The organism is Janthinobacterium sp. PAMC25594, from assembly GCF_019443505.1.
Lineage (GTDB): Bacteria > Pseudomonadota > Gammaproteobacteria > Burkholderiales > Burkholderiaceae_D > Janthinobacterium.
Genome location: NZ_CP080377.1, coordinates 5,498,617 through 5,556,287, shown reverse-complemented (window position 1 = coordinate 5,556,287; position 57,671 = coordinate 5,498,617). Strand labels below are relative to the sequence as shown.

At 62.0% G+C, this 57,671-nt stretch carries 41 protein-coding genes (2 of these 41 only partly in view); 17 read left to right on the top strand and 24 right to left on the bottom strand.

All coding sequences use genetic code 11. The annotated features are described in order from the left end of the window. The 4 genes in view from KY494_RS24905 to KY494_RS29905 are tightly spaced (at most 44 nt apart) and all read right to left on the bottom strand, a layout consistent with a single transcriptional unit that may run on beyond the window. On the bottom strand, window positions 1-8,805 hold the 5' portion of the coding sequence (locus KY494_RS24905; RefSeq protein ID WP_219888575.1) for a YDG domain-containing protein. The gene continues 339 nt to the left of window position 1, outside the view; the window shows 8,805 of its 9,144 coding nt (coding positions 1-8,805); it begins with the start codon at window positions 8,803-8,805; its stop codon lies off the left edge, out of view. A gap of 44 nt (window positions 8,806-8,849) precedes the next feature. After that, window positions 8,850-9,608: a ShlB/FhaC/HecB family hemolysin secretion/activation protein gene (locus KY494_RS29915; RefSeq protein ID WP_258194988.1), complete on the bottom strand. Its 759-nt coding sequence runs from the start codon at window positions 9,606-9,608 to the stop codon at window positions 8,850-8,852. Further along, on the bottom strand, window positions 9,490-10,356 hold the full coding sequence (locus tag KY494_RS29910) for a POTRA domain-containing protein (RefSeq protein WP_258194429.1): 867 nt from the start codon (window positions 10,354-10,356) through the stop codon (window positions 9,490-9,492). Before KY494_RS29910 ends, KY494_RS29915 begins: the two co-directional genes overlap by 119 nt. A 6-nt stretch (window positions 10,357-10,362) precedes the next feature. Beyond that, the gene (locus KY494_RS29905) at window positions 10,363-10,509 is read right to left on the bottom strand and encodes a hypothetical protein (protein ID WP_258194428.1); all 147 of its coding nucleotides are present in this window, start codon (window positions 10,507-10,509) and stop codon (window positions 10,363-10,365) included. A gap of 329 nt (window positions 10,510-10,838) precedes the next feature. Here KY494_RS29905 and KY494_RS24895 point away from each other — a divergent pair, with 329 nt between their 5' ends. From KY494_RS24895 to KY494_RS24885, 3 genes are all read left to right on the top strand, one after another. Next, the gene (locus KY494_RS24895) at window positions 10,839-11,111 is read left to right on the top strand and encodes a hypothetical protein (protein ID WP_219136831.1); all 273 of its coding nucleotides are present in this window, start codon (window positions 10,839-10,841) and stop codon (window positions 11,109-11,111) included. A 44-nt stretch (window positions 11,112-11,155) separates the two neighbouring features. Then, a complete protein-coding gene (locus KY494_RS24890) occupies window positions 11,156-12,052 on the top strand; it encodes a MurR/RpiR family transcriptional regulator (RefSeq protein ID WP_258194427.1) in 897 nt (298 codons plus the stop codon). A gap of 81 nt (window positions 12,053-12,133) precedes the next feature. Then, window positions 12,134-13,456: an aspartate aminotransferase family protein gene (locus tag KY494_RS24885; protein WP_219888574.1), complete on the top strand. Its 1,323-nt coding sequence runs from the start codon at window positions 12,134-12,136 to the stop codon at window positions 13,454-13,456. Here KY494_RS24885 and KY494_RS24880 read toward each other — a convergent pair. The 6 genes from KY494_RS24880 to tssF all read right to left on the bottom strand — a co-directional run bounded on the left by KY494_RS24880 (window position 13,453) and on the right by tssF (window position 23,054). Further along, complete coding sequence (locus tag KY494_RS24880) at window positions 13,453-13,716, bottom strand: PAAR domain-containing protein (RefSeq protein ID WP_099379104.1); 264 nt, start codon at window positions 13,714-13,716, stop codon at window positions 13,453-13,455. The genes KY494_RS24885 and KY494_RS24880 overlap by 4 nt on opposite strands. A 28-nt stretch (window positions 13,717-13,744) precedes the next feature. Next, window positions 13,745-15,088: a hypothetical protein gene (locus tag KY494_RS24875; RefSeq protein ID WP_258194426.1), complete on the bottom strand. Its 1,344-nt coding sequence runs from the start codon at window positions 15,086-15,088 to the stop codon at window positions 13,745-13,747. 72 nt (window positions 15,089-15,160) lie between these two features. Then, window positions 15,161-17,407, bottom strand: coding sequence for a DUF3274 domain-containing protein (locus KY494_RS24870; RefSeq protein WP_219888573.1), 2,247 nt, complete (start codon window positions 17,405-17,407; stop codon window positions 15,161-15,163). 23 nt (window positions 17,408-17,430) lie between these two features. Further along, window positions 17,431-20,175 (bottom strand): type VI secretion system Vgr family protein, encoded by a 2,745-nt coding sequence (locus KY494_RS24865; protein ID WP_219888572.1) that lies wholly within the window; start codon window positions 20,173-20,175, stop codon window positions 17,431-17,433. Window positions 20,176-20,223: 48 nt separating this feature from the next. Further along, the gene (gene tssG, locus KY494_RS24860; RefSeq protein WP_219888571.1) at window positions 20,224-21,252 is read right to left on the bottom strand and encodes a type VI secretion system baseplate subunit TssG; all 1,029 of its coding nucleotides are present in this window, start codon (window positions 21,250-21,252) and stop codon (window positions 20,224-20,226) included. After that, window positions 21,213-23,054, bottom strand: a complete 1,842-nt coding sequence (tssF, locus tag KY494_RS24855; protein WP_219888570.1) for a type VI secretion system baseplate subunit TssF — start codon at window positions 23,052-23,054, stop codon at window positions 21,213-21,215. The genes tssG and tssF overlap by 40 nt, the downstream gene beginning before the upstream one ends. A gap of 292 nt (window positions 23,055-23,346) precedes the next feature. On the opposite strand from tssF, the gene KY494_RS24850 reads away from it, so the two are divergent. The 6 genes from KY494_RS24850 (at window position 23,347) to KY494_RS24825 (ending at window position 35,330) form a co-directional block, all read left to right on the top strand. After that, window positions 23,347-25,587, top strand: a complete 2,241-nt coding sequence (locus KY494_RS24850) for a serine/threonine-protein kinase (protein ID WP_219888569.1) — start codon at window positions 23,347-23,349, stop codon at window positions 25,585-25,587. Next, window positions 25,584-26,153 carry a hypothetical protein gene (locus tag KY494_RS24845; RefSeq protein WP_219888568.1) on the top strand — a complete coding sequence of 190 codons (570 nt, stop codon included), beginning with the start codon at window positions 25,584-25,586 and terminating at the stop codon, window positions 26,151-26,153. The genes KY494_RS24850 and KY494_RS24845 overlap by 4 nt, the downstream gene beginning before the upstream one ends. A 1,584-nt stretch (window positions 26,154-27,737) precedes the next feature. Then, the gene (locus KY494_RS24840; protein WP_258194424.1) at window positions 27,738-29,042 is read left to right on the top strand and encodes an HlyD family secretion protein; all 1,305 of its coding nucleotides are present in this window, start codon (window positions 27,738-27,740) and stop codon (window positions 29,040-29,042) included. Between the two features lie 27 nt (window positions 29,043-29,069). Continuing rightward, window positions 29,070-31,205 carry a peptidase domain-containing ABC transporter gene (locus tag KY494_RS24835; RefSeq protein ID WP_219888567.1) on the top strand — a complete coding sequence of 712 codons (2,136 nt, stop codon included), beginning with the start codon at window positions 29,070-29,072 and terminating at the stop codon, window positions 31,203-31,205. Between the two features lie 394 nt (window positions 31,206-31,599). Beyond that, complete coding sequence (gene mutS / locus KY494_RS24830) at window positions 31,600-34,290, top strand: DNA mismatch repair protein MutS (protein ID WP_219888566.1); 2,691 nt, start codon at window positions 31,600-31,602, stop codon at window positions 34,288-34,290. Then, window positions 34,287-35,330 carry a hypothetical protein gene (locus KY494_RS24825; protein ID WP_219888565.1) on the top strand — a complete coding sequence of 348 codons (1,044 nt, stop codon included), beginning with the start codon at window positions 34,287-34,289 and terminating at the stop codon, window positions 35,328-35,330. Before mutS ends, KY494_RS24825 begins: the two co-directional genes overlap by 4 nt. Window positions 35,331-35,384: 54 nt before the next feature. Here the strand turns inward: KY494_RS24825 and KY494_RS24820 are convergent, their stop codons facing one another. Next, window positions 35,385-35,930, bottom strand: a complete 546-nt coding sequence (locus KY494_RS24820) for a peptidylprolyl isomerase (RefSeq protein WP_219888564.1) — start codon at window positions 35,928-35,930, stop codon at window positions 35,385-35,387. A 93-nt stretch (window positions 35,931-36,023) separates the two neighbouring features. Here KY494_RS24820 and KY494_RS24815 point away from each other — a divergent pair, with 93 nt between their 5' ends. Together KY494_RS24815 and KY494_RS24810 are read left to right on the top strand one after the other, a co-directional pair. Then, complete coding sequence (locus tag KY494_RS24815; protein WP_219136844.1) at window positions 36,024-37,145, top strand: cupin domain-containing protein; 1,122 nt, start codon at window positions 36,024-36,026, stop codon at window positions 37,143-37,145. 354 nt (window positions 37,146-37,499) lie between these two features. Further along, complete coding sequence (locus KY494_RS24810) at window positions 37,500-37,760, top strand: hypothetical protein (protein ID WP_219888563.1); 261 nt, start codon at window positions 37,500-37,502, stop codon at window positions 37,758-37,760. 170 nt (window positions 37,761-37,930) lie between these two features. Here the strand turns inward: KY494_RS24810 and bamC are convergent, their stop codons facing one another. The 8 genes from bamC to KY494_RS24770 form a co-directional block, all read right to left on the bottom strand. After that, a complete protein-coding gene (gene bamC / locus KY494_RS24805) occupies window positions 37,931-39,124 on the bottom strand; it encodes an outer membrane protein assembly factor BamC (protein ID WP_219888562.1) in 1,194 nt (397 codons plus the stop codon). Window positions 39,125-39,204: 80 nt separating this feature from the next. Then, the gene (dapA, locus tag KY494_RS24800) at window positions 39,205-40,083 is read right to left on the bottom strand and encodes a 4-hydroxy-tetrahydrodipicolinate synthase (protein ID WP_219136847.1); all 879 of its coding nucleotides are present in this window, start codon (window positions 40,081-40,083) and stop codon (window positions 39,205-39,207) included. A gap of 84 nt (window positions 40,084-40,167) precedes the next feature. Next, on the bottom strand, window positions 40,168-40,740 hold the full coding sequence (locus tag KY494_RS24795) for a bifunctional 2-polyprenyl-6-hydroxyphenol methylase/3-demethylubiquinol 3-O-methyltransferase UbiG (RefSeq protein ID WP_219888561.1): 573 nt from the start codon (window positions 40,738-40,740) through the stop codon (window positions 40,168-40,170). Between the two features lie 43 nt (window positions 40,741-40,783). After that, the gene (locus tag KY494_RS24790) at window positions 40,784-41,461 is read right to left on the bottom strand and encodes a site-2 protease family protein (protein WP_219888560.1); all 678 of its coding nucleotides are present in this window, start codon (window positions 41,459-41,461) and stop codon (window positions 40,784-40,786) included. 94 nt (window positions 41,462-41,555) lie between these two features. Continuing rightward, the gene (locus KY494_RS24785) at window positions 41,556-42,179 is read right to left on the bottom strand and encodes an L-threonylcarbamoyladenylate synthase (protein WP_071075948.1); all 624 of its coding nucleotides are present in this window, start codon (window positions 42,177-42,179) and stop codon (window positions 41,556-41,558) included. Between the two features lie 36 nt (window positions 42,180-42,215). Further along, entirely contained in the window at window positions 42,216-43,100 is an 885-nt protein-coding gene (htpX, locus tag KY494_RS24780; RefSeq protein ID WP_219136851.1) for a protease HtpX, read from the bottom strand. 102 nt (window positions 43,101-43,202) lie between these two features. Beyond that, complete coding sequence (locus KY494_RS24775; protein WP_219888559.1) at window positions 43,203-44,036, bottom strand: 3',5'-nucleoside bisphosphate phosphatase; 834 nt, start codon at window positions 44,034-44,036, stop codon at window positions 43,203-43,205. A 102-nt stretch (window positions 44,037-44,138) separates the two neighbouring features. Then, entirely contained in the window at window positions 44,139-45,017 is an 879-nt protein-coding gene (locus KY494_RS24770; RefSeq protein ID WP_219888558.1) for an alpha/beta fold hydrolase, read from the bottom strand. A 229-nt stretch (window positions 45,018-45,246) separates the two neighbouring features. Between KY494_RS24770 and KY494_RS24765 the strand changes: the two genes are divergently transcribed. From KY494_RS24765 to KY494_RS24745, 5 genes are all read left to right on the top strand, one after another. Then, window positions 45,247-45,771 (top strand): gamma carbonic anhydrase family protein, encoded by a 525-nt coding sequence (locus KY494_RS24765; RefSeq protein WP_219136854.1) that lies wholly within the window; start codon window positions 45,247-45,249, stop codon window positions 45,769-45,771. 4 nt (window positions 45,772-45,775) lie between these two features. Further along, on the top strand, window positions 45,776-46,756 hold the full coding sequence (hslO, locus tag KY494_RS24760) for an Hsp33 family molecular chaperone HslO (RefSeq protein WP_219888557.1): 981 nt from the start codon (window positions 45,776-45,778) through the stop codon (window positions 46,754-46,756). Between the two features lie 151 nt (window positions 46,757-46,907). Continuing rightward, a complete protein-coding gene (locus tag KY494_RS24755; RefSeq protein WP_258194421.1) occupies window positions 46,908-49,322 on the top strand; it encodes a TonB-dependent receptor in 2,415 nt (804 codons plus the stop codon). 23 nt (window positions 49,323-49,345) lie between these two features. Then, window positions 49,346-50,464: a glycerophosphodiester phosphodiesterase gene (locus tag KY494_RS24750; protein ID WP_375143495.1), complete on the top strand. Its 1,119-nt coding sequence runs from the start codon at window positions 49,346-49,348 to the stop codon at window positions 50,462-50,464. Between the two features lie 152 nt (window positions 50,465-50,616). Beyond that, a complete protein-coding gene (locus KY494_RS24745) occupies window positions 50,617-50,898 on the top strand; it encodes a hypothetical protein (RefSeq protein ID WP_219888555.1) in 282 nt (93 codons plus the stop codon). 206 nt (window positions 50,899-51,104) lie between these two features. On the opposite strand, the gene ftsB is transcribed toward KY494_RS24745, so the two are convergent. The 3 genes from ftsB to KY494_RS24730 form a co-directional block, all read right to left on the bottom strand. Further along, a complete protein-coding gene (ftsB, locus tag KY494_RS24740; protein WP_219136859.1) occupies window positions 51,105-51,428 on the bottom strand; it encodes a cell division protein FtsB in 324 nt (107 codons plus the stop codon). Between the two features lie 61 nt (window positions 51,429-51,489). Further along, complete coding sequence (gene eno, locus KY494_RS24735; protein WP_102123247.1) at window positions 51,490-52,773, bottom strand: phosphopyruvate hydratase; 1,284 nt, start codon at window positions 52,771-52,773, stop codon at window positions 51,490-51,492. A 141-nt stretch (window positions 52,774-52,914) separates the two neighbouring features. Further along, window positions 52,915-54,567 (bottom strand): CTP synthase, encoded by a 1,653-nt coding sequence (locus tag KY494_RS24730; protein WP_219136860.1) that lies wholly within the window; start codon window positions 54,565-54,567, stop codon window positions 52,915-52,917. Window positions 54,568-54,814: 247 nt separating this feature from the next. Between KY494_RS24730 and KY494_RS24725 the strand changes: the two genes are divergently transcribed. After that, window positions 54,815-55,222, top strand: coding sequence for a PRC-barrel domain-containing protein (locus tag KY494_RS24725; RefSeq protein ID WP_219136861.1), 408 nt, complete (start codon window positions 54,815-54,817; stop codon window positions 55,220-55,222). A gap of 30 nt (window positions 55,223-55,252) precedes the next feature. Here KY494_RS24725 and KY494_RS24720 read toward each other — a convergent pair whose 3' ends face one another. After that, window positions 55,253-57,508: a TonB-dependent receptor domain-containing protein gene (locus KY494_RS24720; protein ID WP_219888554.1), complete on the bottom strand. Its 2,256-nt coding sequence runs from the start codon at window positions 57,506-57,508 to the stop codon at window positions 55,253-55,255. Window positions 57,509-57,548: 40 nt separating this feature from the next. Continuing rightward, on the bottom strand, window positions 57,549-57,671 hold the final stretch of the coding sequence (locus KY494_RS24715) for an energy transducer TonB (protein WP_219888553.1). It continues 657 nt past the right edge of the window; 123 of the gene's 780 nt are visible here — the last part of the coding sequence; its start codon lies off the right edge, out of view; its stop codon occupies window positions 57,549-57,551.

Below are 57,671 nucleotides of genomic sequence, written 5' to 3'. Positions count from 1 at the left end.
GTTGGTCGACGTCTGGCCGGCCGCCGACACCAGATAGCTGCCCGATGGCGTAGCGATGCTGGCCGGTGTGCTGAACACCAGATTGCCGCCGACCTCGTTCGCCAGCGTGTCGTTGCCCAGCAAGCCCGTGTAGCTGGCCGTGAAGGCCGGATTGACAAAGCCCTGGTCTTTCTCGGCATTGCCCACCTTCACCCCCAGGGCCGCCTGCGTGATGCTGGCCGTGGTGGTCGCCGTGGCGTTGACCGTGTAATTGCCGGCGTCCGTACCGCTGAGCGCAATGCCGTTCACCGTCACCGTTTTGTTGGCGCCGGCGTTCTTGTCGGCAAAGCTGGCGCCGCTGTTGCTGATGGTCAGCACGTCGCCGGCGATACGGTTGTCCGCCAGGGTCACGCTGGCGTTGGTGCTGGTGTCATACACGCGCGGCACTGCGCCCGTGGCGCGCACCAGCAGGCTGGCCGGCGTAATGCTGGCCGTCAAGCCGGTCGGGTTGCTGACCGTGTAGTTGCTGGCCAGGCCGCTGGCCGTATCGACCAGCGTTGTACCCGTCACCGTCACCGCCTTGGCGGTGGCCGCGTTCTTGTCGCTGAACACGGCAGTTTGACCCGCAATGCCCAGCGTTTCGCTGCCCACCAAGCCGCTCAAGGTACCGCCGGACAGGCTGGCTTGCGCATTGCCGTCATAGACTTTATTGCCGGCCAGCTGGCCGCTTACTGTCAAGGCCTTGGCCGTGATGCTGGCCGTCAGGCCGGTCGGGTTGCTGACCGTATAGTTGCTGGCCAGGCCGCTGGCCGTATCGACCAGCGTTGTACCCGTCACCGTCACCGCCTTGGCGGTGGCCGCGTTCTTGTCGCTGAACACGGCAGTTTGACCCGCAATGCCCAGCGTTTCGCTGCCCACCAGGCCGCTCAACACACCACCGGACAGGCTGGCTTGTGCATTGCCGTCGTAGACTTTATTACCGGCCAGTTGGCCCGTCACCGTCAGGGCCTTGGCCGTGATGCTGGCCGTCAAGCCGGTCGGGTTGCTGACCGTGTAGTTGCTGGCCAGGCCGGTACTGGTATCGACCAGGGTCGTGCCCTTCACCGTCACGGTTTTGCCATTGGCCGCGTTCTTGTCGCTGAACACCGCCGTCTGGCCGCCAAGGCCCAGGGTTTCGCTACCCACCAGGCCGCTCAACACACCGCCGGACAGGCTGGCTTGTGCATTGCCGTCGTAGACTTTATTACCGGCCAGTTGGCCGGTCACCGTCAATGCCTTGGCCGTGATGCTGGCCGTCAAGCCCGTCGGGTTGCTGACCGTGTAGTTGCTGGCCAGGCCGCTGGCCGTATCGACCAGCGTTGTACCCGTCACCGTCACGGTTTTGCCATTGGCCGCATTCTTGTCGTTGAACACCGCCGTCTGGCCGCCAAGGTCCAGCGTTTCGCTGCCCACCAGGCCGCTCAAGGTGCCGCCGGACAGGCCGGCTTGCGCATTGCCGTCATAGACCTTGTTGCCGGCCAGCTGGCCCGTCACCGTCAGGGCCTTGGCCGTGATGCTGGCTGTCAGGCCGGTCGGGTTGCTGACCGTATAGTTGCTGGCCAGGCCGGTACTGGTATCGACCAGGGTCGTGCCCGTCACCGTCACGGTTTTGCCATTGGCCGCATTCTTGTCGCTGAACACCGCCGTCTGGCCGCCAAGGTCCAGCGTTTCGCTGCCCACCAGGCCGCTCAAGGTGCCGCCGGACAGGCTGGCTTGCGCATTGCCATCGTAGACTTTATTACCGGCCAGCTGGCCGGTCACCGTCAATGCCTTGGCTGTGATGCTGGCCTGCAAGCCGGTCGGATTGCTGACCGTATAGTTGCTGGCCAGGCCAGTGCCATCGGCCAATTGCGCGCCGCTGGCCGTCACGGCAATGTTGCTGGCCGCATTTTGAGTGGCAAATGTACCCGTCAAACCGGACAGCGACAAGGTTTCACCGCTGACCAGGCCATTCAAGGTGCCGCCCGTCACGCTCGCCACAAGCGTGCCGTCATAGACCTTGTTGCCGGCCGCAACACCCGTCACCGTCAGTGCTTTCGGCGTGATGGCGCCCGTGCCGCTGGCCGTGTTGCTGGCCAGGGTGTAATTGCCCGCATCCGCGCCACCGAGCGCGATGCCGCTGACGTTGACCGTTTTACCGGTGCCGGCGTTCTTGTCGCTGAACGCGGCCTTGGTGGCGGTAAACGTCAGGCTGTCGCCGCCGAACATGCCGTTGTAGGTGGCGCCGGCGTTCAAGATGGCCGCGTCCGTGCCGTCATACGTCTTGCCGGCGGCCGCGATACCGGTCACGCCGGTGATGGTCGCCTTGGCGATATCGCCCGTGCCGGTGGCCGTATTGCTGGCCAGGGTGTAATTGCCCGCATCCGCGCCAACGAGTGCGATGCCGCTGACGTTGACCGTTTTACCGGTGCCGGCGTTCTTGTCGCTGAACGCGGCCTTGGTGGCGGTAAACGTCAGGCTGTCGCCGCCGAACATGCCGTTGTAGGTGGCGCCGGCGTTCAAGATGGCAGCGTCCGTGCCGTCATACGTTTTGCCGGCGGCCGTGATGCCGCTGACGCTGGCAATTTGCGCCTGGCTGATGCTGCCCGTGCCCGTGCCGGTGGCAGCCGTCAGGTTGTAGTTGCCGGCGTCCGTACCGCCCAGGGCCAGGCCGCTGGCATTGACAACCTTGCCGCTGCCGACATTCTTGTCGATGAAGTTGGCCGAGGTCGCGCTGACGCTCAAGCTATCGCCATTGACCATGCCGGCAAACGTGGCGCCGGCGTTGCTGACGGTGGCCGTGGTGGTCGCGTCGTACACCCTGGTGCCAGTCGCAAAGCCGCTCACGCCCGTGATGGTCGCCTTGGCGATATCGCCCGTGCCGCTGGCCGTATTGCTGGCCAGGGTGTAATTGCCCGCATCCGCGCCACCGAGCGCGATGCCGCTGACGTTGACCGTTTTACCAACGGCGGCGTTCTTGTCGCTGAACGCGGCCTTGGTGGCGGTAAACGTCAGGCTGTCGCCGCCGAACATGCCATTGTAGGTGGCGCCGGCGTTCAAGATGGCAGCGTCCGTGCCGTCATACGTCTTGCCGGCGGCCGTGATGCCGGTCACGCCGGTGATGGTCGCCTTGGCGATATCGCCCGTGCCGCTGGCCGTATTGCTGGCCAGGGTGTAATTGCCCGCATCCGCGCCACCGAGCGCGATGCCGCTGACGTTGACCGTTTTACCGGTGCCGGCGTTCTTGTCGCTGAACGTGGCCTTGGTGGCGGTGAACGTCAGGCTGTCGCCGCCGAACATGCCGTTGTAGGTGGCGCCGGCGTTCAAGATGGCCGCGTCCGTGCCGTCATACGTCTTGCCGGCGGCCGCGATACCGGTCACGCCGGTGATGGTCGCCTTGGCGATATCGCCCGTGCCGCTGGCCGTGTTGCTGGCCAGGGTGTAATTGCCCGCATCCGCGCCACCGAGCGCGATGCCGCTGACGTTGACCGTTTTACCGGTGCCGGCGTTCTTGTCGCTGAACGCGGCCTTGGTGGCGGTAAACGTCAGGCTGTCGCCGCCGAACATGCCATTGTAGGTGGCGCCGGCGTTCAAGATGGCCGCGTCCGTGCCGTCATACGTCTTGCCGGCGGCCGTGATGCCGGTCACGCCGGTGATGGTCGCCTTGGCGATATCGCCCGTGCCGGTGGCCGTGTTGCTGGCCAGGGTGTAATTGCCCGCATCCGCGCCACCGAGCGCGATGCCGCTGACGTTGACCGTTTTACCGGTGCCGGCGTTCTTGTCGCTGAACGCGGCCTTGGTGGCGGTAAACGTCAGGCTGTCGCCGCCGAACATGCCGTTGTAGGTAGCGCCGGCGTTCAAGATGGCCGTCTCCGTGGCGTCATACGTCTTGCCGGCGGCCGTGATGCCGGTCACGCTGGCAATTTGCGCCTGGCTGATGCTGCCCGTGCCCGTGCCCGTGATGGCCGTCAGATTGTAGTTGCCCGCATCGGTCCCACCCAGGCTCAGGCCGCCGGCATTGACAACCTTGCCGCTGCCGGCGTTCTTGTCGATGAAGTTGGCCGAGGTCGCGCTGACGTTCAAGCTGTCGCCATTGACCATGCCGGCAAACGTGGCGCCGGCCGCATTGACGATGGCGTTCAGGCCACCGTCGTAGACCTTGCTGCCGACCACGATACTGGTGACCGCGGAAATGGTGGCTTTGGTGATATTGGCCGTCACTGAAGTATCGGCCAGCGTGTAGTTGGACGCCAGGCCGCCGCCGCCATTGCCCAGGGTGGTGTGGACGGTGACCGTCTTGCCATTGCCGGCGTTCTTGTCGGCAAACGCGGCGGTAGGGCCTGCCGCCAGCGTTTCACCGCTAACCAGGCCCGTGATGCTGCCCTTGTTGATGCTGGCCGTCGCGTTGCCATCGTACTCTTTGCTACCCACCGCCAGGTTAGTCCAGGTCAGCGTCTTGGCCGTGATGGTGCCGGTAACGTCGATCGGCGCGGTGACCGTATAGTTGCTGGCCAAGCCGCTGCCGTCAAGCAGCGCACCGACCGTCACCGTCACCGCCTTGCCTGCGCCGGCGTTCTTGTCGGCATACGCACCCGTCGAGGTGCCCGCAGTGACCACTTCGCCGGCGACGAAGCCGCTCAGCGTGCCGCCTGTCAAGGTGGCGGTGGTGCCGCCGTCATATTGCCGGGTGGTGGCGGCCAGGCCGGAAATCGTCAACGCTTTCGGCGTGATATTTCCGGTGACACCAGTCAGCGGCCCCAGCGCATAATTGGCGCTGGCGCTGCCGCTCAAGCCACCTCTGGCGCTGACGGCAATGTTATTGCCGGCATTCTGGCTGGCGTAATCGCCAACCAGGGAGGCGGCGTTGAAAATGACGTTACCCTGGTCGGCGGCGAGCACGCCGCTGATGCTGCCACCAGCAAGCACGGCGCTGGTGGTGCCGTCATAGGCTTTGCTGCCGGCGCTGACGCCACTCAGGCTGAGTTGGCGCGGCGTGATGACCAGGCCGCCATCGATATACGTAACCGCATAGCCAAGTTGCGTGCTTGAATACTGGCCGCTGGCGCTCACCACATAGGTACCGGCATTGACCGCGCCACCGGACGAACCGGCATACGTCGTAGTACCAAACAGCAAGCTGCTGTCCACCACATTCGAATACGTGACGCTGTTGGTGCCGGCGCTGGCCGCGAGGCCGTCATACACCTTGGTATCCTTCGATACCGTGACCACCAGCGGCTTCATGAACGAGCGCAACAGCGGCGCGCTCTGGCCATCGTAGACCGCCCACATATTGCTCAGTTCCCACGCCGGATTGAGCGAGCCGTTGGCCCCCGTCGCGCTGTTGTAGTTGGCCAGCGTTTTCAGGTCGCCCGACGTCATGCCGGTGCCGCCCGCGCTGGTCGACTGGCCGCTGGTCGTCGTATCCCAGTAACTGCCGGTGACGCTGCCTTTGCCGGTGGCGACCAGGCCGCCGCCGACGGAACCGGTGCTCACCGCGCCGTTCGCATAACTGCTGGCGATGGTGCCGGTATTGGTGCCGACCAGGCCACCCATGGTGGTGTTGCCACCGACCGAGCCGCTGGCATAGCTGTCCTTGATGCTGCCGATATTATTGCCGACCAGGCCGCCACCGCCACTGTCGCCGACCACGGCGCTGGTGGCGAAACTGCCGCTGACCGTGCCTTGATTGGTGCCCGCCAGCGCGCCGACATTGACCGAACCGGTGGCCGTGCCACCCGACAGGCCCACGTTGGCGACCGTGCCGGCGGCGCCGATGACACCAAACAAACCGACGTTGGTGACGCCGGATTTGGCGATGTTCAAGCTTGAAATGATGCGTCCGGCGCCATTCAGGCTGCCGATGAACGGCAGCGCGCTGGTGCCGACCGGAATGAAGCCGCCCGTGCCCCAGATATCGCCGCCCGCTGTGGCAGCCCCGCTGAAGCTGTTGCCGATACGGTAAGTGCCGGCCACGTTCAGCGCCATCAATTGCAACTGGTGCACCGAATTGATGATGCTGGAATATTCGGCGCTGAGCATCGGCCGCGTGCCGCCGCTGACGTTGACCGTACCGTCGGCGCCGATCGCGACCCAGTTGTTGCCGGTCACGCCAGTCGACGAGGTGAAACTGAAAGAGGTGAAACTTGCCGGTATCAGCATCGCCGCGGCGCTCAAGCCGGTGGTGCCTGTCAGCAGGGTGCCGGCGCCTTGCGCGTAGCCGACGCCGGGCAGCACCCCATTGGCGGTGGTATTGTAGTAGCCATTGGTCAAGGTGCCAGCGCTGTTGTCGCCCACCACGCCGCCGCTGCGATTGTAGCTGGTGTCGCCGACGGTGACGGTGCCGGTGGAATAGACATTGTTGATCGTGGCGGTGTTCGAACCTGTGACACCACCCGTGGTCCGGTAGCCGCTGACGTTGCCGGTGGCATAACTGTTGCTAATGCTGCCGGTGGTCAATCTGTTGGTCCCCACCAGGCCGCCGACGATGCTGCCCGTGCCGGTATTGATACCGACATTGCCGGTGGCGTAGCTGTTGCTGATGGCGCCGGTGTTATTGCCCACCAGACCACCCGCCGAGCCGCTGCCAAGCACCGCGCCGGTGGCGAAACTGGCGGTGATGGTGCTCTTGATGCCGGTATCGCCGACCAGGCCACCGACTGAAGCGTTGCCATTGATCGCGCCGGTGGCAAAACTGTTGGCGATGCGGCCCAGATTGTTGCGCACCAGCCCGCCCATGCCACCCAGCCCCGTGCCCGTCGTGGCGGCGCCAGTTGTCGGATTGATGCCGCTGATTGTCATGCTGCTCGAACTGTTCTGGACGACGGCGTCAAGTTGATTCCGGTAGACCAGCCCGCCGCCGCCATAACCGGAGCCAGCGATGACTTTATACGTGCCGCTGCTGGTACTGTTATTGATGGTGCCATAGTTCCGCCCGACCATGCCGCCTCCCATGATGCCGTAGCGGGTGGTCATCGCGCCTGACACGTTGACATTGTCGATCAGGCCCCTGTTGCGTCCCGCCAGCATGCCGGCGCCAAAACCGCCGTAAGAGACATCTTGCATGTTGAACGAGGCGCCAAGCAGGTTGACGTTGCGCACCACGCCAACCGTGCCGACTTCGCCAAACAAGCCGCCCAGCTGAGCGGTGCGGACCATGGTCAGGCCGCTGATTTCATGCCCCAGGCCATCGAAGTTGCCGCTGAAAGCGCTCGTCGCGTTGCCCACCGGCGCGAAGCCCTGGTTGCTGTTCCAGCCGGCGCTCGAACTCGCATCGATATTGCCGCCCAACGCGTAATTGCGCGTCAGATTGCCGCGCATGCCTTGCAAGTCCAGGCCGCTGACGCTGGCCATGTCGCCCAGGCTGTTGATGACCGTGTAAGCGAGTGCCGTGCCATCGCTGCCCAATTTCGTGCTGAAACTGTTACCGCTCGGCAGATCGATGGCGGCCTTGACATTGTAGACGCTGTTATTGCCAGCAGCCACCGCTTGCTGGCCGTATTCCAGCGCCAGGCTGGCCGTGCCGGTACCGCGCATGGCGGCGTTGACATTGATGCTATTTTGCGCCGTCAGGGTCAGCTTGTTGGCCGACCAGCTGACGACATCGTTGACATTGATGTCGCCGGCCGTGCCGCCGCTGCCCTTGGTACTCCATATCTGCACATCGGCCGCTTTCAGGCTGTTGGTCAAGGTCGTACCGCTGATGTTGCCGCCGCTGGCCGCGATGGTGAAGTCGACCGGATCGATCAGCCAGGTGCCGGACAAGCCATTGGCCGCCTTGGCTGTCACGTTGATGCCGTCGGCGATATTCACGTGCGCCGCCGAAGTATCGATAAAGCCGCCCTTGCCGCTGACGGGCGCGCTGGCGTCCAGCGTGCCGCCCGCGTTGACCGTGCCGCTTTGCATGTCGCCCAGCAATTTGATCGTGCCGCCGCGCGTGGCTATCGTCTGCGCCTCGATCACGCCCGTGTTGTTGACGACGGTTCTCAGCAGGTCGCCCGCCGCCTGCGCCGTCAAGACCACGCTGCCGCCATCGGCGCGGATCAGGCCGCCATTGTTGACCAAGGCGCCCACGGCGCCCGCGTTGACGGCGACATTGAGCAAGCCGTCGCCCGCCACGTCCAGCGTGATGGCGCGGCCCGCCGCCAGCGCCACCGAACCGAGGCGTGCCTGGATCGTGCCCTCGTTCGACACGTTGGCGCCCAGCAAGGCCACATAGCCGCCCGGCGCGCTGATCGAACCCTGGTTCAGCACCTTGCCGATACCGTTGCCGCTAAATTTGTAATTGCCGGCCATGAAGTCGGCATTATTGATATCGAGCGTGGACGCCACCAGGCCCGCCGTATTGACCGACGCGCCCTGGCCGAACAGCACGCCGTTCGGGTTGACAATAAACACCTTGCCGTTGGCCGACAGGTTGCCGAGGATGGTCGTGCCATCGCTGCCCAGCACGCGGTTCAGCGCCACCGCATTGCTGTTCGGCTGCTGGAATTGCACCGACTCGCCCTTGCCGACATTGAAACTGGCCCAGTTGATGACGGCGTTCTGGCTACCCTGCCTGATCACCGTCGCGCCCGGCGCGCCGTTGATCGTTGCCTGCCCCGCCACCACCGTGCCGCCCGCCGGCCCGGCCAGCGCAAGACTGCCGTAGCCCATCATCAGCGCCGCCGCCATGCTGGTCAAGGCGAAATGTGCCCCGCCCCCGCTGCATCCTGGCATCGAGCGCTTGCCGGCGGATTTGACGTTTTCGGAAACGGCGGCGTAGGCGCCGGTAGCCTGGTTCCAGATGGAGCGGTAGATGCGGTTCATGGCGGTGTCCTGATTTTTTAACTTATTAGTTAACTTGCATTAATTTAGAAATACTTGACGGCTTGCAGCCAGAAACGGCCTGCCGCATCGGGTGCCGAGGTCGCCTTGGCATTGCCCAGCTTGTGCGCGTAATACGCTTTCAGCACGAGCGCATTGGCGCCCGTCCACGTCACGCCCACGCCGGCGCCGCTCAGGGTGCGGCGGTTCTCGCCGGCGCTCCACGCGTCGCGGTTCAGCTTGACGGTACCCGTGTCGGCAAAGCCAATCAGCTGCAGCTGACCCGCCACGGCAGTGAACGCCGGCAAGTTGTGCCGCAATTCCAGATTCAGCACATAGCCCTGGTCGCCATACGCCTCGCCGCCCGGATAGGCGCGCACGCCGCCCACGCCGCCGATGCCCATCTTTTCCGAGACATCGAGATTTTTCGACGCGGCCTGGCCGCTGAGGCTGCCGAACAAGCTCGTCTCGCCGCCCAGGCTTTGCACGCGCGCCGCGTTGAAGGCGAGCTTGTTGAAGTGGCCGTTGCTCTTCACCGTCAGCTGGTCGAGCCGCAAGGCGAGCGGCGTCCCGATATCGATCTTGCCTGTGGTGTAAGTGATGGAATACGTGCTCACGCCACCGCCACCCCAGCCATCCTTGGCGTCGCCGTTCAGGTTCAGCATCCACACGCTGGCCGTCTTGTCGTTAACGCTGCCCGTCGATTCCGTGCGGTCCTGGAAGGTCTTGTCGTCGTAGCTGACCTGCGCATACAGGTTGCTGCCGCGCGAGCGGATCAGCGGATAACTGCCGTAGGCGCTGGCGATCTTCGCCGTGCCCTTGGCGTCGAGCACGGCAAATTCCTTGCCCAGCTTGTAATCCATATACGTGTAAGCACCGCCCAGGCGCAGCAACCCGGCCTGGCCCTGGTACGCCAGGCGGCCGTAGTTCAAGCCGTCGGCCGAGGTAAACGCGCGCACGCTGGCCACGTCGCCGATGCCGCCCCAGTTCATTGATGTTCAGGGTGGCGCCGATGCGGTTGCGGCCCGTGTAGCGGTTGCCCTGGTTATCGACGTCGATGCTGCCGTTGAAACGCGATCCTGGCTGCACCTCGACGATGAGGTCGGATGCGCCCAGGGATGCGCCCGGCGCCAGGGTCGAGCTCACCTGCACGCCCGGCAAGTCCGACAGCAGCAGCAAGCGCCGCTCCAGCGGCGGTGTGGCAATCACTTGCCCGTCGAGACCGGCCAGTATCGTGCCCGCCAGGCCGTCGGACAACGTGCTCTGGTTGCGCAACTGCACCTGGCCATACCGGCCCGGCAGCACATCGATAACGACCACGCCATCGTGGATATCTTGCGCGGGCAGATACGCCTGCGCGAGGAAATAGCCACGCTGCTGGTAATAGCTGGCAATTTTTGACGCCATGGCGCGCAGCTCGCCCAGGGTCAGCTCGCTACCGGGCACGAAACCCGTGGCCGCGAGCAGTTCGCTCTCGGCAAAGACGGGCGGCGCCGTCACCTGCAGGCGCTGCACCGTGATGCGCGTGGTATCGCCCACCGTGGTGGCCGGCACATTGCCCTACTGCACGCGGATGGCCGGCGGCGCCTTCGGCAACTGGGGCGCGACAGGAATCTGCTGCAGCTGGCTGCCGGCGCTGGGGGGATCGACTGCGTACGCGTTCTGGATCAACAGCAGCAGAGTCAGGGGCAGGAGTTTGGTGCGCAAAAGAATCCTCTCGATTACGATAGGCGGTGTAATGAAATTGCCATATAGACATATATATTTATATATATTTAATAATTTTAACATTGCACATATAAAACCTGACTATCTTTATTTGCCTCAAGCCAAGAATTGTAGGAATGAATTATTTTGGCTCACACAAAATTAGCCGGCAACAGAGCGTGCCAGAGGGGCATAGGGGTGGCGCCCAATTCACCGTCCTTCTTTTGCCTTGTGGAATTTATCCGACACATGAATTGATTTCGCACAAAGTGCTGGCGCCGCAGCGCTTTTATTCTGCTAGCTTGACCAGCGAACCCGGCGGGGACAGCATGCGCGATGCACGGCAAGTCGATGCACAGTTATTTCAACCCGACATCCCGGTGCGGCTCGACATGCGCACGGCGGCGCTGGTCGAACATGCGCTGGCCTTGCAGGAAATGGCCGGCACGGGCGCCGCCGCGCTGTTTTTGCACTGCCACGACGTGCCGCTGCCCACCGCCTTGCGCGTGCTGACGACGGGTCCGCGCCGCAAACCGGCCGGGCCGCACCTGTTTGCCCGCCTGCGTCCACGCACGGCCGCCCTGCCGCTACCGGCGCGCTGACGAATCCTGTACCATCGCCGCAACCTATCAAAAGAGGCACGGCGATGCAGGCAGCGACACCCCACGACTCCTATGCGGCACTGATGGACCTGATCAAGGCGCGCCATGCGGAACTGAGCCCGCAATTCCAGGCCGGCGCCCGCTACCTGGCCGACCATCCGGACGAAGTGGCCGTGTCGTCGATGCGCAGCATCGCCGCGCGCGCGCAGGTGCAATCGGCCGCCCTCGTGCGCCTGGCGCAGCAACTGGGCTTTGCCGGCTGGCCGGAACTCAAAGCCATCTTCGTCGAGCGCCTGCGCGCGGGGCCAAGCGGCTACGCGGCAAAGGCCGGCGCACTGGTCGGGAAAGAGGGGAAAGAGCGCGACCTGGTCACCGAAGTGTTCACGGTGCAGCAGCGCAACCTGGCCGCCACGGGAAGCGCCAACCACGCGGCCCTGAACGCTGCCGCCGCGCTGCTACAGGCGGCGCCCCGCGTGCACGTGGCGGGCTTTCGCGCCGCCCACCCGATCGCCTACACCCTGCACTACCTGTACCGGCTGCTGCGCCCCAGCGTGCAACTGCTGAGCGGTCAGGGCGGCACGCTGGAGATGGATTTGCGCGCCCTGCAGGCCGGGGAGGCCGTCGTCGTCGTCAGCTTCGCGCCGTATTCGAGCGAAGCGCTGCTGGTGGCGCAGGCGGCGCGCCAGACCGGCTGCCGGGTGCTCGCCATCAGCGACAGCGCCATGTCGCCGCTGGCCCTGCAAGCCGACGCCAGCATCGTCATCGCCGTCGACAGCCCCTCGTTCTTCCCCTCCATCGTGGCCGGCGTCGCGGCCGTGGAAAGCCTGGTGGAATTGCTGGTGGCGCGCGCGGGACAGGACGCCGTGCAAGCCATCGGCGCGGCGGAAAGCCAGCTGCGGGCGCTGGGCGCCTACGCAAAAACATCGAATGATGTAAATTAAAAACAAATACATCAAACGTTGCAATGCGGCGCGGTGCATCCTATAATCGGCCATCTCCCTTGCCGACAAGAAAGCGATGCCATGAGCCATGTCTTCCACCGCAGCCTGACCGCCAGCTATCCCGTCGCCACGGGCGGCGATGGCCCCTACCTGATCGATGCAGATGGCAAGCGTTATCTGGATGCCTGCGGCGGCGCGGCAGTGTCTTGCCTGGGCCATGCGGATGCGGCCGTCATCGCCGCCGTGCAGCAGCAGATTGCCAGCATGGCGTATGCGCACAGCTCCTTCTTTACCAGCGAGCCGATGGAGCAGCTGGCCGATTTTCTCGTCGCCCGTGCGCCTGCCGGCATCGACAGCGTGTATTTCGTCTCGGGTGGCTCGGAAGCGGTGGAAAGCGCGCTGAAAATGGCGCGCCAGTATTTCGTCGAGCGGGGCCAGCCGCAGCGCCGCCACGTCATCGCGCGCCGCCAGAGCTATCACGGCAACACCCTGGGCGCGCTGGCCACGGGCGGCAACGCCTGGCGGCGCCAGCAGTTCGAACCGCTGCTCATAGGCGTGACCCACGTATCGCCCTGCTATGCCTGGCGCGACCAGCAGGCGCATGAAACGGATGCCGACTACGTGGCGCGCCTGGGCCAGGAGCTGGAAGACAATATCGCCGAGCTGGGCGCGGACAACGTCATGGCCTTCATCGCCGAACCCGTCGTCGGCGCCACGGCCGGCGCCCTGCCCGCCGTCGCCGGCTATTTTGCGCGCATGCACGACATTTGCCAGCGCCACGGCATCCTCTTGATCCTCGACGAAGTCATGTGCGGCATGGGGCGCACGGGCAGCCTGTTCGCCTGCGAGCAGGAAGCCATCACGGCCGACCTGATCTGCATCGCCAAAGGCCTGGGCGCCGGCTACCAGCCCATCGGCGCCGTGATGGTGTCGCAGGACATCCGCGACACCATCCGCGCCGGCACGGGCTTCTTCCAGCACGGCCACACGTATATCGGCCACGCCACCGCCTGCGCCGCCGCCCTCGCCGTGCAGCGGCAGATCGAGGAACGCGATTTATTGGCCAACGTGCGCACCATGGGCGGCTTGCTCAAGGAGCGCCTGCAGCAACGTTTCGATGGCCATGCGCACGTGGGCGACATCCGCGGCCGTGGCCTGTTCCTGGGCCTGGAACTGGTGCAGGAGCGCGCCAGCAAGCGGCCGTTCGACCCGGCCCGGCGCCTGCACGCGCGCATCAAGGCACGAGCCATGCAAAACGGACTGATGTGCTACCCCATGGGCGGCACCATCGACGGCCTGCACGGCGACCACATCCTGCTGGCGCCGCCCTACATCATCGACGCCAGCCATGTCGATGAAATCGTCGACAAGCTGGGCACGGCCATCGACGCCAGCCTGGCCTAACCGCGCCCGCTGTTGCCCACGGTAGACATCAGGCTGGCGCCGCAGCTGGTCTTGTGACCGTCAAAGGCCACGGGCACGCCGTCGATCAGCACCTGCGGATCGCCCTCGGCGATCACGCAACGCACGTGACCTTTTATCGGACACACGCAAGGGTCGCCCTTGCGCGCCACGGCCACGCCCAGCACCGTGCTGTTCGGCGCCGCCCCCACCACCTTGCCGCCGTGGCTGGTGGGGTCGTTCAAACGGATCACGCCACGCATGCTCTTCTCCTTGAATAGGTAAAACGCCTCATTGCGAAAACCCCTGGTAATACTCGCGCGCATCGTGGCGCAAGCCCCACCAGGGCAAATACGCATGGTTGCCGCTGCGCGCGCGGAACCACGGTTTACCGGGCTGTATCGGCCGCACGACGGCGGGCGGCGCCACCACCAGCGCCACGGGGGCAAGCAGGTCGCTGGTGCCGGCCACCAGCACGGGTTTACCGAAGTGATGCGCGTAGGCGATGCCCAGCGCCATGTTCGTCAGCGCAGTGCCCGCGCCCGTCTCGCCCAGCACGGCCGTCAGATTGAAGCTTTGCTTCAGCAGATCGAATTCCGGCAATTGCACGGTGAGCGTCTGCGCCAGCGCGCCGAGCCGCGCGGACGAATCCTGATGCGTATTGCCGGCGTCGTGGATCAGATAGCCGATCCCGGTCTCGGCTTGATTGGCCTTAGCCGCAGCCTCTTCGATGGCCGCCGTCCACGCCTGCACCAGGCGCGGCGGTTCGCCCTTTTTGACTTCAAAATCGGCAACCTGTTTGGTACTCGGATAGCCTAGCCACGCCAGCGGCGCCCGCTCCGTCTTGTAGTCGGGGCCGGCCAGCACCAGCAGTACCAGGTTTTCGTTGATCTGCCGGTCCAGGGGACGGCTGGGCGCATCCCAGTTCATGGCCCAGACGGTTTCCTTGGGGTGGCTTTGCAGGTAGTCGAGCGCGGCGGAAAGTGAAGTAAAACCGGCGTTGGGGCCGCCCATGGTGACGCGGACGTCGGGTGGGGTGGAGCGGGTCCAGAGGGTGGGAGAGTGGATGTTGCCGATGCTAAAAATATCGGCAACATATTCTTGGACGAACTTGGCAGCCTCAACAGGGTCAAGCTTGCCTTCAGGTAACGCATACTCAATGTGAATGCCTGCAAGCTCGCGCCAACGTGATCTTTTTTCAGCTGAGTGAACGTTGTAGAAGTACTCTGGGTCGGAGTAATACACTCCATGAAAACGATCAAACATATCTTCGATATATTTATGGTGGTAGCCGCGGAAGGTTTCAGAACCATTATTTCCAACAGCAATAGACGCAATGCTTTGCAGTTTGGAATATTTTTCAGGCTTTTCCCTGACCATCTCATCGTTCGGATTTGGTTGTGCCAGCCCCAAAGTCCACAGCAATTGCCATTGCGTCGGATAGTCCTTCCGCTGTAGTGGATTAAGCCATTGCAAGCCAACTACTTGAGCCATGTAAGGCCGCTTATTAACCTCAGGTACAGCACTAACGGTACTGCTCAAGGTAGCAGGCGACGAACGCAAATGTGAACAAGCGGCCAGCAGGAATACGACCAGAAATCCGAGGGACACATAAAGAAAAATAGTTTTGAACATGCTCAATGCTCCATCTATAAAAAGGCTGTTGCAGAAGGATCTGCTCTATACAAACCGGTAAATCGCATGACATCAATCGTGAGCCAGTTCTCCAGACGTAGGCCGGGGATCCCGCGCAGGGTTTTCACGTATGTCGATAATTTTTTCAGGAAGACTGGCTTCTTCAGACTCTTTTACCCACACTGAGGCAGTCATCTTGTTACGTCTCGCTTTGGCAAAGTACTCTTTAAAAGTCTTTGCAGAGTCACTATCATCAAGCGCCTTCAACAACCTCCAATCCGCCGCCACCCTCAACTTACGCAGCTGATCCGGCTTGATGCGGCACACGCCCACCGCCACGTCATACGCAAGCGCCCGCTCTGCGTGCATGGGGTTGGTCAGGATGGTGGAATGGTCGGTGGCGTAGGCGCCCGCCTGGCTGGACATCATTTCCTCTATCCGCGTGCTGCGCCATGCTTGGTATTCGGCGTCAGGCGTGGCGTTGGGCATTTCTTGCTGGACTTTTTGACCTGCGGGACTTTTTCCTTCCCGTACGGCCTGCGCGCGTATCACGGCGCGCTGCTCGAATCGCAGGCGCGCCTCGTCATCGGCCGTGCCCTTGGCGCTGTCCATGCGTTTGGCTTCGCTTTTCGCCGCCTGCCCCTGCAGGCCGCCGGGCGGAATCTCATGATCGGCAAGGTAATCGTCGCCGGGCGCGCGCTGCTTGCCGGCCTGGCGCGATTCGCCGGGGGGCTCGTAGCCTTCGTCGAATTCCTCGCTTGTCTGGCCAAAGCGCAAGGACTGCGGCTTGAAGGGCGGCAGCAAGTCGGGTGCGTTCAGTTCGATTTTCCAGTCTTTGTGGGGAGAGGCATTGCAGGGGCTGTGGGCCAGGCCCGTGACCACGATGAACAGAGGCGCAAACCCGACCGTCAGGATGGTGGAAAAGGAGCTCTCGCTGGCCTCGACGCCCTGCTTGATGGAATACGACGCATATTTCTGCGCCGGAAACCAGAAGTCCTTGCCGCCCGGCGTGGGCTTGCGCCAGTGATCGCTCCAGTAGTGATAGCTGCCCTGCTTGCCCACCTCAAAACCCTGGGCAAACACGCGCTGCACGCACACGCCTGCGGCCCCGGTGGCCGCCAGCTCGCCGCCGTCCTTGCTATCCTTGGCCAGCGAACCCGACAGGCCGCGCCAGCCGATGCCCTCGATGGCCACGGACGACACCACCACGTCGTGCGGATTGCAATAGATGGTCACCCTGCCATACGATGATTTCCTGCCGCCCCGGGCGGCGCCGGCAATCCCGTATTGTTCACGATCTTTGGCGGCGGAAAAACCGTGCTGCGCGTTGGCCATGCAGCGGTCGATTTCCTCGTCTGTCTGCGCCTCGCCCAGGCTGGCGCGCTGGCCGATGATGGCAAAGAAGTTTTTCAAGGTGGCGATGCGCGCCTGCACCGTCACCCTGCCCGTGCTGCCGTCCGCCGCACGCAGATTGCTGGCCACCCAGTTCTCGGCGCTATTGCTTTTCGCCAGGCTGTACGGCGAATTGCAAATGACATAGTTGTCGGCCACGCAGGGAAAATTGTCCTTCACCTTGGGCAGGTTTGCGCCGAGAAAGGCGGCCGCCATCGCCACCATCGTGCCCTGGCTATGGCACACGATGGTGACGGGCACGTCGGCCTGCTGCTGGCGGATGGCTTCGACCAGCCTGGCCAGACGATAGGCGGCCAGCACGAAATACGGACGCGGCGGGCAGCTGTACACTTGCCGTTCCGGGAAGGGATTCATGTGCTGGATGGTGTTCCACAAGAATAAACCCTCGCTCAGCCCGTCCTTCCACAAGTCGGCCAGCGCGCTGCAGCCATTGGCAAACGGCCCGCCGCCCCAGTAGTCTTCCTCATTCAGGTAGATGCCCTTGCCGTATTGCTGCAGTTCCTCGCCGGAAGCCTTGTAGCCCCAGCGAAAACGGATCACGGGAGAAAAAGTGCCGGCATCGCGGATCAAGGTATCGGCCGACATTTCCGGGTTGAGAAAGCCTTCGGCCGTGATCTCGGCGCCATAATTGACCGCCGTCAGTTCGCCGCCTTCCACGCCACGGTGCTGCATGTGATGGCAGGAACGCTTGAGGCGCTCGTTGAGGCCCTTGCACAGTCCCTCTTCGGCTGCCGCGTACCACTCGCCATCGGAATTGACGCCGTGCACGAAGATCACGATGCCGGGCAGCGGCAGTTGCTGCAGCGTGTCCCGGTCGCTGCTCTGGAAATTGGCGTTGCAGGAAAACTGACCGAGGATATCGATTTCAGGATCGTCGCACAGCGGCGGATGGGGATCGAACAGCATGGTGTGGTCTCCGGTGTCGGGTTTCAGGAACGGCGGCGGAAGAAGAAACCCTTCAGCCGCTGCAGATGATCGGTCGCCACCTTCGGCCCGCGCCCGTCGGCGCCGCTGACGCCCGTCACGGGACCGTCGCCTTCGCGCTCGATATGCACTTCCACGCCTTCGACGGGCAAGCCGTCGGTGGGACGCAGCAATCGCGGCACGCGGCCCAGCTCGCCCTCGCCGAAGGTGGGCAGCTCGCCTTTCATGCTGGCCGGGCCGTTCCAGTGGTGGCCATCAGTCTTCACCGTCAGCGCGCCGGGACCGCCCAGTTCCACCGCACCGCCGGACAGTTTCAGGTAGGCGCCGCCCGCCGTCATGAAGGTGATTTCGTCCTGCGCCACGCCGACCAGGCGCGTGCCGGCTGTCAGGCGGATCTCCTTGGCGGCGTCCGCCTGCAGCAGGTCGTGCTGACTTTGCAGCAAAAACTTGCCGAAGTGGGCCACCTGCACGATGCCATCCTCGTGCGCGAACAGGGAAATGCCCTTGCCCGCGTTGACATTGCAGCGCTGGGCCGCGCTCAGTTGCAAATGCTGCTGGGCCACCAGGTCGATATTCGCGCCCGCGTTGCCGCTGATGGTTTTGGGGGTACTCAGCGCCACGCCCTCGGGCGCCGTGATGCTGACGGCGGGCTGGTCGGCGGCAATCGCGGCGCCCAGCGCCTTGCTGCCGGCCGCGTCCCACGCCAGCGCCTGGTGCTGGGCGGCAAACTCGCCCAGGGAGGTCAACAATTCCAGGCATTCCTGCATCACGGCGGCATGCTCGCTGCCATCGAGCTGCTTGCCGCTGGCGCCCAGCTGTTTCCAGGCCGAAATCAGCAGCGAACGGGCCGTGCGCACGCTGCCGCTGGCGTCGCTGCGCAACTCGAAGCCGTCGCCGCGCTGCCGCCCTGCGCCGTCGCTACGCGGTTCCGTCAGATAGCCGAGGTTCAATTGCGTGGCCGCCTGGTCGCTGGCCAGTTGCGCGCTGATCTGCGACGGCGTGTCGTCAAAGCACAGCTGGTTGCCGCGCCCACCGCGCACTTCGCGGCTGCGCATGCCGGACAGATAACGGTTGCCGGGCAAGGCGCCGCGCGCGCTCAAGCCCGGCGGCGCACCCACGGCGTTGTACAGCTGGCCCACGATAATGGGCCGGTCCGGGTCGCCGCCGAGAAAATCGATCAGCACTTCCGCGCCGATGCGCGGCAAGCTCAAGGTGCCGCATTGTTTGCCGCTGCCCGGGCCATTGCCGCTCCAGCTCGATGCCACGCGCACCCAGGCAGAATCGCGCTCCGTATCGGAGGCGCCGGAACCGTTGGCATGCGCGTGGTCCGGCGCGCGCGTCGCAACAAAACGCACATTGACACGTCCCAGCGCATCGCAATGTACTTCCTCGCCGGCAGGCCCGACGACCAGCGCGCTTTGCAGACGAACGGCGGGGAAATCGCTGCGCGAGTCAAAAGCGGGCACGATGGCGATGCCGCGCCGCACGCAGGTAAAACGGTTACGGTAGCGCAAGGCCGCCTGGCCATCGGCGCCTGCCCCTTGTGCCGGGCCGGCATCGCACTGCCAGCCGCTCTGTGCAAACAGGCGCCCGACCCTGGCATCCAGGCCTGTCGGCAAGTTATTGCTGGCCGATACGCTCAAGGCCGTGATGACGAAACTGCGCTCGGGAACCGGATGGCTGTCGATGTCGGCATGCCCTTCCAGGCTGAACCATTGGCCCGCGCAAAAGTCGCGCACGCAGCCTTCTCCTTGGAAACACTTGCTGTCCATGTCGTGACGCGCCATCGCCAGCTGGCCCAGTTGCCGCAATTCGTCATTGCTGCCGGCGGCCAGCGGCGGCTCCACGATATAGTCGTCGAGACTGGCCGCCAGGCGATTGCCATTCCCGCCCTGGTCCACGCCGCCGTGCGACTGCGTGGCCATGAACTGCGGGCTGTGCGGGTGGCCATCGTCCCAGCTGTAGCGTTCGAACTTTCCCGCTTGCAAGCGGCGCACGGCGCTCCAGGCCGTCACGGTATCCCTTTCCTCGGTGGCGTCGTCGCGGTGATAGCGCACCGCGCCGGCCGCGTTTTCCGGCAGGCGGCTGGCGTCGTCGAACAGCAGCAGGGCATGCACGGGCATGGTGGTGGCATTCGCGCTGGCGGTCGCTCCCGCCTGGAAACACCAGGCGATGCCGCGGCGCCTGAGCAGGCGGCGGATAAAGGCGGCATCGGATTCGTTATGCTGCATCGTGAATTCGCGCACGGGCAAGCTGCGCGCCGCCAGCGCCGCATCGATGGCGAGATCCAGGCTGGCGGCGAGCACGCTATTGCCCTGCCGCCACTCCTCAAACAGGAGCTGCACGATCTGCAATTCATGCTTGTTGCGAAACACGCGCGTGTTGACGCGTTTTTCCATCAACGCCAGGCCGTCGCGCAGCACCAGTTGATAGGTCGCCAGGCCACCATCGCTCTGCCCCGCGCTCGCTTCGGCGACGATGCCGCAGACCCTGCGCAGCTGCCCCTGGTCGGTCACTATTTGCAATTCGGCCGGCACGGCGATGAACTGTTTCAGCGGCAGCTGCGCCTCGGTGGCCACGCACAGGATGCGGTACTCGATCCCGCCGCAGATGGCCTCGCTGCCGCTGATGCGCTGCGGCAGCAAGATATCCTCATTGATGCCTTCCGGATAAGCGAGGCGTAGCCGCAAGGCGCGATTGCCTGCAGTCAAGACCTTGTCCACGGCCAGCCATTGCGCGAAGTCTTCCATTGTTTTCTTCCTTCCAGCAATCATCGGGGTACAGCATGCATGGCGGTCTCAGGCGGAACCATCGAATCGAATGTCGTAATGCATGTCGTCACGCTCACGGGCCGGCAATTTGTCGGCCAAAAAGGCATCCTCCGCCAGGCAGTCGCCCATGCCCAGCACGCAGGTGCGCACATCTTCCCGGCGCAGCACCAGGCGTATTTCAAAACTCATGCCAGGCAAGCCAAACAGGCCCAGCATCTGACGCAGGGCCAGCGCACCGGGGCGTCCGGGCAAGAAATCCTCGTAGACGCGGCGTGCCAGCGGCCCCAGCACGAGGCGCAAGCGCAAGTCGGCGCGCCGGCAGCGCTCTCCCAGCATGGCGCCTTGTCCCAGCCGCGCGTTGGCACTAGCCAGCAAGGTGCGCTCCTGCGGCGCGCGCCGGAACCAGGCGCCCACAAAACGCTGTATGCGCACGGGCACGCCGAAATACCCGGCCAGCAGCGCCTGCATCACGTCGGCCGCCACGGGCCGATGCCGCAACAAGGCCGCGTAATGGGCAAGCACATGCGCTGGCAAGCCATCCGTCAGCTTGGCCACCTGGGCAGGCCAGGCTCCCGCCAGAGCCAGTTGCAAGGGCAGGAAATCGCCGCCGTCGGCGTCCTGCTGGCATTCGATGCGGTAGCGGGCCCAGGCCTGGTAGAACAAGGCCAGCGCGCGTTGCGAGAGCGTGTCGAGCCAGGCACGGGGACCGCCATCGCCCGTTTGCCGCTCGTGGCGGGCGAGCGTTTCCGTGTAATGCAGCGGCAAGCTGCCATGCACGCCTAAAAAACCCAGCATGGCCGCCTGCACATGCACCTGTGTCTCGCCATCTGGTTCCTGCTCCAGCCACAGCTGTTCGATTTCGCCCGGCGCAAACGACAGCGATGCACTGCCATGCAGGCGCAGATAATCCTCAAACACCTGCTCCTGCGAAATGCCCTGCTGCATCAGCCAGGCAGACAGCAGCCGCACCGCCTGAAAGAAGCCGGTACCGGACGGATCGGCCAGCAGGCGCGCGACTACACCAGCGTCTGGTTTCCATTGCGTGGCAGGCAGCACAGCAACTCCTTTCCAGTCTTCTGCGACAAGACGATCAGGCGGGTAAACGAGGCCAGGTGCACATACAGCCCGAGAAAGCGTTCGATCACCTGGGCAAAGGCATGCAAGCCGCTGCCGACAAAGGCTTCTTCATCGATGGACAGCAGGACGTCGATGCCGAAGACGAGGCTGCCGCCCGCCTCGTCCTGCAGCCAGGTACTGGCGGCGCGCTGGCGCAGTCCCGTCAAGCCTGCGATCTGGCGCGCGGCGCTGGCCGAACCGGGCAAGTTGTACAGCTCGAGTATTTGCTTAAAGAGCGGCAAGCCCTGTTCATTCAGCGACTGATGGTTCAGGGACAATTGCGCGATCAGCCGCCAATGCGACGCCGCACCCGCAGGGAAGCGACACGGCGCGCCGGGTTTGCGCAGCAGGCGCACCGGCAAGGCGCTGGCCACGCCGTCATGGTGCAAATCGCCCGCGGCATTGCCGAACACCAGGCGGCTCGGCAAATCGCGGTTGCTGCAGGTCAGCATGATGGACACCGTTTGCGTCGCGTCGTGCAGCGGCTGCATGGCGCCGTCGACAAAGGCGATGCGCATGTCGTAGCCGGGATTGCTCAGTGCCATGTCTTCGTCGCGCCGCGTCACCCAGTAGCGTCCCCGGCGCCCGCCCGCTTCGCCATGGCGCATCGAATAGAACGGGTGAAACGCATCGAGTGCGCCACCACTCTGCGTTTCACTGAGGACATGCACGCTGTCGATGCTGTAAATATCGTAGCAATGCGCCTGCCGCACCGATGGCAGCAGCACATGCTCGGCGCTCGCATGCGTCAGGCGAATGGGATTGGCCGCCTGGCGAAACAGGTTGACGACGGGCGTGCATCCCGTCAGCAGATGCCTGGCGGACAGGGGCCGCAGGATGCGCGCGACATCCGCATCGGCCTGTACGTCGGCCAGCAGCAGGTGGATGGTGCAGCGCCGGCAGGCCGGCGGCAACAGCGGGCGCAGCGCGGCCAGGTCCAGGTCGACGAAATTGAATTTATCCGGAAAGGCAAACCATTCGCCCAGCAAGCGGTAAGCGGGATGCGAGGCGGCCATGGTCGGCATCAGGGCATCCTCGGCGGCAAAGCCGATCGGATGCAAGGGCACTGCATCCAGCCCATGCCATATACCGTCGGCTTCCACATAGGCGCAACGCGCACGCAGGAACAGGCTGTCGCGCAAGGTGGCGCAAAAGGAAGGCTCGCCATCAAGGAACAGGCGCAGCGCCGGCAGCGGCAGCGCGTCCAGCGTGGACGTGGCGCCCGTCGCTTCGAGCGTGATGCTGATTGCCGCCCCCAGATCCGGTGGCAGGCGCACTGCGGGCGGCGCCGCCACGATGGACTGGAAACGCACCTCGGACAGGCGCAGCGGCGCCACGGCGACATCGTAGGCGGTGGTGAACTTGCAGGCAACGCCCTGATGTTCCGCAGCATGCATGAGCGTGCCGCGCGGGATCACGGCCAGCTCGCTCACCGCCGCAAGGTCGTTATCGATGCGGGCAATGGCGCAGGCAGGAAACGGGCGCAAATAATGGGGGAAATTGACTTCCAGCAAGGTTTCACTGAAGGTGCCGAAGCCATCGGCCAGCCGCTTCGCCGTGCGCGCATTGAACATGGCAAACGCCTGCAGCATGCGCGCCAGGTGCGGATCGTCGGTGGTGCCCAGGTCACCGCCCACGATGCCCAGCGCGCCAGCGATGGCCGGATAGCGCCGGGCAAACGCCTGATTGTGCGCATGCAAGGTGCCCAGTTCGCGCTCGTAATACTGCAGCAACTCATCCATGCCAGCTCCCATCGCCTGATCGACACATGCCGGTATCACCCCATCTGCATTATTGAGGAAGCGGGGAATAGGAAAATTGAGTTTGAACAAGATTGCATGCATCAGCAAGGAATGCCATTCCGGCGCTGACACAGCAACTTTTGTTCACTCCTTGCCAATATTAATTGACTTATTCGAAACAATCGTTTTAAATCAGGAAGTTACTCAAAATCAATCATCTTGGGCATTCAAACATCGCATTGCCCCTCTCGATGCTTGACGTCCACGCTGATGCACTCTGAAGCCAAGGTATATGGAACTGCTCGACTCCCCGCGTCAGACCCCGTCGCAAGACGACACTATCAGCGGGCACTACGAAGTGCGCCGCTTGCTGGGCGAAGGCGGTTTCGGCCATGTATTCGAAGCCTGGGATGCCAAGCTGTGCCGCAGCGTGGCGCTGAAGCGGCTGAAACCGCAAGCCGACGTGCTGCATCCCGAAAAACTCATCAATGAAGCGCGCCTGGCCGCCTCGCTCAAGCATGCGGCCTTCGTGCGCATCTTCGCCATCGAGGGCCAAGGCACGAGCCAGTCCATCGTCATGGAACTGGTCGAAGGCCAGACGCTGGGGCAATTCATGCACAGCGGCAAGGCTGACTTGCAAGCCGCGCTCGACATCGCCTACCAGATCGCCGACGCGATGGACGAGGCGCACGCCATGGACCTCGTGCACGGCGACTTGAAACCGTCGAACCTGATGCTCGAGGCTAGCGGCAAGGTACGCATCCTCGACTTCGGCCTGGCGCGCCACATCGACCCGCAAGCCACGCAAACGACCACCCTGTGCGACTTGCAGGGCACGATCGCCTACATGGCGCCCGAGCGCCTGATGGGCCGCCTGCCCGACACGCGCGGCGACGTCTACGCGCTGGGCGCCATGCTGTACGAAATGCTGGCTGGCCAGCGCCACTTCGCCCACCTGAACGGCCTGGCCCTGGCCGCCGCCCACATGCAGGCGACGGAACCGTGGCCTGACCTGCCCGACTCCGTGCCGCCCACCATCAACGCCCTCGTGCGCGCGATGACGGCGCACGACCCGGCCGAACGGCCACGCACCATGCGCGACGTGCGCGAGGCGATAGGGGCGCAGCGCGGAGAAGCTGTCACCTTAGCCACGGCCCTTGCTGACGAGACGCCCGCGAAGGAAGAACCTCCCGCCAGCGTCTCCATCCGCCTGCCCCTGCCCCGCAAGCGCACCCTGCAGTGGGGCGCGGGCGTGGCGCTGCTGGCGGTACTGGCGGGATGGCAGCTACCCAATATCATTCCGGCCGTCAAATCGTTCGTCACGGGCGAGAAAGCACCTGCGCCGTATTCGGAAATGGCCAGCATGGCGGCGGGGATGGAAGCGTTGCGGGTGTTTGATCGCGACACCAGTCAAGAACAGGCCATTGCGCACTTCAACACGGTGCTCAAACACAATCCAGCCAGCGCTGCCGCTTCGGCTGGCCTGTCGCTGGCGTATAGCCTACGTTACATCGGCAATGGCCGCGACGAGACTTGGCTGCAGCGCGCGGATGCTGGGGCACAACAGGCTCTGACGTTAGATAATCAGCTGGCGCTAGCCCATGTGGCGCAAGCTTGGGTGCTTGAATTCCAAGGCAAGCAGGAAGAAGCGTTGCGAGCGTCGGCCAGCGCATTGAACCTTGATCCGCAAAACCTGATGGCAATCGTCGGTAAAGCACGCCAATTAATTAATCTCAAAAAGTTTGACATGGCCAAAACGCTACTCGATGATGCAGCGTACAACTACCCCAAGGAGCGCATGCTCTCAACACTGCTGGGGTTAATGCATTATCGTCAAGCTGACTATGCTAGCGCTGAGCAGGCGTTTCGCAAAAGCATAGAACTCGATCCGCAATCAGCAAGTGCCTATGCCTACCTGAATGCCGTTCTCTTGCGCCAAAACCGCAATGACGAAGCCTTGCGTGTATTGCAGCAAGGCTTGCAACTCCAGCCGAACTGGGAGCTTTATAGCAATCTGGGAACGTCATTGTTTGCCAAGGCTGATTATGTGGGTGCCGTGCAAGCATTCGAAAACGCCGTATCTTCAAGCAAGGGGAGTCCGAATACCTATCAGTTATGGGCCAATCTTGCCGACGCACAGCGCTGGATCCCCGCACAAGCCGAAGCATCGCAAAGGTCCTATCGGCGCGCCATCGAACTACTCACACCGCTGCTGGCGCGCATTCCTGACGACGTCACCTTCAATTCGCGTATGGCCTTGTATTCAGCCTACGTGGGCGCAAAAAAGGAGGCATTGAACAGTGTCGAGAAAGCAGTCACCAATGCCCCTCGTTTGCCCGATGTTCAATTCCGCGCTGCACTAACCCATGAGCTGATCGGCAACCATGACGCGGCCATGACGGCGCTGCTGGAAGCTGCCAGACTTGGCTATCCTCTCAATTTGATCGAGACTGCTCCCGATCTATTGAACCTCAGGCGAGATGCTCGCTACCAGCAATTTGTTATCAACTTAAAAAGAGATCCTAAAACATGACGCCTGTCAGCCCCTGGATGAAATTATCCGTACATTTTGACGCAGACCAGATCACCAACCAGCTCGACTATAGCTTCACTTCATGCGATGGCACCGCAGATCCGCGTCATGGTGCCTATATGGGCGGCGTGCACTTTCAGCAAGGCCAGCATGTGTACCTCGACGTCACTTGCTGTGGTTCCAAGGAGAGTGGTTTCACGTCGTTCCAGATCGTCGACTGCTGCATCGTTACCGTGCCACAACTTACACAAATAGGACCGAATGTTCCTACTGTCTATGCACCGCCGTCCCCATTCCTGCAAGCCGTAGGCGCCACCTACAACTTCCCATTGGACTTCGAAGCCGAAGTATTGCTGGGAGATGCAGAGAACACTGCCTTGCCACCACTGCGCCGCATTCGCCAGGATTGGAAACACAATCTCGACGTTGGCTATGCAACGGGTCGATGGGAACTCTCCTTCGTCATCACCGTACGCATCATGCGCGGCGAAGGCGTTCAACCAGAACTGCGCGTCTTTTCCTTTGACCCGGAAAGCTCGGTGGGAGGATCGTTGGACTGGGGTTGATATTACCTAGCATGCAAGCGTATTGCCATACGCAGTACTCCATATAAATAGCAACGTAATCAGTGAGGAAACAACATGCAAGAATTAAACACACACGAAATCGAAGTAGTATCCGGCGGAAACATGCCAGAGTCCTCAGTTGGCGGATCGTCGGATTGGGGTTGATATTATCCAGCATGCAAGTGACTTGCCATAAGCATCATTCCACATAAAAAGCAACTTCGTCAGTGAGAAAACAATATGCAAGAATTAGAGATCAATGAAATCGAAGAAGTATCCGGCGGAGTCATGCCTGAAAGCTCGGTCGGCGGCAATGTCCTGATGTAATCCTTCTCTTCCGAGCTAAGCCCACAGGTCGCGATACTGGATCGGTGAGTCATCAGAATTTACAAGCAAGGCTTCCGGCGACAGCTGTCGAGATTCGACTTTCCTGGCCAATCTTTAACATTGAGTTAAACAACATGCAAGAATTAAATACAAACGAAATCGATGAAGTATCCGGTGGGAACATGCCGGAAAGCTCGGTTGGCGGAAGCACCACCATGTAAAGTGACTCCAGCAAGGCAGCACCTTGCTGCCGCAAGCCCCCCATCCAGAGCCGCCCCGATATTCACCCGCGTGGCTCTTGTTTTATTACATGGCAACAATGGCGACAAGCTACATCAGCGGCTGGAAGGGATATCTTGCACTGGCACCTGCCACAATAAATCTATGCTTTTTTTAACAATTGCTTTACGATGTTGTTGTAAAAAAACGTAAATCTTATGACATCACCAAGGAGCAGAGCATGCAAGAATTAAACACGAACGAAATCGACGCTGTGGCAGGTGGCCTGCTGCCGGAAAGCTCGGTGGGCGGTGACTCCGACATGAACTAAACGAGCGAGCCAGATTACATACTAAAGGTAGAGGCAAAGAAAGACGGAGGTCTTTCTGCCTCATCTTGGTATCGCAAGAAAACCGTCTTGTGATAAATTTAATTTCGCAAATCCACCTATAAAAATGGAGTAACAGACATGCAAGAATTAAACACACACGAAATCGAAGTAGTATCCGGTGGAAACATGCCTGAAAGCTCGGTCGGCGGAGACACCAGCTTGTAAATTAATACCAGCAAGGCAGCACCTTGCTGCTGCAAGCTACGCCCCAATCCAGAGCCGCCCCTGCATTCACCGGCGTGGCTCTTTTTTTATCTGGCAGTCATGGCGATCTACGGCACCAGCGCTTGGAAGGCCTCTCTTGCACCTGTGCCTGCCACAATAAATCTATGCTTTTTTTAACAATTGCTTTACGATGTTTTTGCTTCAAAAACGTAAATTTTGTTATCTTATTAAGGAATAGACCATGCAAGAATTAAGCACGAACGAAATCGACGAAGTTGCAGGTGGACTGTTGCCTGAAAGCTCCGTTGGCAGCAATACTGACTGGTAAGACACAAAACATCAACAGTGTTCCGCGCTGACAATCCGGAGCCGCAACAGGATGCGTTGATGCGGCTCCACTGATCAGTTCACAGACAAACAGCCAGCCTGCGAATACGCCCCCTTCCTTAGTGTCCCCTTCATTCCCTGAAAAGTCCATCATCTTGCGTGATCAACCCAGCGTTCCCGCCACCACCAGCCCCGCCCCGCCCGTCCAGCCCCTGTTTCGCCAGCAAGCCATCGAGCATCTGGGCAACAAGCAGTACGGCACGGTATTGCTGGCGCGGCCCGTCAGCCATCTGTTCCTGACCTGCCTGTTCCTGGGCATCGCGCTGGCCATCGTCGCTTTCTTCATCTTCTTCAGCACCACGCGCAAGGCGCAATCGCAGGGCGTGCTGCTGCCGACCAGCGGCGTGATCCGCATCATGCCGGGCCAGGCGGGCGTCATCGCCGGGGTGCGCGTCAAGGAAGGGCAGACGGTGCGCGCGGGCGAGGTACTGTTCGTGCTGTCGGGCGAGCGCAGCAGCGCCAATGCGGGTGCGCCCCAGCAAGTCGTTTCAGACTTGTTGAAAAGCCGGCGCGACAGCTATGACGCGGAATTGCAGCAGTCGCGCCTGCAATCGCGCCAGCGCATGGCGGCGGGCCAGCGCCGCGCCAGCGACCTGGTGGCGGAAATCGGCCGCATGGACGACCAGATCGCGCTGCAGCAGCGCCGCATTACCCTGGCGGACCAATCCTACCAGCGCTACGGCGACCTGCACGCCACCCATTACATCTCATCGGCACAACTGCAGGATAAACAGGCCGAGCTGCTGGACCAGCACCAGCGCCTGGCCGAATTGCAGCGCATCAAGTCGGCCAGCCAGCGCGACCTGGCCACCACGCAAGCCGACGTGCGCGACCTGCAGGTGCAGGCGCAGCGCGACACGGAAGGCTTGCAGCGCAATGTCTCTGCTATCGAACAGGACCTGACGGAAAACGAGGCGCGCCGCGAAATCCTGGTGCGCGCGGCGCAGGACGGCATGGTCACGGCCATCACCACCGAACTGGGGCAAACCGTGGCGGCCAACAGCGTGCTTGCCTCCGTGCTGCCGCAAGGCGCCCAGCTGGAAGCGGAAATCTACGCGCCGTCGCGCTCGGTTGGCTTCATCAAGCCGGGTATGACGGTGCTGCTGCGCTACCAGGCATATCCGTACCAGAAATTCGGCCAGTATCCGGCGCTGGTGCGCGAAGTGGCCAGCACCTCGCTGCGGCCCGAAGAGCTGGCGGTGCCGGGCGCCGTCAGCGGCACGAATGGCGAACCCTTGTACCGCATCCGGCTGACCTTGCAGCGCCAGAGCGTGCAGGCGTATGGCGAAACCCTGCCCCTGAAGTCAGGCATGCTGGTTGACGCCAGCGTGCTGCTGGAACAGCGCCGCCTGTATGAATGGGTGCTCGAACCGCTGTTCAGCATTTCCGGGCGCCTGTAAGCCCCATATTGATTGTCCACAATACTCATGCACCTTCCTGATCTTGCCCACCTGTCCTTCTGGCGCAGCCAGCGCCTGCCCGTCCTGCTGCAAACGGAAGCGGCCGAATGCGGCCTGGCCTGTTTATCGATGGTGGCCAGCTACTGGGGCCACCAGACCGATATTTCCAGCATGCGCCGGCGTTTCTCGGTTTCTCTGAAGGGTGTAACCCTGAAAGGCCTGATGGCGATGGCGCAAGGGCTGGCCCTGCATACGCGGCCGTTGAAACTCGACATGCAGCATCTGCCCGAGCTGAAGCTGCCCGCCATCCTGCATTGGGATTTGAACCATTTTGTCGTGCTCAAGTCCGTCTCCGGCAGCCATGCGGTGATCCACGACCCGGCCGTGGGCGAGCGCCGCCTGGCGCTGGCGGAAGTGGCGAAACACTTTACAGGCGTGGCGCTGGAACTGACACCCACCGCCGAGTTCAAAAAGGCCGAGGAAAAGCAGCAGTTTTCGCTGCTGTCGCTGATGGGGCGCGTGGTGGGGCTGAAACGCGGCTTGCTGCAATTGCTGGTGCTGGGCCTGGCCCTGCAGGTATGCGCGCTGGTGGCGCCGTTCTACATGCAATGGCTGGTCGATGAAGCGCTGCTGGCGGCCGACCGCGACCTGATCACCGTGCTCGGCTGCGGCTTCTTGCTGCTGGTGCTGGTGCAGACGGCCATCGGCGCCGTGCGTTCCTGGATCACCACGGTGCTGGCCACGAATCTGAACTTGCAATGGCTGGGCAATGCCTTCGCTCACTTGCTGAAGTTGCCGCTGCCGTACTTCGAGAAACGCCACACGGGCGACATCGTCTCGCGTTTCAATTCCATCCAGACCATGCAGCGCAGCCTGACGACGCAATTCGTCGAAGGCGCCATCGATGGCGTGCTGGTGCTGGCCACTTTGGGCATGATGCTGTTCTACAGCCCCCTGCTGGCGGGCGTGGCCTGCATCGCCGTGCTGCTGTACGTCTTGCTGCGCTGGGCCCTGTTCAAGGCCATGCGCGAGGCGACGGCCGAACAGATCATCCATGCGGCCCGGCAGCAGACGCATTTCCTGGAGTCCGTGCGCGGCATCCAGAGCATCCGCCTGTTCGGGCGCAACGACGAGCGCCGGGCCAGCTGGACCAACGCATTGGCCGACCAGTTCAATGCCGACCTGCGCATCGCCAAGCTGTCTGTTTCCTACCAGACGGCCAATACTTTGTTGTTCAGCGCCGAACGGGTGATCGTCATCTGGATGGCGGCGCTGGCCGTGCTGGACAACCGCTTTTCGGTGGGCATGCTGTTCGCCTTCATCAGCTACAAGGACCAGTTCAGCCAGCGCATGGCCAGCCTGGTCGACAAATTATTTGAACTGCGCATGCTGCGCCTGCATGGCGAGCGCGTGGCCGACATTGTCCTGACGGACGCGGAAGTAGATGGCAACGACGTCGAGGTCGACATGGACGATATCTCTCCATCGATCGAAATCCGCAATCTGGCTTTCCGCTACGCCGACAGCGAACCCTATGTATTGAGTGGCCTCAATCTGAGCATTCCCGCCGGGCAGTGCATCGCCATCACCGGCCCGTCCGGCTGTGGCAAGACGACCCTCATGAAATTGCTCTTGGGCTTGCTGGAACCGACGGAAGGTGAAATCCTCATCGGCGGCATCCAGCTGGGCAGCCTGGGTTTGACGAACTACCGGCAATTGCTGGGCACGGTCATGCAGGAAGACACCTTGTTTGCCGGCTCGATCGCCGACAACATCAGCTTCTTTGCCCCCTCCCCCAATTATCAGCAAGTGCAAGCCTGCGCGCATCTGGCGGCCGTGCATGCGGAAATCGCCGCCATGCCGATGGCTTTCAATACCCTGGTGGGCGACATCGGCAGCGGCCTGTCCGGCGGCCAGAAACAGCGCATCCTGCTGGCGCGCGCCCTGTATAAAAACCCGAAACTGCTGGTGCTCGACGAAGCGACCAGCCACTTGGACACGCGCAACGAACAGGCCGTGAACGCGGCGATCCAGAAAATCCAGCTCACGCGCGTGATCGTCGCGCACCGCCCGGAAACCATCGCCATGGCGCAACGGGTGGTGGTGCTGCAGCAGGGGAAAATCGTGGAGGATTTGATGCAGGAAACGCAAGTGGCCGCTTAAAGCTTGGCATGCGGCAAGAATTGTTTTACGATGGATTAGGTTTGCAATTTCGCAAGCCTTATTCGTGAGGTGACAGCTATGCAAGAATTAGACGGCAATGAAATCGAAGTAGTCTCTGGCGGACTGCTGCCAGAAAGCTCCGTGGGCGGTACGCTGGGCGTCGACTAACCCTCCAGCGTTCAACAGCGCATAGTCAGCACCCGAAGCCGCGCCCCCTCCACCGGCGCGGCTTTTTCACATCCGCACGCAATACGCCGCCCCGCCTGCCGAAAGCGGTAAAATGACGGCCTTGAACCCAAGCCTCGCCCACGGGTGCGGCCTGGCACGCACACAGCACCACCCACAGCCCGGCAGGCATGCGTTTCCCTGCCGCCGGACCAACGACAAAGAACACATGACCACCGTCCCAAAAGAAATCAACGCCGCCGCGGCAAAAAAAAATTCCGCTGAAAAGCTTACGCCCATGATGCAGCAATATTTAGGCATCAAGGAAAACCACCCGACGATGTTGGTGTTTTATCGCATGGGCGATTTCTACGAGCTGTTTTTCGAGGATGCGGAAAAAGCCTCGCGCCTGCTGGGCATTACCCTGACGGCGCGCGGCGTTGCCAGCGGCAACCCCATCAAGATGTGCGGCGTGCCGTTTCATTCGCTCGATGGCTATCTGGCCAAGCTGGTCAAGCTGGGCGAGTCGGTGGCCATTTGCGAACAGATCGGCGATCCGGCCACCAGCAAGGGTCCCGTCGAGCGCAAAGTCATGCGCGTGGTCACGCCGGGCACCCTGACGGATGCGGATTTGCTGCCAGAAAAGGCCGAGCGTCCGCTGCTGGCCATGTGCAGCATCACGCAGCGCAAGACGGTCACCACGGGCCTGGCCTGGCTGTCGCTGGCCAGCGGCGCGCTGAAACTGATGGAGTTTTCCGGCGACAGCAGCACCGTGGCGGCGCGCCTGCAGCAGGAACTCGAACGCATCGTGCCGGCCGAAATATTGAGCGGCGACAATGGCAACCTGTTCGACGACTACGCGGGCACGCACATCAACCGCGTGCCGGACTGGCATTTCGACGTGGTGGGCGGCCACAAGGCCCTGCTCGACCAATTGGGCGTGGCGACCTTGACGGGCTTTGGCGCCGATGGCCTCGGCGCCGCGTTCGGCGCGGCCGGCGCGCTGCTGCGCTATGCGCAATCGACGCAGGGACGGGGCTTGCAGCACGTGCGCTCTTTGACGACGGAAACGGAAAGCGAATTCATCGGACTGGACGCGGCCACGCGGCGCAACCTGGAACTGACGGAAACCATCCGCGGCCAGGAGTCGCCGACCTTGTTCTCTTTGCTGGATCATTGCCGCACGGCCATGGGCTCGCGCATGCTGCGCCACTGGCTGCACCATGCGCGGCGCGACCAGAACGTGGCGCGCGCGCGCCATGAAGCCATCGCCGCACTGGCGCAAAGCGAAGCGGCGGCGCCCTTGGCCGCCACCCTGACGCAAGTGCCCGACATCGAACGCATCACCACGCGCATCGCGCTGCTGTCGGCGCGTCCGCGCGACCTGGCCGCCCTGCGCGACGGCTTGCTGCAACTGCCGGCCCTGCGCGGCGACGTCGTGCGTTGTTATGGCCCTGGCCAGGGCGGCGAAAGCGGTTTGCTGGCCGCCATCCACGCGGCCCTCGCCACGCCAACCGCCTGCCTGGACTTGCTGGTGCGCGCCGTGGCGCAGGAACCGGCTGCCATGGTGCGTGACGGCGGCGTGTTCGCCACCGGCTTCGACGCCGAACTCGATGAACTGCGCGCGCTGTCGGAAAACGCGGGCCAGTTCCTGCTCGACCTGGAAACGCGCGAACGCGCCCGCACGGGCATCGCCAACCTGCGCGTCGAATACAACAAGGTGCACGGTTTCTATATTGAAGTCACGCATGGCCAGACGGACAAGGTGCCGGACGACTACCGCCGCCGCCAGACCCTGAAAAACGCCGAACGCTACATCACGCCCGAACTCAAAGTGTTCGAAGACAAGGCCCTGTCGGCGCAAGACAAGGCCCTGGTGCGCGAAAAGCTGCTGTACGACCTGCTGCTGGCCGAGCTGGCGCCGCACATTGGGACTTTGCAGACCATTTCGCAGGGCCTGGCCCAGCTCGACACCCTGAATGCGCTGACGGAACACGCGCAGCAGCACAACTGGGCCGCGCCGCAACTGGTCGACGAGCCGTGCATCAACATCGTCGAAGGCCGCCACCCCGTGGTGGAAAAGCAGATCGAACGCTTCATCGCCAACGATTGCCGCCTCGTCAACGAGCGCCGGCTGCTGCTGATTACCGGTCCGAACATGGGCGGTAAATCGACCTTCATGCGCCAGGTAGCCCTGATTACCCTGCTGGCCTACGTGGGCAGCTACGTGCCGGCCGCGTCCGCCACCATCGGCCCCATCGACCGCATCTTCACGCGCATCGGCGCCACCGACGACCTGGCGGGCGGACGCTCGACCTTCATGGTGGAAATGACGGAATCGGCCGCCATCCTGAACGGCGCCACCGAACACTCGCTGGTGCTGATGGATGAAGTGGGCCGCGGCACCTCGACCTTCGACGGCCTGGCCCTGGCGTGGGCCATCGCGCGCCATCTGATCGACAGCAGCCGCAGCTTTACCCTGTTTGCCACGCATTATTTTGAGCTGACGCAACTGCCGGACAGCCACCCGAGCGCCGCCAACGTGCATTTGTCCGCCGTCGAACACAAGGACAGCATCGTCTTCCTGCACGCCGTGCAAGCCGGTCCCGCCTCGCAAAGCTACGGCTTGCAGGTGGCACAACTGGCCGGCGTGCCGCAGCCGGTGATCAAGGCGGCGCGCAAGCACCTGGCGCGCCTGGAAGCGCAAGCGCTGGACGCCACGCCGCAGCGCGACCTGTTCGCGCTGCCCTCCGCCGATCCGTATGCGCAAGAGGAAGAAGAGGAAGCGGCGCCGCTGGCCGCGCTGAACGAAGCGCAGCAAGCCTTGCTCGACGCCATCGCCGACCTCGATCCCGATGCGCTCACGCCGCGCGACGCGCTGGAGCAGTTGTATCAGTTGAAACGGCTGGCCGCCGCATGACCATACGGCGCGGCATCGCTGGCTTACGCCTGCTGGCTGCCGGCTTGCTGGTCGCCAGCCTGCCATGGCAAGCGGCGCTGGCCGCCCCAAGCGACCAGGCCGGCTTCGAGTTTGCCGTGCTGGGCCATTCCTTCAACGCGGGGCCGGACGATGGCCCCCTGAAAAAAGCCATCGCGGAAACGAGCGCCTTCAATGCCTCGTTCGTGGTGGCCACCGGCATCAAGGCCGCCAGCGAGTCCTGCAGCGACAAGCTGTACAGCCAGCGCAAGGAGGTGCTGGACGCCAGCGGGCCGCCGCTGATCGTCTCGCTGTCGGCCAGCGACTGGGCCAACTGCCGCAATTCGCGCGGCAGGGTCAACGCCATCGAACGCCTGAACCGCTTGCGCGACGTGTATTTTGCCGACGACCAGAGCCTGGGCCAGCGCAAGCTGACCCTGTCGCGGCTGTCATCGACGGCGAAGTTCCGCAGCTATGCAGAAAACGCCCACTGGGAATACGGCGGCGTGCTGTTTGCCACCGTCAACCTGCCCGCGAATAACAACCATTTCCTGCCAGAAGCGGGACGCAACAGCGAATTCGAAGACCGCCTGGTGGCCAACCGCTCCTGGCTGCAGCGCCTGTTCGCCATGGCACAGCGCAAGAAACTCGACGGCATCGTGCTGTTTTCCGATGGCGATGTGGGCGTACTGGACGAAGACGACAATTCGCTGCTGCCCAGCTTCAGTTCGAAACAGGACGGTTTTGCCGGACCGCGCAAGCAGATCCGTACCCTGGCGAAGAAATTCAGCGGCAAGGTGTTATTGGTCGATACGCAGCGCGCTGGCGATGCGGATGGCAAGGAGGGCAAGAGTAAAAAGGCCGCGGCCAGGGCTGGCGGGCCGACAATCAGCTGGAAAGGCAACCTGGGCCACGTCAGCATCGACAACGACTGGTCCGCCATCGCCGTGCGGCCCGGCAAAACGCCATTCTTTGAGGTACGTCAACGCGCCACGCGGCCGTCGGCGCAAGCGAGGGCCAAAACCTCGACCGTACGCCGTTAGTAGTGGCGGCACAAATGAACAGGCCGGCATCTAGCCGGCCTGAAACAAGCGGTATTAATGAATTGGATGAGTGCGGAAGTGATCGCCCTCGTCGCCTTCATCATCCTCATCGCCATGGTCATGGCCGTGTACGCCATGCACGTGGCCATGGGCGATTTCTTCGTCGGTGGCTTCGCGTACGTCAGCGACGGTCAGCGAGAAGCGCAGCGCGATGCCGGCCAGTGGATGGTTGCCGTCCAGCACGACTTTGTCGTCGGCGATATCGGTCACCGTGAAGATCATCGCTTCTTCGTCCGGCGAATCGCTTTCCGGCATGCCTTCGAACTGCATGCCCACTTCCAGCGGCTCAGGCAGGCGATTGCGCGGCTCGACCTTGACCAGGGCTGGATCGTACTCACCGAAAGCATCATCCGGTTCGATCTGGATCGTGTTGGCATAGCCAACTTCCTTGCCATCGAGTTCTTCTTCGATCTTCGGCAGGGTGTTTTCATAATCACCGTGCAGGTAGACCATCGGCTGACGGCCGTCTTCGATCAGATTGTCTTGCGCGTCTGACAGTTTGTAGTTGACAGTCACGACCGTATTTTTGGCAATCTTCATTATGCTTCCTTTCATTGTATAAGCTGGCAAATTATACCTTCACGCCGCCAACGGCAGGCGCATTCCTGCATTTCCGGTTGTTATAATGGGCGCATGAAAAAATTAACTCTCCTCGGCGATATCACGCCGGCGCAATTCCTGCGCGACTACTGGCATAAAAAGCCCTTGTTGATCCGTCAAGCCGTGCCTGGCTTCAAGGCCCTGTTCGATATCAAGGCCCTGGCCGAGCTGGCTACCCTCGACCACGTCGAATCGCGCCTGGTCAGCCATGCGGATGGCCACTGGAACATGCAGCAAGGTCCGTTGACCAGCCTGCCCTCGCTGAAACAGAAGGAATGGACCCTGCTGGTGCAGGGCGCCAACCTGCACAGCGCCAAGGCCGACGCCCTGCTGCGCCAGTTCCGTTTCCTGCCGGACGCGCGCCTGGACGACCTGATGGTCAGCTTCGCCACCGATGGCGGCGGCGTGGGCCCGCATTTCGATTCCTACGACGTGTTCCTGCTGCAAGGCCAGGGCAAGCGCCACTGGCGCATCGGCGCGCAGAAGGACCTGAGCCTGATCGACGGCTTGCCGCTGAAAATCCTCAGCAACTTCACGCCCGACGAAGAATTCACGCTGGAACCGGGCGACATGCTGTACCTGCCGCCCCACTACGCGCACGACGGCGTGGCCATCGGCGACTGCCAGACGTATTCGATCGGCTTCCGCTCACCCACGTTCCAGGAACTGGGCGAAGCTTTCCTGCAATTCATGGCCGACTCGATCGACTTGCCGGGCATCTACAGCGACCCCGACTTGAAAGCGTCGGGCAAGCCGGCGGAAATCCCCCGTGAAATGCTCAGCACCATCACGGAAGAAATCAACAAGGTACGCTTCACGGAAGAAGACGTGACCATCTTCCTGGGCGAACACCTGTCGGAACCGAAGCACAATGTGTTTTTCACGCCGCTGTCGAAGCCGCTGACGGTGGGCCGTTTCGCGGACGCCGCACAGAAAAAAGGCGTCGTGTTGTCGCGCAAGACGCTGATGCTGTATCGTGGCAAGAATGTCTTTATCAATGGCGAATCGTTTGCCATTGGCAAGGCCGATAAAACGGCCCTGGAAACCCTGGCCAACGAACGCGCGCTCGACGGCGCCGCCGTGGCCCAGGCTTCCGATGACGTGATGGATGCCTTATATACCTGGTATCAGGATGGCTGGATCGAACTGGCTTGAATGACGGCGGTGTAGCAAAAGTGGTATTACAGTAGGTAAAATAGCAGCTTCTGCGCCAGCGCAATGAAACATATTATTTTTATATCGTTTTGTCGTGCTTTCGCAAAACACTTACACTTGCTTGCAATTTGCTTCGGCAAATATTGCGATATCACAAAATAGTTGCGAATTTGCCTCTTGCTCCTATTGCGACGCACCAAAAATCGCTATAATATTCGGTTAGGAAGTTTCCGTTGTCTGGCAGGCACCACCTGGTACGAAAAGCCTTCGAAGACGACCTAACGAGCGATAATTACCGGTAATTATTCATCGCAACAATATTGATTTATTTTTTGAAATAATTAAGGAAAACAAATGAAAAAATCCCTGCTGATCGCCTCCCTGATGGTTGTTGCTCTGGCTGCTTGCAGCAAAAAAGAAGAAGCTCCTGCACCAGCAGCAGTAGTTGTTGAAACCCCAGCTGCTGCACCAGCAGTTGAAGCTGCTCCAGCTGCTGCTGCCGCTGACGCTGCTGCTTCGGCCGCTACCGACGCTGCTGCTGCTGCTTCGGCTGCCGCTTCGGCCGCTTCCGACGCTGCTTCGGCTGCTTCGGCTGCTGCATCGGCTGCTAAGTAATTTAGCACCCTGCACTAGAGAAAGCCGGCCCTCGGGCCGGCTTTTTTGCGTCCGGCGTTTTATCCGCAGGATATAACGCCGGACGCCGGCAATTAAAAAGGCTGGCCCGGTTTCCCGGGCCAGCCTTTTTAATGCACGGCAGGTGCTGATGCCTGCCGCGAATGTGGCGTTTATTTCAACTGATCGTTCAGCAGACCCAGGATCTTCTCGGCCACTGGCGAGACAGCGGGCTGGCCTTCGTTGCCGAGGACGCTGACCAGGCTGGTCGAGCCATTGCCGGCCTTGACCAGGACGCGGTAACGCTGCGCTTCCTTGTCCTTGTCGGACGACGAGCCCCAGCTGAACAGTTTCGAGAAGAAACCATCTTTCTTGACCACATCCGGATCGACGTAACGCACGAAATACGTGCCTTGCGTGCGGTCGCGGTCTTCCACGGTGAAGCCAACGCGGTCCAGCGCCAGGCCGACACGGCGCCAGGCGCGGTCGAAGCCTTCATCGACTTCGATGGCGCGCGCCGGCGTGGCGGCGTCGCCGACCAGCTTGGCGTGCAGCGGCTGCACGATGGCGGCGTCGACGGCCGTCTTCGCTTGCGCATCGTCGCTGGCCGCGCCCAGGCGCGTCATCAGCTTGGCCAGGAATTGCGCTTCCAGGCCCGGATCGTTGGGACGCGCGGTCCAGGTGGTGGTTTCCTTGTCGCGGCCAGTGACGACCTCTTCCACGCCACGGTGGCTGATGTAGATCTCGGTCGAACCGTCGGCCAGGCGCTCCACGCGGGTGCGGAACTTGTCTTTTTCACCGGTCGAGTACAGCGAGTCGAAGGCCTTGCCGATGGTATTGCGGATAAAGTCTTGCGGCACCTTGGCGCGGTTTTCGTTCCACTCGGTTTCCATGATGCCAGCCGTCGGCTGGTCGATGGCGACGGTAAAGCCGGAATCTTCCCAGAACTGCTTGAGTTGCGGCCACAGCACTTCAGGCGACTGCTTGACGACCAGCCAGCGCTGGTTGCCCGCGCGCTCGACCTTCACGCCACCGGCCGTGACAGGCACGACGCCCACCACGCCGTCGGCGCCCACGACGACAGGCGCACCTGCCGTGGCGTTGCGCTGCGCATTGTAGCCGGAAGCCGTGGCCACGCCGTTTTTCGCATCCGGCAGCGAGTAGCGGTTGTCCTGCTGCAATTGCGTCAGGTCAGGCGGCACGTCCAGGGTGCCGGCTTTCTTGACCGACTTGTAGTCGACCTTGTCGCCGCCGACTACCGAACTGATCATGCCGCAGCCCGCGAGGCTGGCTGCGACGGCGCCGATGACGATGCCGCGAACGGCGATGGTGGCAGGCGCCGGTTTGGTTTTCTTGCAATTAGTCATGTCGTAACTGGATAAGAAGCTAAGTAGCAGCTGGAATCAGGGAAGGTCCGGACTGGTCAAGCCCGGGCTTGAAGTTCGGCTTAAGACAGGATGCCAGCGTCGCGCAAGGCCTCGCGCACGGTGGCATGGCAATTTTCAGCCAGGGGCACCAGCGGCAAGCGTATGCCAGCTGGCATCATGCCCATTTCGGCCAGCGCCCATTTGACGGGCACCGGGTTGGGCTCGACAAACAATTTCTGGTGCAGGGGGAAAACTTTGTTATTGATGGCGATCGCCGTGGCGCGCTCGCCCGCCATGGCTGCGACGCACAGTTCGTGCATGGCGCGCGGCGCCACGTTGGCCGTCACGGAGATGTTACCGTGGCCGCCGCAGAACATCAGCGCCATGGCCGTCGGATCATCGCCCGAGTACACGGCGAAGTCGGCTGGCACCAGGCGCAGCAGGTCGATACCGCGGCCGATGTTGCCGGTCGCATCTTTCACACCAACAATATTCGGGATGGCGGACAGGCGCACGATGGTTTCGTTGCTCATGTCGGCAACGGTGCGGCCAGGCACGTTGTACAGGATGACGGGAATGTCGACGGCTTCGGCGATGGCCTTGAAGTGCTGGTACATGCCTTCCTGGGTAGGACGGTTGTAGTACGGCACCACTTGCAAGACAGCATCGGCGCCCGCTTCTTTCGCATAGCGAGTCAGTTTGATGGCCTCGGCCGTGGAGTTGCCTCCGGCACCGGCGATGATGGGAATGCGTCCCTTGGCATGTTCGACGGTCAACTTGATCAGTTCGCAGTGTTCTTCCACGCTGACTGTTGCCGATTCGCCCGTCGTGCCAACGATGACGATGCTGTCCGTACCCTCGGCGATATGCCAGTCGATCAGCTTGCGCAGACCTGGAAAGTCCAGACTGCCGTCAGCGTGCATCGGGGTGACGATTGCTACAATGCTGCCCTTGATCATAGTAAGTTTATAGCGCCGATAAATAAAACAACGATTGTAGCGGATAGCCCGCGCCTGTGGTGCATTCTGACATAGTATGGCCGCTCAAAACGTCGGCAGCAAGGCTGCCAACCGTGGAAAATCCGGCCTGACGGCACAAATTCGTTGCACCAGAGCAGCTTTTGGCTGTTCTACGCGCCCATCCTCGTACGCTACCACACGCAAACCGTGCCGCACCGCCCAGGTCAGCATTTCGCCTTCCTTCAGGAGGAATTTCGGATTCGACGGCTTGCCGAACTGCTCGTTACCCTCGGCAAACGTTTCATACAGCAGCACGCCATCGGGCGCCAGGCTGGCCACCATCGCTTCGAGCAAAGGCCGGTGCAGATAATTGGTGACGACGATGCCGGCAAAGCGGCCGGGGGCGAAGGGCCATCCGGCGCCCGGCGCTTCCAGGTCCACCAGCGAGGTGGTGATGCCCGTGCCGGCCGCCTTTTCCAGCATTTCCGGATCGTGGTCGAGCGCGATCACGGGGTGGCCCAGGCTGACCAGGTGGCGCGCATGGCGGCCGGTGCCACAGGCCAGGTCCAGCACTTCGCCGCCCGGAATCAGGGGCGCCCAGCGGCGCAGCCAGCCCGAAATCGCTTCAGTTTCTATTGTTGGTTCAGTTACTTGCATCGGTACTTCCATCAGTTAATTGCGTGCATCAGCTTGCGCGGCATCAAGTCAAGATGGCCGTCAGGGGCGTGACCAGGGTGACAAAAATGCCAATGACAAATTCGATCGCCGCCAGCAAGGCGCGGTTCAAGATGCCCGTGTACATCAGCAGCACCAGGGCGCCGAAGACATACAGGCTGTAGCGCTCGATGCTGGCGTAGGGACGCGCCAGGCTCATCGGCAGCAAGCCCGTCATGATGCGCCCGCCATCGAGCGGTGGCACGGGGATCAGGTTAAAGACAAACATGGCCGCATTCACGCTGACGCCGGCGCCCGCCATCTTGCGGAAAAACATGCCCATTTCCGTCGGCGGCAGGACGCTGAGGACGACAAAGGCGATCATCCAGCCGAAGCCCATGACGAAATTGGCGCCAGGACCGGCAAACGCCACCCACGCCATCTGCTTCTTCGGATTGCGCAGGCGGCTGAAATCGACGGGCACCGGCTTGGCATAGCCAAACGGTACCTGGATCGTGAAATACAGTATCAAGGGCAGCAATATCGTGCCGAAAGGATCGATATGCCGGATGGGATTGAGGCTCAGCCTGCCCTCGTTCGAGGCCGTGGGGTCGCCGAAATAGCGGGCGGCATAGCCGTGCGCCGCCTCGTGCAGGGAAATGGCAAACAGCACCGGCACCAGGTACACCGCAATGGTCTGGACTATCGTATTGAAATCGCTCATGACCGCGATTCTACCAGAGCCGATCCAGGCCCTTTCTTACGTTGTCATTAAGAACAGATGAAGAGCGGCACCAGAACGGGTGCGCGATGCCTCTCTACAAGCCCAGAACGGCCGGGTCGCCGCGTCCCACGCGCACCACTTCCGGCTCCGGTCCCGTCAGGTCGATCACGGTACTGGGGCCATGCGCGCAGACGCCGCCATCGATGATCAGGTCGAGCAGCTTTTCCAGCCGTTCGCGGATCGTGTCGGCATCCGTCAGGCTGTCTTCATCGCCAGGCAGGGTCAGGGTCGCACCCAGCAGGGGCTGGCCCAGTTCTTCCAGCAGGCTTTGCACGATGCGGTGCTGCGGCACGCGCAGGCCGATGGTCTTGCGCGAAGGATGGCTGAGGCGGCGCGGCACTTCCTTGGTCGCCTCCAGGATGAAGGTGTAGGCGCCCGGCGTGCCCGCCTTGAGCAGGCGGAACTGGCGGTTGTCGACGCGGGCATACAAGCCCAGTTCGCTCAAGTCGCGGCACAGCAAGGTCAGATGATGCTTTTCATCCACGCCACGGATGCGGCGCAGGCGCTCGACGGCGCCCTTGTCGTCGAGCTGGCACACCAGCGCGTAGCAGGAATCGGTGGGCAAGGCCACCACGCCGCCGGACTGGATGATCTGCGCCGCCTGTTTGATCAGGCGTAATTGCGGATTCTCGGGGTGAATCTGGAAAAATTGACTCATGGTCTACGTATTCTTAGTTATTGGTATTAATTATCATTATTGCACGCCACGCAGGGCGGCGATGCGTTGCTCGATCGGTGGATGGGTGGCGAACAGCGCGCCCCAGCCGCCATTGCCGCCGCTGATGCCCAGCGCCTGCATCGATTGGGGCAGTTCGCCCGGCGGCACGCCGCCCAGGCGGGCCAGCGCATGCATCATCGGCGTCGGGCTGCCCAGCAGCTTGGCGGAACCGGCATCGGCACGGAATTCGCGCTGGCGCGAGAACCAGGCGACGATGATGGAAGCAAGCAAGCCAAAGATGACTTCGCACACCATCACGGTCACAAAGTAACCGATGCCGCGTCCGCCGCCTTCGCGATTGTTATTTTTCAACAGCACATTGTCGACAAAGAACCCCACGACGCGGGCCATGAAGACGACAAAGGTATTCACCACGCCCTGGATCAGGGTCAAGGTCACCATGTCGCCGTTGGCGACGTGGGCGATTTCATGGCCCAGCACGGCTTCGACTTCATCGCGGTTCATGCTCTGCAGCAAGCCGGTGGAGACGGCCACCAGCGCCGAATTCTTGAACGCGCCCGTGGCAAACGCATTCGCGTCGCCTTCGTACACGGCCACTTCCGGCATGCCGATGCCGGCCCGCTCGGACAGGGCGCGCACGGTATTGACCAGCCACAATTCCGTCGACGAGGTGGGGTTGTCGATGACGCGCGCGCCCGTGCTCCACTTGGCCATCGGTTTGCTGATCAACAGCGAAAAGATCGACCCTGTAAAACCCACCACCAGCGAAAACATCAGCAGGCTGCCCAGGTTCAGGGTGCTGCCCCGCGCCGGATTGCCCACGCCCAACAAGCTGAGGACGAGCGACAGCACCAGCATCACGGCCAGGTTGGTTGCAATAAAAAGGACGATACGTTTCATGGGCGATGGCTCCAGATGACTATATATGACAAGAATAACTAAAAGATAAGAACGAAGGGGCGTATTTTCAAGCCCGCGCCGCAGGCGCAGGCCGGCCGCGCCCTAGAACCAGTCGTGCCAGATGGGCGTGACGTTGGCAGGCAAAGGCGGCAGCATGGCAAAATCCACGCGCGACTCGTCCGGCGCATGGAAATCCGTGCCGCGCGAGGCGAGGAAGCCGTAGGCGTTGGCCAGCTGCGCGTATTCCGGATACTGGTCCGGACTATGGCTGCCCGTGACGACTTCGATGGCCACGCCGCCGAGTTGCTTGAATTCATCGAACAGCACGCCTTGTGCCATGTCGCTGAAGCGGTAGCGGCCCGGATGGGCGATGACGGCCACGCCGCCCGCGCCACGTATCCAGCCCACGGCCTCGGCCAGGGTGGCCCAGCGGTGCTCGACGTAGCCCGGCTTGCCTTCCGACAGGTATTTCTTGAACACGTCAGGGATGTTCGCGCATTTCCCCGTTTCCACGATGTAGCGGGCAAAGTGCGTGCGCGACATCAAATCCGGGTTGCCGACAAATTTCAAGGCCCCTTCATAGGCGTCGGGGATGCCGGCCAGGTCCAGCTGGCGGGCGATTTCGCGGCCGCGCGCGTCGCGCCCCGAACGTGTCTGGTGCAAGCCCTGCACCAGGCCCGGATTGTTTTCATCGACTTGCAAGCCCACGATGTGCACGGTCTGGCCGGCCCAGGTGATGGAAATTTCCACGCCGGCCACGAAGCGCATGCCCAGGTCCAGCGCGGCCGCGCGCGCGGCGGCGACGCCGGACACTTCATCGTGGTCCGTCAGCGCCCACACGTCGACGCCAGCCTTGCGCGCGTGCGCGGCCACGGCGGCCGGTGACAACACGCCGTCGGAGATATTCGAATGACAATGCAGGTCGACTTTAAGCATGTGAAAACAATACCCTGCACGGGCTCAGCATGGAAGAAGTTTTCATTGTACGCTGCTTGCCCGATAAGGAAGTCGCGTTAGCGACACAGTTGTGCCAGCACATTACTGCGCCAGGAAGGTTTCCACCAGGCGCGCCAGCTCCGCCGGCTGGTCATGGTGCAGCATGTGGCCCGCATCCGCCATCATCTCGCAGCGCACATCCTTGATGCAGGCCAAACGCCGGTCGATTTCAATGCGCGCCTCTTCCTTCGGCCCCATCCATTGCCACATATTCGTGTCATCGGCCTCCACCCACAGCACGGGCGCCGTGATGCGGCGCCAGCATGCCATCACTTCTTCCACCTGGTACAGGATGGGATTGACCCGCTTGTGCCGCGGGTCGCCCAGGATGTCCCACTCGCCCGCCTCGTTCTGCGCCGACCAGTGCTCGGCCAGGAAGGCCGCGCGCGCGTCGGGCAGGCGCGGATTGGTCTTTTGCAGGCGCTCGGCCACGGCCTGTTGGCTCGGATAGCTGCGCATGGCGGGCGGCTCGCGCAATTCAGCTAGCCACTTGGCGTAGCGGCCCGGCGCCTGCTCGGGCTTCGTCGCCATCATGCCGAAGCCTTCCAGGTTGATGAAGCGGCTGATGCGCTCGGGCCGCACGCCCGCGTACAGGCCGGCCACGTTGGCGCCCATGCTGTGGCCGAGCAGCTTGACGGGCGCGTCCGGCGAATAATGCAGCAGCATGGCGTCCAGGTCGGCCAGGTAATCGGGGAACCAGTAGGTGTCCGATTGCGTGTAATCGCTCAGGCCAAAACCGCGCCAGTCGGGGGCGATCACATGCCAGTCGCCTTGCAATTCGTCGACGACGAACTGGAACGAGGCGGCCACGTCCATCCAGCCGTGCACCATGAACAGGATGGGCGCGCCTTCGCGGCCCCAGTGGCGCACATGCGTGCGGGCACCGCGGATGTTGATGAATTCGGAACGGGAAAGTTTCATGGGTTTCATCTGATTGCCTGCCTTGAAAGTAGCGCGGATGGCGCCACATGCTGTGTCTGTAAATAGTGCGAGTATAAAAGTACGACCGTTCGATTATTATACCGGATTGGCGGTCGGCGCCAGGACTTGCCCTGCAACAGCGTAAAATAGCGTACACAGTAGGTAAGCAAATCAGTAAAACTTCCGCGTCCGGCCAGCCCGGCGCTTCCACCACCGCCACAGGCTAACGATGACACTCTACCAATTGGGCGCCGATGCGCCACAGATTGACGCTTCCGCTTTTGTTGCCGACACGGCCAACGTGATCGGCAAGGTGACGCTGGAAGCGAATACCTCCGTATGGTTCGGCGCGACGCTTCGCGGCGACAATGAACGCATCACCGTGGGCGCCAACAGCAATGTGCAGGAAGGCGCCGTACTGCACACGGACCCCGGCTACCCGCTGGACATCGGCCAGAACGTGACCATCGGCCACCAGGCGATGCTGCATGGCTGCACGATCGGCGATGGCGCCCTGATCGGCATCCAGGCCGTGATCCTGAACGGCGCGAAGATCGGCAAAGGGTGCCTGGTCGGCGCGGGCGCGCTGGTCACGGAAGGCAAGGAATTTCCCGACAATATGCTGATCATCGGCTCGCCGGCGAAAGCCGTGCGGACCCTGACGGCAGACGATATCACCAGGCTACAAGGCAACGCCGTGAACTATGTGCAACGCGGCCAGCTATTTAATACGCAACTCAAGAAGATTGGATAAGAGAATGACGACTGAAACCACGGGCGCGGTCAGCGCAGCTGTTAGCGGCCAGGATACCCTGCAAAAATTTATTTTCGACAACGCCGCCGTGCGCGGCCAGTTCATCGACGTTTCCCACACCTGGCAAGAAGTGGTGTCGCGCCACGCCTATCCGGCGGCCGTGAAAAAAGTGCTGGGCGAAATGGTGGCCGCCGCCGCCCTGCTGTCGGCCAACCTGAAATTCAACGGCTCCATCATCATGCAAATCCACGGTGACGGTCCCGTGCGCCTGATGGTCGTCGAATGCGATTCCGACCTGCGCCTGCGCGCCACGGCCAAGCTGGACCCGGACGCCGCCATCCCCGACGTCGCCACCGTGCCGCAATTGCTCAACGCCACGGGCAAGGGCCGCTTCATCATCACCCTGGACCCGGCCGACAAGGTGCCGGGCCAGCAACCGTACCAGGGCATCGTGCCGCTGGACGGCGACGACATGGCGACCGTGATCGAAAACTACATGTTGCGTTCGGAACAGCTCGACACGCGTCTGTGGCTGGCCACGGACGACAGCGTCTCGCGCGGCCTGCTGCTGCAAAAGCTGCCCCACCATGGCGGCAAGGCCGAAGCGACGCCTGTCTCGGAAGAAGTTGCATTGGATACATGGCACCGCGCCGTGATGCTGGCGTCGACCCTGAAAGAGGAAGAAATCCTCGCCACCGACATCGAGACCCTGATGCAGCGCTTGTTCTGGGAAGAAACCATCCGCGTCTTCGACCCGCTGCACCCAAGCTTCCATTGCAGCTGCACGCGCGAAAAAGTGGGCAATATGCTCAAGATGCTGGGCGAGGAAGAAGTCAACGGCACCCTCGACGAAGTGGGGAAAGTGGGCGTGAACTGTGATTTCTGCGGCCAGCACTACGAGTTCGACAAGGTCGATTGCGCGCAGCTGTTCATCACGGATGCGCCGGCAGAGGTCTTGATTCCGCCAGCCGCGAGCATTAACTAAGCATTACAGTTTCGCAATGAATCTGCCGCGCCGCCCTTGAGGCGGCGCCATTGTTTCCACTGTCATCGTTCCGTCATCAGTACGTCATCAGCCCGTCACGCGCCGCCGTTACGCTGCGCAGCTTGTATTACTTCCCACTTTCCACAGGCTGATGATGACCACCCACTTGACGCTGGCCCTGCGCCGCCATTCCTTCCATGTTTTGCTGGGCGCCTGCGCCGCTGGCTTGAGTTTGCCTGCCCTGGCGCAAACGGCCGTGGCCGCCGCCGTGGCCGCCGCCACTACCGACATGGGAGCCTCTGCTGCCCCGGCTGCCGACGACAACGCACCGATGGCCACCGTGGAGATTTCCTCGCGCAAGACGCGTTCTTCAGTCGCCCTGAGCAAGAATGAAATCCAAAAAATCCTGCCCGGCACGAATCCCCTGAAAGCCTTGCAAACCTTGCCTGGCGTCAGCTTCCAGACGGCCGATCCATGGGGCAACAACGAACAAAACCTGTCGCTGTTCGTGCATGGCTTTTCCGGCCAGCAACTCGGCTACACCATGGATGGCGTGCCGCTCGGAGACCAGCAGTACGGCAACTACAACGGTCTGTCGCCGCAGCGCGCCGTGATCAGCGAAAACGTGCGCAGCGTCGTGCTGTCCTCGGGCGCGGGCGACCTGGCGACGGCCTCGACCAGCAACCTGGGCGGCACCATCGAAACCTATTCCAGCGACCCGCTGGCCACGCAAGGCGCCAGCGTGCAGCAAACGGTGGGCAGCCACCGCACCTCGCGCACGTTTGCCCGCTACGACACGGGCGCCTTCGGCGACGGCAGCAGCGCCTATTTTTCCATCCTGCACCACGAAGCGCGCGCCTGGGACTTCGATGCGCGCCAGGGCGGCGACCAGTTCAACGCCAAATACGTCAACCGCAGCGAAGCGGGCAAGCTGACCCTGTTCTTCAATTACTCGGACAAGATCGAGCCGAACGAAGACAGCACCGTGCACGTGAAGGGCGAGACGAGCGCACCGTACACGCGCCCCTTCCTGTATCCCGACTTCAAGGCGGCCCTCAATTACCTGTCGCCGACGGGCGCGACGCCGGCCGCCGACGGCAACAATTACCGCAATTACTACAGCGACGCACAGCGCACCGATTACCTGGCGTATGCCAAGTTCGACGCCAACTTGTCCGATGGCATGACGTGGTCGAACCAGGTGTACTACCACAAGGATGACGGCGCGGGCGTGGTGGCCGGCCCCATCGGCGTGGCCGGCTTGCCGGGCCTGTTCAGCGTGTACTACCCGAAACAGAACCTGAAACAGGTGTTCGGCAACTCGGGCTACGCCGTGCGCACAACGGAATACGACATCAAGCGCGGCGGCTTCCTTTCCACCTTGCGCAAGGAAATCGGCAATCACCAGCTGGAAGCGGGCCTGTGGCTGGAACACAACCGCTCGTCCGCCTACCGCCGCTGGTATGCGCTGGACGTCAACAACCCGACCTCGCCGTATGACCGCCCCAGCAATCCTCTGATCACGCAGTACGGCAGCGAGATCGACAACAAGGTGGTGCAGCTGCATTTGCAGGATGAATGGCGCATCCGTCCCGATATCGCGCTGCAGGCGGGCTTCAAGTCCAGCCTGCAGTTTGCCGACGGCCAATTCCCCGTGCAGCCAGCCAATGGCGCCATTGCCGGCGGCTCGACGGCCTTGCCGGTCGGCACCATCAACACGAAAAAATGGTTCCTGCCGCAAGTGGGCGCGCGCTGGGACTTCACGCCGCAAGACCAGCTGTACTTCAATATCCAGAAAAACATGCGCCAGTTCGTCACCTATGGCGGCGGCGGCGCCTCGCCATGGAGCTTGTCGAGCCAGGCCGCGTTCGACCTGTTCAAGCGCGATGCCAAGCCGGAAACGGCCCTCACCTATGAAGTGGGCGTGCGCGGCAGCCACCCATTGAACCTGGGCGCCATCACGGCCATCGATGGCCAGGTCAATGTGTACCACGTCGATTTCAGCAACCGTTTGCTGCAGATCAGCCCCACGCCCGTGATTTCCTCCATCATCGGCGGCAACCCCGTGCTGGCCAACGTGGGCAGCGTGCGCACGGACGGCATCGACATCGCCGGTACCGTGCACTTTGGCAACAATTTCTCGTTCTACAATGCCCTGTCGTACAACCGCTCGCAGTACGCGGACAACTACAACAATGGCGCCGCGCTGGTGCTGACGGCCGGCAAGAACGTGCCCGGCTCGCCGGAATGGCTGAACAAGTTCGTGGCCTCGGCTACGTTTGGCGATATCGAAGTGCAACTGACGGGGGACTATGTGGGCAAGCGCTACGCGACGTACACCAACGATTTATCGGTCCCCAGCTATTTCCTGATGGGCCTTGGCGTGTCGGGCAAGCTGCCGGCCATGGCCAGCTGGCTGAAAAACCCGCGCTGGCGCTTGAACGTCAGCAACCTGGCCAACCGCGAGGGCTCGCTGAACGTGGTGGTGGGCGCGGCCGACAAGACGTACAACACCTTCCCCATCGCCCCGCGCCAGGGCTTTTTGACCCTGACGGCGGATTTCTGATGCGCGCGCCGCATCTCGCCCCTGTGCTGCCGCAACGGCACTTTTCGCGCCGCAGCTTCGTCCAGGCAGCAGCCGGCGGCCTGGCCCTGGCCGCCGCACCGGGCTTTGCCGCCGGCCTGCTGGCTCCGCCTCCCGCGCGTCCGCTGGTGTTCGCCCACCGGGGCGCCAGCGCCCTGCGCCCCGAGCACACGCTGGCGTCGTACGCCAAGGCAATCCTCGATGGCGCCGATTACGTCGAGCCGGACCTGGTCGCCACGCGCGACGGCATCCTCGTGGCGCGCCACGAAAGCAACCTGATCGACACCACCGACGTGGCGCGCCGGCCTGAATTTGCCAGCCGGCGCGGCAAGAAGATGGTCGACGGCGAATGGCACGACGGCTGGTTCGTCGACGACTTTACGCTGGCGGAACTGAAAACCCTGCGCGCCATCGAACGCTTGCCGAAAGTACGCACCGGCAACACCTTGTACGATGGCCAATTCCAGATCCCCACGTGGGAAGAAATCATCGATTTTGTTGCAGCGCAATCTGCCGCCAGCGGCCGCGTCATCGGCCTCGTGCCGGAGCTGAAAAGTTCCACCTATTTCCGCGATGCGGGCCTGGCGCTGGAAGACCGTTTCCTGTCGACCATGCTGGCACACGAATACACGCGCCGCGCGCCGATCGAAATCCAGTCCTTCGAAGTGGCCAATTTGAAGTACCTGCGCGAGAAGCTGGGACGGCGCGCCAACGTGCGCCTGATGCAGCTGGTGGTGGGCGGCGAGGTGCGCCCCATGGATGTCGTCAAGGCCGGTGGCAAGCTGACCTTCGGGCAGATGACGACGCCGGCCGGCTTGCGTGACATCGCCGCCTACGCGGACGTGGTGGCGCCGCCCACGCGAGGCGTCATCGCGTTGGGCGCCGACCAGCGCCTGGCTGCGCCCACGACCATCGTCGACGATGCGCACCAGGCGGGCCTGCTGTTGCACACGTGGACCTTCCGGCCAGAAAACCGTTTCCTGGCGGCCGACTTCCGCGATGGCAATGGAGAAAATGCGCGCAACGAAGCGGGATCCGTGGCGGAAATGCGGCGCTATATCGAAACGGGACTGGACGGCTTTTTCAGCGACGATCCGGGCCTGGGACGCATCGCCGCCGGATAAACATTTCGTAACAATTTTAATTTCAGGGCGTGGCCGACAGCTACGCCCTTATTATTCGTTTCTTGAATTTCTGAAATTGGAATTTGAAATTGGACGCATATCGCAAACTCCATTATTGTGCAATGCAACAACAGACCATTCATGGAGGGCATATGTCCACTTTTACCAACACCTACAGCAACGACAACGACAACTACTTCAGCAACCTGGGCCGCGCCACGCGCGCCTTCCTGGGCGCCCTGCTCGCTTCCAAGCCGTACAGCGAACTGGCACAGAAGGAAGTCATCACCACGAACACCAGCAGCGCCGAAGAACAGCGCTATGTGCGCCCAAGCAAGCGCGACATCGCCCTGCTGAACTCGGAAGCGGCCCGCTACGAGCACCTGATGCCGAATCTGGCCTCGGAATTGCGTTTCCTGGCCTCGCGCGGCTAACTCAATATACACGAAAGGATTTTTATATGATGATTCTCGAAACCGCACTGATCGCCGTAGCCGTCGTCGTTACCGGCATCCATTTCTACCTGATCTCGACCGGCAAAGCCCGTTTCTAATCAGCAAGCAGCAAGGTAGTAGCAGTCATAAAGTGATATGTCAGCCTGGCAATCGGTCCAGGCTGGCAAGCGGGAAGTCGTACTATCTTAATGTGGCGCAGCAGCGTCCACCGGTGTTTCCAGCAGTGGCGGGGTCTGGCCCTTGCGCACGATCTGCACGAAAATCTCATTCTGTTTGACCATGCCCAGCTCATAGCGGGCACGCTCCTCGACGGCACCCGTACCATCTTTCAGGTCGCGCACTTCGGATTCGAGCTTGGCGTTTCTCGCCTTCAATTCCATATTCTTCTTGTTGGCCTGCGCCACTTGGGCTTCCATGTCGGCAACACGCAGCCAGCCGCCTTTACCCAGCCAGAGGGGAAATTGGATCAGCAGCAGCAGGGCTGCCAGGGCGAGCGTAATCAGGCGCATGGGACATTCAGTTAACAAACCGGCCGGATATCTCCGGCCGGCCAGTGGGTTTTACATCAGCTTACTTCAGATTATAGAACGCATCGCGGCCAGGGTAGCTGGCGATGTCGCCCAGGTCTTCCTCGATACGCAGCAGCTGGTTGTACTTGGCCATGCGGTCCGAACGCGACATCGAGCCGGTCTTGATCTGCAGGGCGTTCGTGGCAACGGCGATATCGGCGATGGTCGAGTCTTCCGTTTCGCCCGAGCGGTGCGAAATGACGGCCGTGTAGCCGGCGCGCTTGGCCATTTCAATGGCAGCGAAGGTTTCCGTCAGGGTGCCGATCTGGTTGATCTTGATCAGGATCGAGTTGGCGATGCCCTTCTGGATGCCTTCTTTCAGGATCTTGGTGTTGGTGACATACAGGTCGTCGCCGACCAGTTGCACCTTCTTGCCCAGTTCCGCCGTCAGGATTGCCCAGCCGTCCCAGTCGCCTTCATGCATCGCGTCTTCGATCGAGATGATCGGGTACTTGTCGCACCAGGTCGCCAGCAGGTTGGTGAACTCGGTGGCCGTCAGGCTCAGGCCTTCGCCTTCCATTTCGTACTTGCCGTTCTTGTAGAACTCGGACGCGGCGCAATCGAGACCGATGGCGATCTGCGTGCCTGGCTCGTAGCCCGCTTCTTCGATGGCCTGGATGATCAGCTTGATGGCTTCTTCATGGTTGGCCAGCGATGGCGCGAAACCGCCTTCGTCGCCCACGTTGGTGTTCAGGCCCTTCTTGTGCAGGATCTTTTTCAGCGTGTGGAATACTTCCGCGCCGTAGCGGACGGCTTCCTTGAACGACGGGGCGCCCACGGGAATGATCATGAATTCCTGGATATCCAGGTTGTTGTCGGCGTGTGCGCCGCCGTTGATGACGTTCATCATCGGCACTGGCATTTGCATGGCGCCCGAACCGCCGAAATAGCGGTACAGCGGCAAGCCCGCTTCTTCGGCGGCAGCCTTGGCCACGGCCATGGAGACGGCCAGGATGGCGTTGGCGCCCAGGCGCGATTTGTTTTCCGTGCCGTCCAGGTCGATCAAGGTACGGTCCAGGAACGCCTGTTCATTGGCGTCCAGGCCCATGATGGCTTCGGAGATTTCGGTGTTGATGTTTTCGCATGCTTGCAGCACGCCCTTGCCGAAGTAGCGCTTGGCATCGCCATCGCGCAATTCCACGGCTTCGCGCGAACCGGTCGAGGCACCCGACGGTACGGCCGCACGGCCCATCACGCCCGATTCCAGCAACACATCGCATTCGACGGTCGGATTGCCGCGCGAGTCCAGGATTTCGCGACCGATAATATCAACAATAGCACTCATGTCATTCTCCAAAGTTAAGCGTAACAGGGGCTGCACACTGCGTTCTGATGCGCAATTGCACAAAGGGGGCAAAGAAACTCCCGGCGGGAACCATCTGGCCGGGAGCTGTCTTACGGGTAATACTGTCGCAAGCGACCCGCGTTATTCCGCGGCGGCGTTGGCTTCCTTGTGCGCCAGCGCTGCCTTGATGAACGAGGTAAACAGCGGATGGCCGGTGCGTGGCGTCGACTTGAACTCGGGATGGTATTGCACGCCCATATACCATGGGTGGGCATTTTCACCCGTGCGTGGCAATTCCATGATTTCGCACAAATCTTCGCTTGGCGTGCGGGCCGAGACGATCATGCCAGCCGCTTCGACACGGGCCAGGTAGTGATTGTTGGCTTCGTAGCGATGACGGTGACGCTCGGTCACCACGCTGCCGTAGATCTCGGCAGCGAGGGTGCCCGGATTGACGGCGCAGGTCTGCGCGCCCAGGCGCATGGTACCGCCCAGGTCCGAGTTTTCATCGCGCAACTCGACTTTACCATCGTGGTTTTGCCACTCATTGATCAGTGCAACGACAGGTTGATCCGTATCAAGGTCGAACTCGGTCGAATTCGCGTTCGGCATGCCTGCCTTGTTGCGCGCGTATTCGATCAGGGCCACTTGCATGCCCAGGCAGATGCCCAGGTAAGGGATCTTGTGCTCACGGGCAAACTGGGCCGCCTTGATCTTGCCTTCCACGCCGCGCTTGCCGAAGCCGCCCGGTACCAGGATGGCATCGTACTTGGCCAGGTTCTCGCAACCGGTCGTTTCGATTTCTTCCGAATCGATGTACTCGATGTTGACGCGGCTTTCCGTGTGGATGCCGGCGTGGCGCAACGCTTCGATCAGCGACTTGTACGACTCGGTCAGCTCGACATACTTGCCGACCATGCCGACGGTCACTTCCGCCTTCGGGTGCTCCATCGTGTAGATCAGCTTGCTCCAGATCGACAGGTCGGCCGGTGCCGGATCGAGGTCCAGCGCTTCACAGATGATCTTGTCGAGGCCCTGGTCGTGCAGCATTTGCGGCACTTTGTAGATGGTGTCGACGTCCCATACGGAAATGACGGCATGCTCTTCGATATTCGAGAACAGCGAGATCTTCGCGCGCTCGTCTTCCGGGATGGCGCGGTCGGCGCGGCACAGCAGCGCGTTCGGCATGATGCCGATTTCGCGCAGCTTTTGCACCGAGTGCTGGGTCGGCTTGGTCTTCAGTTCACCGGCCGAGGCGATGTAAGGCACCAGGGTCAGGTGGACGAAGGCCGTGTTCTTGCGGCCGGCGCGCAGGCTCAGCTGACGCGCCGCTTCCAGGAAGGGCAACGATTCGATATCGCCGACGGTGCCGCCGATTTCGCACAGGGCCACGTCGTAGCCTTCGGCGCCACGGCGGATGTAATCCTGAATTTCATTGGTGATATGCGGAATCACCTGCACGGTCTTGCCCAGATACTCGCCCCGGCGTTCCTTGCGGATCACCGATTCATAGATCTGGCCAGTGGTGAAGTTATTCACCTTTTTCATGCGGGTGGAGATGAAGCGCTCGTAGTGACCGAGGTCGAGGTCGGTTTCGGCCCCGTCGTCGGTGACGAATACTTCACCGTGTTGCATAGGGCTCATCGTGCCAGGATCGACGTTGATATACGGGTCGAGCTTGAGCATGGTGACTTTAAGGCCGCGCGATTCGAGGATCGCGGCGAGGGAGGCGGCGGCAATCCCTTTTCCAAGGGAAGACACAACGCCACCAGTGACGAAGACAAATTTGGTCATTGCAGATGGTGCCGAACGGCACGTGCGGGAAATTGAAATTATACACTAAAGCCCGCCTGCGTCGCCCCCCGCGCGTGGAAATTTGCGCCAAATGCCGACGATCACCCCCGCTCCTGCGGTCTACGCACAACAAAATTACTCAATAGTAATAATTAAAATATTTTCAATTCCTTAATTTGTGTGGGCGAGCGAACAGACCCTGCCGCGCCCTGGCCGCAGACTGGGATTTTTCAACAGGAGGTCCACCATGAGCTACGAAGAACGCGACGCCTACGGCATGTATGTCAACCGCGGCCACAAAGGCCCCGGCCCTGAACTGATGGGTGCCGACACCCTGATCGGCGACCATGTGCACAACGCCAAGGATGAACACCTGGGCGAAATCAAGGAAATCATGATCGACATGCGCAGCGGCAAAATTGCCTACGCCGTCATGTCGCACGGTGGCGTCTTCACCATCGGCGAAAAGCTGTTCGCTGTGCCCTGGGAAGCGCTGCTGCTCGACACCGTCAACAAGCGCTTCACGCTCAACGTCGACAAGGAACGCATCGAAAACGCGCCCGGCTTCGACACGGATAACTGGCCGAACATGGCGGACCAGGCGTGGGCCAATTCGATCCATAGCTACTACGGCACCACGCCACGCGAGTATTAATTAAGCAAAAGCGCGGGGCTGAGGTCTGCTCTAAAACCGGTACTCCAGCCCTGCCACATACGTCCTGCCCCGCGCCGTGCTCAGCGGCGTGTTGTCCTGCGACTGCGACGGCATCGAGTTCAGCCGGTTCAGCGCTTCCGAGAAATCCTTGTTCATGGCGTTCTGCACGGACAGGCGCAGGAACAGGTTCTTGCTGACCTGGTAACTCGCATACAAGTCGATCACGGCCGGGATCTTCGGATTCTCGGCCTTGAGCACTTCGCCCGTCGCTTCATCGGCTTCATTCTCCGGCGACAGGCGGCGGTTCGAACCCGTGTGCTTGAGGATGGCGCCCACTTCCAGCTTGTTGTCCAGCAGGCGCGTGCCCACGTCGAGGTTGTAATATGTGCTGGGCAAGTCGCCGATGTCGGCCGCGCCAAACCACGCGCTGGCGATCGAGGTGGGCTGGCTGGTCTTGTCGCGCGTATACGACAGGCGCGCATACGTGGCCCCCAGCTGGTACTGCGCTTCCAGTTCCCAGCCGCGCGCGTGCACGGGCGTGGACGAGTTGATGTAAATATACATATTCGTCACGTATTCATCCACATTCTTCCAGTCATTGGCGAGCACTTCCGCGATATTGCACTTGCGGCCGCTGTCGCACACAAGAAAGGACTGGCTGGTGATATAGCCGTCGATCTTGCTCTTGAAATACAGGGCCTTGAAGTTCAGCACGTCATTCTTGCTCAGCAAGCCATGCAGGCTGGAATTGAAGCCCAGCTGGTAGGTGCTGGCCCGCTCGCCTTTCAAAAACGGGTTCATCGAGGCGCCGCCATCGTTGGAAAAGAATACTTCCTGCGGATTCGGTCCGCGCATGGTGCGCTCGGCGCTGGCAAACGGCTGGAACCACGGCGTCACTTGCGCGGAAACGAGCAGCGATGGGTTGATGCCATGCTCCTTCAGCGCAATGTGCGACGCCCCCTGCGGGAAACACTGCACGCGTAGGTCGCAAGCGGGTTTGTAGCCGGTCAAATCAAAGTGCGTGGTGTTCAGGCCCGCGTTGACCTGAACAATGCCGCGGTTGTATTGCAAGCCTGCATACAGGCTGCTGATCTTTTGCACGCCTTCGGGGCCGAACGTGTTGTTTTCAATCGATTGCTGGTTCGCGTCCCGGTTGTCCGGGTCGTTGACCAGGCTTTCCACGTGCTTGCTGTACTTGTTGCGCATCAGCTTGCCGCCGATGGTCACCAGCGCATCGCCACCGGCCAGCTTGAAACTGCTGGTGTTGTTGATGTCGAAGGCGTCGGCGCGGTTGGCCGCATTCGTATTGATGAAATTGGTCAGCGCTTCGGGCATGTATTTCTGGTTGCCACGGCTGCTGCTGGCCACCACATTGAGGTCGATTAACTCCGAAAACGGCGTGTAGTGATATTTGACGTAGTAGTCATTGCTGCGGATATCGCGGCGCGTAAACGTGCTGCGGTAGTCGCGCGCCGTCAGCTCCAGGGCGTGGAAGTCGCTCAATTTGAGGTCCAGCTTGAGCAGTTGCGACTTGGGCTTTTGCTTGTAATAGCGGTTGTAGCCGAAACCGAATTCCTCGCTGTTGACGCCCTTGGCATTCTTGTAGTTGTTGCCGATCACACTCGCGCTGGTGGCCGCCATGAAGCCTACGCTGCCGCCATCGAAGGCCGGGTTTTTCATGGCCACGGCCAGCATGGCGCTGCGTCCCACGCCATTATTTCCGCTCCACATCTTCGTGCGCGCACCCACCTTTTCACCGGCGAAGACGACGTCATCGACGCCGATGGTGCGAAAATTGGCGCTGCCGGCCAGCGCATTGACGCCGTCGCCACCGACGATATTGCCGCGCGACACATCCACGCCGATGATGAAGTTCGGGTCGATCAGGGCGCCGAACTGGCTGCTGGGCACGCCGCCGTGCGACACGGACGAGGGCGCGCTGCCATAGTAATTCTGGCTCACGCCATCGACCATCATGTTGACGCGGCCCAGCCCCGACAGGCCGCGGATGTTGACGCTGACGGCGCCCTGCGCCGGATCGATCTGGGTAAACGTGCCCGGCATGCTGCGCACGATCTGGTCCACGCTCTGCAAGCGCGTGTCCGCGCCGCGCGCGCTGACGGCGCCCGGTTTTTCCAGCGCCTGCTGTTCCGCCGGGACAGTTTCACCCGATACATTCAGCGGCGAAAACGCGACCTTGCCGTCGCTACTCTCTTGCGCCCATGCCTGCTGCGCCAGCAACGCCATGCAAACGCCCACGGCCCGCGTCATTGTCTTGATATGCATACACCCTCGATTTGTTATGTAATTGAAAAAATGCGAAAAATCAGCTGGCGCCGTGGCCGCTCTCGGCATCGAGCTTGAACGACACGGGCAAGGTCACCGTCACTGTGCCCTGGCGCAATACGCTGGCGGGCGGCGCCGGCAACGGTTGCGCGCGCTCAAGCAC

Excerpts from the sequence above, each read along its gene's own strand:
- KY494_RS24895 (WP_219136831.1), top strand. The coding sequence starts at position 10,839 with ATGCGCGATGCACGGCAAGTCGATGCACAGTTATTTCAACCCGACATC.
- KY494_RS24890 (WP_258194427.1), top strand. The coding sequence starts at position 11,156 with ATGCAGGCAGCGACACCCCACGACTCCTATGCGGCACTGATGGACCTG.
- KY494_RS24885 (WP_219888574.1), top strand. The coding sequence starts at position 12,134 with ATGAGCCATGTCTTCCACCGCAGCCTGACCGCCAGCTATCCCGTCGCC.
- KY494_RS24880 (WP_099379104.1), bottom strand. The coding sequence starts at position 13,716 with ATGCGTGGCGTGATCCGTTTGAACGACCCCACCAGCCACGGCGGCAAG.
- KY494_RS24875 (WP_258194426.1), bottom strand. The coding sequence starts at position 15,088 with ATGTTCAAAACTATTTTTCTTTATGTGTCCCTCGGATTTCTGGTCGTA.
- KY494_RS24870 (WP_219888573.1), bottom strand. The coding sequence starts at position 17,407 with ATGCTGTTCGATCCCCATCCGCCGCTGTGCGACGATCCTGAAATCGAT.
- KY494_RS24865 (WP_219888572.1), bottom strand. The coding sequence starts at position 20,175 with ATGGAAGACTTCGCGCAATGGCTGGCCGTGGACAAGGTCTTGACTGCA.
- tssF (WP_219888570.1), bottom strand. The coding sequence starts at position 23,054 with ATGGATGAGTTGCTGCAGTATTACGAGCGCGAACTGGGCACCTTGCAT.
- KY494_RS24850 (WP_219888569.1), top strand. The coding sequence starts at position 23,347 with ATGGAACTGCTCGACTCCCCGCGTCAGACCCCGTCGCAAGACGACACT.
- KY494_RS24845 (WP_219888568.1), top strand. The coding sequence starts at position 25,584 with ATGACGCCTGTCAGCCCCTGGATGAAATTATCCGTACATTTTGACGCA.
- KY494_RS24835 (WP_219888567.1), top strand. The coding sequence starts at position 29,070 with ATGCACCTTCCTGATCTTGCCCACCTGTCCTTCTGGCGCAGCCAGCGC.
- mutS (WP_219888566.1), top strand. The coding sequence starts at position 31,600 with ATGACCACCGTCCCAAAAGAAATCAACGCCGCCGCGGCAAAAAAAAAT.
- KY494_RS24825 (WP_219888565.1), top strand. The coding sequence starts at position 34,287 with ATGACCATACGGCGCGGCATCGCTGGCTTACGCCTGCTGGCTGCCGGC.
- KY494_RS24820 (WP_219888564.1), bottom strand. The coding sequence starts at position 35,930 with ATGAAGATTGCCAAAAATACGGTCGTGACTGTCAACTACAAACTGTCA.
- KY494_RS24815 (WP_219136844.1), top strand. The coding sequence starts at position 36,024 with ATGAAAAAATTAACTCTCCTCGGCGATATCACGCCGGCGCAATTCCTG.
- KY494_RS24810 (WP_219888563.1), top strand. The coding sequence starts at position 37,500 with ATGAAAAAATCCCTGCTGATCGCCTCCCTGATGGTTGTTGCTCTGGCT.
- bamC (WP_219888562.1), bottom strand. The coding sequence starts at position 39,124 with ATGACTAATTGCAAGAAAACCAAACCGGCGCCTGCCACCATCGCCGTT.
- dapA (WP_219136847.1), bottom strand. The coding sequence starts at position 40,083 with ATGATCAAGGGCAGCATTGTAGCAATCGTCACCCCGATGCACGCTGAC.
- KY494_RS24795 (WP_219888561.1), bottom strand. The coding sequence starts at position 40,740 with ATGCAAGTAACTGAACCAACAATAGAAACTGAAGCGATTTCGGGCTGG.
- KY494_RS24790 (WP_219888560.1), bottom strand. The coding sequence starts at position 41,461 with ATGAGCGATTTCAATACGATAGTCCAGACCATTGCGGTGTACCTGGTG.
- KY494_RS24785 (WP_071075948.1), bottom strand. The coding sequence starts at position 42,179 with ATGAGTCAATTTTTCCAGATTCACCCCGAGAATCCGCAATTACGCCTG.
- htpX (WP_219136851.1), bottom strand. The coding sequence starts at position 43,100 with ATGAAACGTATCGTCCTTTTTATTGCAACCAACCTGGCCGTGATGCTG.
- KY494_RS24775 (WP_219888559.1), bottom strand. The coding sequence starts at position 44,036 with ATGCTTAAAGTCGACCTGCATTGTCATTCGAATATCTCCGACGGCGTG.
- KY494_RS24770 (WP_219888558.1), bottom strand. The coding sequence starts at position 45,017 with ATGAAACTTTCCCGTTCCGAATTCATCAACATCCGCGGTGCCCGCACG.
- KY494_RS24765 (WP_219136854.1), top strand. The coding sequence starts at position 45,247 with ATGACACTCTACCAATTGGGCGCCGATGCGCCACAGATTGACGCTTCC.
- hslO (WP_219888557.1), top strand. The coding sequence starts at position 45,776 with ATGACGACTGAAACCACGGGCGCGGTCAGCGCAGCTGTTAGCGGCCAG.
- KY494_RS24755 (WP_258194421.1), top strand. The coding sequence starts at position 46,908 with ATGATGACCACCCACTTGACGCTGGCCCTGCGCCGCCATTCCTTCCAT.
- KY494_RS24745 (WP_219888555.1), top strand. The coding sequence starts at position 50,617 with ATGTCCACTTTTACCAACACCTACAGCAACGACAACGACAACTACTTC.
- ftsB (WP_219136859.1), bottom strand. The coding sequence starts at position 51,428 with ATGCGCCTGATTACGCTCGCCCTGGCAGCCCTGCTGCTGCTGATCCAA.
- eno (WP_102123247.1), bottom strand. The coding sequence starts at position 52,773 with ATGAGTGCTATTGTTGATATTATCGGTCGCGAAATCCTGGACTCGCGC.
- KY494_RS24730 (WP_219136860.1), bottom strand. The coding sequence starts at position 54,567 with ATGACCAAATTTGTCTTCGTCACTGGTGGCGTTGTGTCTTCCCTTGGA.
- KY494_RS24725 (WP_219136861.1), top strand. The coding sequence starts at position 54,815 with ATGAGCTACGAAGAACGCGACGCCTACGGCATGTATGTCAACCGCGGC.
- KY494_RS24720 (WP_219888554.1), bottom strand. The coding sequence starts at position 57,508 with ATGCATATCAAGACAATGACGCGGGCCGTGGGCGTTTGCATGGCGTTG.